The organism is Streptomyces sp. JH34, from assembly GCF_029428875.1.
Taxonomy (GTDB): Bacteria; Actinomycetota; Actinomycetes; order Streptomycetales; family Streptomycetaceae; genus Streptomyces.
The window spans coordinates 2,342,178-2,399,848 of sequence record NZ_JAJSOO010000001.1 but is presented as its reverse complement, the minus strand read 5'-3'; the positions used below and the strand labels follow the sequence as shown (position 1 = coordinate 2,399,848).

49 protein-coding genes (1 of these 49 only partly in view) are annotated in these 57,671 nt (G+C 71.1%); 24 read left to right on the top strand and 25 right to left on the bottom strand.

Annotated elements, in window-relative coordinates:
* Positions 1-111: 111 nt before the first annotated feature.
* The 3 genes from LWJ43_RS10300 to LWJ43_RS10290 form a co-directional block, all read right to left on the bottom strand.
* Positions 112-1,188, bottom strand: a complete 1,077-nt coding sequence (locus tag LWJ43_RS10300) for a HAMP domain-containing sensor histidine kinase (protein WP_277331986.1) — start codon at positions 1,186-1,188, stop codon at positions 112-114.
* Entirely contained in the window at positions 1,185-1,922 is a 738-nt protein-coding gene (locus LWJ43_RS10295; protein ID WP_056794186.1) for a response regulator transcription factor, read from the bottom strand. The genes LWJ43_RS10300 and LWJ43_RS10295 overlap by 4 nt, the downstream gene beginning before the upstream one ends.
* Before the next feature lie 232 nt (positions 1,923-2,154).
* Complete coding sequence (locus LWJ43_RS10290) at positions 2,155-2,841, bottom strand: spermidine synthase family protein (protein WP_277331985.1); 687 nt, start codon at positions 2,839-2,841, stop codon at positions 2,155-2,157.
* Between the two features lie 344 nt (positions 2,842-3,185).
* Here LWJ43_RS10290 and lon point away from each other — a divergent pair, with 344 nt between their 5' ends.
* Positions 3,186-5,621, top strand: a complete 2,436-nt coding sequence (lon, locus tag LWJ43_RS10285) for an endopeptidase La (protein WP_277331984.1) — start codon at positions 3,186-3,188, stop codon at positions 5,619-5,621.
* Between the two features lie 95 nt (positions 5,622-5,716).
* On the opposite strand, the gene LWJ43_RS10280 is transcribed toward lon, so the two are convergent.
* Both LWJ43_RS10280 and LWJ43_RS10275 read right to left on the bottom strand, forming a co-directional pair.
* Entirely contained in the window at positions 5,717-6,397 is a 681-nt protein-coding gene (locus LWJ43_RS10280; protein WP_462100944.1) for a polysaccharide deacetylase family protein, read from the bottom strand.
* Between the two features lie 252 nt (positions 6,398-6,649).
* Complete coding sequence (locus LWJ43_RS10275) at positions 6,650-7,486, bottom strand: lysozyme (protein WP_277331983.1); 837 nt, start codon at positions 7,484-7,486, stop codon at positions 6,650-6,652.
* A gap of 236 nt (positions 7,487-7,722) precedes the next feature.
* Here LWJ43_RS10275 and LWJ43_RS10270 point away from each other — a divergent pair, with 236 nt between their 5' ends.
* The gene (locus tag LWJ43_RS10270) at positions 7,723-8,220 is read left to right on the top strand and encodes a MarR family winged helix-turn-helix transcriptional regulator (protein WP_277331982.1); all 498 of its coding nucleotides are present in this window, start codon (positions 7,723-7,725) and stop codon (positions 8,218-8,220) included.
* 20 nt (positions 8,221-8,240) lie between these two features.
* Here LWJ43_RS10270 and LWJ43_RS10265 read toward each other — a convergent pair whose 3' ends face one another.
* Positions 8,241-9,026, bottom strand: a complete 786-nt coding sequence (locus LWJ43_RS10265; protein ID WP_277331981.1) for a protein phosphatase 2C domain-containing protein — start codon at positions 9,024-9,026, stop codon at positions 8,241-8,243.
* Positions 9,027-9,395: 369 nt separating this feature from the next.
* Here LWJ43_RS10265 and LWJ43_RS10260 point away from each other — a divergent pair, with 369 nt between their 5' ends.
* The 5 genes from LWJ43_RS10260 to LWJ43_RS10240 are packed head-to-tail and all read left to right on the top strand — an operon-like array spanning position 9,396 to position 15,068.
* On the top strand, positions 9,396-12,272 hold the full coding sequence (locus LWJ43_RS10260) for a sensor histidine kinase (RefSeq protein ID WP_277331980.1): 2,877 nt from the start codon (positions 9,396-9,398) through the stop codon (positions 12,270-12,272).
* On the top strand, positions 12,269-12,748 hold the full coding sequence (locus LWJ43_RS10255; protein WP_277331979.1) for a roadblock/LC7 domain-containing protein: 480 nt from the start codon (positions 12,269-12,271) through the stop codon (positions 12,746-12,748). Before LWJ43_RS10260 ends, LWJ43_RS10255 begins: the two co-directional genes overlap by 4 nt.
* Entirely contained in the window at positions 12,745-13,158 is a 414-nt protein-coding gene (locus tag LWJ43_RS10250; RefSeq protein WP_277331978.1) for a DUF742 domain-containing protein, read from the top strand. The genes LWJ43_RS10255 and LWJ43_RS10250 overlap by 4 nt, the downstream gene beginning before the upstream one ends.
* On the top strand, positions 13,139-13,789 hold the full coding sequence (locus LWJ43_RS10245) for a GTP-binding protein (protein WP_277331977.1): 651 nt from the start codon (positions 13,139-13,141) through the stop codon (positions 13,787-13,789). The genes LWJ43_RS10250 and LWJ43_RS10245 overlap by 20 nt, the downstream gene beginning before the upstream one ends.
* A 37-nt stretch (positions 13,790-13,826) precedes the next feature.
* On the top strand, positions 13,827-15,068 hold the full coding sequence (locus LWJ43_RS10240; protein ID WP_277331976.1) for a styrene monooxygenase/indole monooxygenase family protein: 1,242 nt from the start codon (positions 13,827-13,829) through the stop codon (positions 15,066-15,068).
* Between the two features lie 59 nt (positions 15,069-15,127).
* On the opposite strand, the gene LWJ43_RS10235 is transcribed toward LWJ43_RS10240, so the two are convergent.
* The 5 genes from LWJ43_RS10235 to LWJ43_RS10215 all read right to left on the bottom strand — a co-directional run bounded on the left by LWJ43_RS10235 (position 15,128) and on the right by LWJ43_RS10215 (position 21,151).
* A complete protein-coding gene (locus LWJ43_RS10235) occupies positions 15,128-16,270 on the bottom strand; it encodes a C40 family peptidase (RefSeq protein ID WP_277331975.1) in 1,143 nt (380 codons plus the stop codon).
* Between the two features lie 157 nt (positions 16,271-16,427).
* Entirely contained in the window at positions 16,428-19,055 is a 2,628-nt protein-coding gene (locus LWJ43_RS10230) for an outer membrane protein assembly factor BamB family protein (protein ID WP_277331974.1), read from the bottom strand.
* A gap of 71 nt (positions 19,056-19,126) precedes the next feature.
* The gene (locus tag LWJ43_RS10225; protein WP_277331973.1) at positions 19,127-19,402 is read right to left on the bottom strand and encodes a hypothetical protein; all 276 of its coding nucleotides are present in this window, start codon (positions 19,400-19,402) and stop codon (positions 19,127-19,129) included.
* Between the two features lie 10 nt (positions 19,403-19,412).
* The gene (locus tag LWJ43_RS10220) at positions 19,413-20,174 is read right to left on the bottom strand and encodes a TetR/AcrR family transcriptional regulator (protein WP_277331972.1); all 762 of its coding nucleotides are present in this window, start codon (positions 20,172-20,174) and stop codon (positions 19,413-19,415) included.
* Between the two features lie 41 nt (positions 20,175-20,215).
* On the bottom strand, positions 20,216-21,151 hold the full coding sequence (locus LWJ43_RS10215) for an AurF N-oxygenase family protein (protein WP_277331971.1): 936 nt from the start codon (positions 21,149-21,151) through the stop codon (positions 20,216-20,218).
* A gap of 189 nt (positions 21,152-21,340) precedes the next feature.
* On the opposite strand from LWJ43_RS10215, the gene LWJ43_RS10210 reads away from it, so the two are divergent.
* On the top strand, positions 21,341-22,450 hold the full coding sequence (locus tag LWJ43_RS10210; RefSeq protein WP_277331970.1) for a ferritin-like domain-containing protein: 1,110 nt from the start codon (positions 21,341-21,343) through the stop codon (positions 22,448-22,450).
* A gap of 47 nt (positions 22,451-22,497) precedes the next feature.
* Positions 22,498-23,397 carry an ADP-ribosylglycohydrolase family protein gene (locus LWJ43_RS10205; RefSeq protein WP_277331969.1) on the top strand — a complete coding sequence of 300 codons (900 nt, stop codon included), beginning with the start codon at positions 22,498-22,500 and terminating at the stop codon, positions 23,395-23,397.
* A gap of 47 nt (positions 23,398-23,444) precedes the next feature.
* Here the strand turns inward: LWJ43_RS10205 and LWJ43_RS10200 are convergent, their stop codons facing one another.
* From LWJ43_RS10200 to ligD, 6 genes are all read right to left on the bottom strand, one after another.
* Positions 23,445-24,518: an amidase family protein gene (locus tag LWJ43_RS10200; RefSeq protein ID WP_277331968.1), complete on the bottom strand. Its 1,074-nt coding sequence runs from the start codon at positions 24,516-24,518 to the stop codon at positions 23,445-23,447.
* 44 nt (positions 24,519-24,562) lie between these two features.
* On the bottom strand, positions 24,563-26,020 hold the full coding sequence (locus LWJ43_RS10195) for a peptidoglycan D,D-transpeptidase FtsI family protein (RefSeq protein WP_277331967.1): 1,458 nt from the start codon (positions 26,018-26,020) through the stop codon (positions 24,563-24,565).
* Positions 26,017-27,387 carry an FtsW/RodA/SpoVE family cell cycle protein gene (locus LWJ43_RS10190; protein ID WP_277331966.1) on the bottom strand — a complete coding sequence of 457 codons (1,371 nt, stop codon included), beginning with the start codon at positions 27,385-27,387 and terminating at the stop codon, positions 26,017-26,019. The genes LWJ43_RS10195 and LWJ43_RS10190 overlap by 4 nt, the downstream gene beginning before the upstream one ends.
* 82 nt (positions 27,388-27,469) lie before the next feature.
* Positions 27,470-27,790, bottom strand: coding sequence for a zinc ribbon domain-containing protein (locus LWJ43_RS10185; protein WP_277331965.1), 321 nt, complete (start codon positions 27,788-27,790; stop codon positions 27,470-27,472).
* A complete protein-coding gene (locus tag LWJ43_RS10180) occupies positions 27,787-29,904 on the bottom strand; it encodes a HEAT repeat domain-containing protein (RefSeq protein WP_277331964.1) in 2,118 nt (705 codons plus the stop codon). The genes LWJ43_RS10185 and LWJ43_RS10180 overlap by 4 nt, the downstream gene beginning before the upstream one ends.
* 191 nt (positions 29,905-30,095) lie before the next feature.
* Positions 30,096-30,989 carry a non-homologous end-joining DNA ligase gene (gene ligD / locus LWJ43_RS10175; RefSeq protein WP_277331963.1) on the bottom strand — a complete coding sequence of 298 codons (894 nt, stop codon included), beginning with the start codon at positions 30,987-30,989 and terminating at the stop codon, positions 30,096-30,098.
* 59 nt (positions 30,990-31,048) lie between these two features.
* Between ligD and ku the strand changes: the two genes are divergently transcribed.
* The gene (gene ku / locus LWJ43_RS10170; RefSeq protein ID WP_277331962.1) at positions 31,049-32,158 is read left to right on the top strand and encodes a non-homologous end joining protein Ku; all 1,110 of its coding nucleotides are present in this window, start codon (positions 31,049-31,051) and stop codon (positions 32,156-32,158) included.
* Positions 32,159-32,194: 36 nt separating this feature from the next.
* Here the strand turns inward: ku and LWJ43_RS10165 are convergent, their stop codons facing one another.
* Complete coding sequence (locus tag LWJ43_RS10165; RefSeq protein ID WP_277331961.1) at positions 32,195-33,868, bottom strand: hypothetical protein; 1,674 nt, start codon at positions 33,866-33,868, stop codon at positions 32,195-32,197.
* Between the two features lie 381 nt (positions 33,869-34,249).
* On the opposite strand from LWJ43_RS10165, the gene LWJ43_RS10160 reads away from it, so the two are divergent.
* The 8 genes from LWJ43_RS10160 (at position 34,250) to LWJ43_RS10125 (ending at position 49,070) form a co-directional block, all read left to right on the top strand.
* On the top strand, positions 34,250-35,392 hold the full coding sequence (locus LWJ43_RS10160) for a nuclease-related domain-containing protein (protein WP_277331960.1): 1,143 nt from the start codon (positions 34,250-34,252) through the stop codon (positions 35,390-35,392).
* Positions 35,393-35,476: 84 nt separating this feature from the next.
* Positions 35,477-36,436, top strand: coding sequence for a D-2-hydroxyacid dehydrogenase family protein (locus tag LWJ43_RS10155; protein WP_277331959.1), 960 nt, complete (start codon positions 35,477-35,479; stop codon positions 36,434-36,436).
* Between the two features lie 101 nt (positions 36,437-36,537).
* Positions 36,538-37,218 (top strand): formylglycine-generating enzyme family protein, encoded by a 681-nt coding sequence (locus tag LWJ43_RS10150; protein WP_277331958.1) that lies wholly within the window; start codon positions 36,538-36,540, stop codon positions 37,216-37,218.
* Positions 37,219-37,282: 64 nt separating this feature from the next.
* Positions 37,283-37,819, top strand: coding sequence for a DUF488 domain-containing protein (locus tag LWJ43_RS10145; RefSeq protein WP_277331957.1), 537 nt, complete (start codon positions 37,283-37,285; stop codon positions 37,817-37,819).
* Positions 37,820-37,895: 76 nt separating this feature from the next.
* Positions 37,896-38,627, top strand: a complete 732-nt coding sequence (locus LWJ43_RS10140) for a DUF7873 family protein (protein ID WP_031091466.1) — start codon at positions 37,896-37,898, stop codon at positions 38,625-38,627.
* Positions 38,628-39,211: 584 nt separating this feature from the next.
* Positions 39,212-40,393: a serine/threonine-protein kinase gene (locus LWJ43_RS10135; RefSeq protein WP_277331956.1), complete on the top strand. Its 1,182-nt coding sequence runs from the start codon at positions 39,212-39,214 to the stop codon at positions 40,391-40,393.
* 105 nt (positions 40,394-40,498) lie between these two features.
* Positions 40,499-43,531, top strand: a complete 3,033-nt coding sequence (locus LWJ43_RS10130; protein WP_277331955.1) for an SNF2-related protein — start codon at positions 40,499-40,501, stop codon at positions 43,529-43,531.
* Between the two features lies 1 nt (position 43,532).
* Entirely contained in the window at positions 43,533-49,070 is a 5,538-nt protein-coding gene (locus LWJ43_RS10125) for a DNA methyltransferase (RefSeq protein ID WP_277331954.1), read from the top strand.
* A 45-nt stretch (positions 49,071-49,115) separates the two neighbouring features.
* On the opposite strand, the gene LWJ43_RS10120 is transcribed toward LWJ43_RS10125, so the two are convergent.
* Complete coding sequence (locus LWJ43_RS10120; protein WP_277331953.1) at positions 49,116-49,304, bottom strand: DUF397 domain-containing protein; 189 nt, start codon at positions 49,302-49,304, stop codon at positions 49,116-49,118.
* The gene (locus tag LWJ43_RS10115; RefSeq protein WP_462100872.1) at positions 49,301-50,179 is read right to left on the bottom strand and encodes a helix-turn-helix domain-containing protein; all 879 of its coding nucleotides are present in this window, start codon (positions 50,177-50,179) and stop codon (positions 49,301-49,303) included. The genes LWJ43_RS10120 and LWJ43_RS10115 overlap by 4 nt, the downstream gene beginning before the upstream one ends.
* A 271-nt stretch (positions 50,180-50,450) precedes the next feature.
* Between LWJ43_RS10115 and LWJ43_RS10110 the strand changes: the two genes are divergently transcribed.
* The 3 genes from LWJ43_RS10110 to LWJ43_RS10100 all read left to right on the top strand — a co-directional run bounded on the left by LWJ43_RS10110 (position 50,451) and on the right by LWJ43_RS10100 (position 53,462).
* Positions 50,451-51,305, top strand: a complete 855-nt coding sequence (locus LWJ43_RS10110) for a hypothetical protein (RefSeq protein WP_277331952.1) — start codon at positions 50,451-50,453, stop codon at positions 51,303-51,305.
* Positions 51,306-51,726: 421 nt separating this feature from the next.
* Positions 51,727-52,758, top strand: coding sequence for a MarR family transcriptional regulator (locus LWJ43_RS10105; RefSeq protein WP_277331951.1), 1,032 nt, complete (start codon positions 51,727-51,729; stop codon positions 52,756-52,758).
* A 62-nt stretch (positions 52,759-52,820) separates the two neighbouring features.
* The gene (locus LWJ43_RS10100) at positions 52,821-53,462 is read left to right on the top strand and encodes a hypothetical protein (RefSeq protein WP_277331950.1); all 642 of its coding nucleotides are present in this window, start codon (positions 52,821-52,823) and stop codon (positions 53,460-53,462) included.
* 136 nt (positions 53,463-53,598) lie between these two features.
* Here LWJ43_RS10100 and LWJ43_RS10095 read toward each other — a convergent pair whose 3' ends face one another.
* The 5 genes from LWJ43_RS10095 to LWJ43_RS10075 all read right to left on the bottom strand — a co-directional run bounded on the left by LWJ43_RS10095 (position 53,599) and on the right by LWJ43_RS10075 (position 56,499).
* Positions 53,599-54,042 (bottom strand): hypothetical protein, encoded by a 444-nt coding sequence (locus tag LWJ43_RS10095; RefSeq protein WP_277331949.1) that lies wholly within the window; start codon positions 54,040-54,042, stop codon positions 53,599-53,601.
* A 10-nt stretch (positions 54,043-54,052) separates the two neighbouring features.
* Complete coding sequence (locus LWJ43_RS10090) at positions 54,053-54,340, bottom strand: hypothetical protein (protein WP_277331948.1); 288 nt, start codon at positions 54,338-54,340, stop codon at positions 54,053-54,055.
* Entirely contained in the window at positions 54,337-55,914 is a 1,578-nt protein-coding gene (locus LWJ43_RS10085) for a tetratricopeptide repeat protein (protein WP_277331947.1), read from the bottom strand. The genes LWJ43_RS10090 and LWJ43_RS10085 overlap by 4 nt, the downstream gene beginning before the upstream one ends.
* Positions 55,907-56,284 (bottom strand): effector-associated constant component EACC1, encoded by a 378-nt coding sequence (locus tag LWJ43_RS10080; protein WP_277331946.1) that lies wholly within the window; start codon positions 56,282-56,284, stop codon positions 55,907-55,909. The genes LWJ43_RS10085 and LWJ43_RS10080 overlap by 8 nt, the downstream gene beginning before the upstream one ends.
* Before the next feature lie 62 nt (positions 56,285-56,346).
* Positions 56,347-56,499: a hypothetical protein gene (locus LWJ43_RS10075; RefSeq protein WP_277331945.1), complete on the bottom strand. Its 153-nt coding sequence runs from the start codon at positions 56,497-56,499 to the stop codon at positions 56,347-56,349.
* 414 nt (positions 56,500-56,913) lie between these two features.
* Between LWJ43_RS10075 and LWJ43_RS10070 the strand changes: the two genes are divergently transcribed.
* The 3 genes in view from LWJ43_RS10070 to LWJ43_RS10060 are tightly spaced (at most 12 nt apart) and all read left to right on the top strand, a layout consistent with a single transcriptional unit that may run on beyond the window.
* A complete protein-coding gene (locus LWJ43_RS10070; RefSeq protein WP_277331944.1) occupies positions 56,914-57,291 on the top strand; it encodes a WXG100 family type VII secretion target in 378 nt (125 codons plus the stop codon).
* Between the two features lie 12 nt (positions 57,292-57,303).
* On the top strand, positions 57,304-57,609 hold the full coding sequence (locus tag LWJ43_RS10065) for a WXG100 family type VII secretion target (RefSeq protein ID WP_277331943.1): 306 nt from the start codon (positions 57,304-57,306) through the stop codon (positions 57,607-57,609).
* A protein-coding gene (locus LWJ43_RS10060) for an RNase A-like domain-containing protein (RefSeq protein ID WP_277331942.1) crosses the window boundary here: on the top strand, positions 57,609-57,671 show its 5' end (the start). 1,614 nt of this gene lie beyond the right edge of the window; the window shows 63 of its 1,677 coding nt (coding positions 1-63); its start codon is at positions 57,609-57,611; its stop codon lies beyond the right edge, outside the window. Before LWJ43_RS10065 ends, LWJ43_RS10060 begins: the two co-directional genes overlap by 1 nt.

The window sequence follows — 57,671 nt, the reverse complement described above, 5'->3', positions numbered from 1 at the left end:
AAGCAGGGTTCCACTGCACTTCGGGTACGCGGGGCCGGTGCTACGGCCCCTTGGACCGTATCTCTTCCCCGACGGGAAGCGGAAACGGGTCCCTCCGCTTCGAACGCAGGGTTAACCCTGCATCCGCACTTCACCCGGAAGGGTGACCTGGATGCGGCATCCACGGGCGGATTCGGCCACCCCGATGCGGCCGCCGTGCAGATCCACCGCCCAGCGGGCGATCGCGAGGCCGAGTCCCGTACCGCCGTCGCTGCCGGGGCCGTGCGGGGACGGAGCCTGGCCGCGGTTGAAGCGCTCGAACACACGGTGGCGCTCCGCCTCGGGAATGCCGGGGCCCTCGTCGATGACCTCCAGCTCCAGCGACTCGGGATACTCCCCGCGCCGCGCCAGCACCGTGACCCGCCCGTGCGGCGGGCTGTGCTTCACGGCGTTGTCGATCAGGTTGGCGACGACCTGGTGGAGGCGTTCCGCGTCCGCGTGGGCCGTCAGCTCGGGCGGCGACACGTCGAGGTGCAGGTGGACGTCGGTACGGGAGTGGTTGCCCGAGCCGGAGGAGAGCCGGCGATGGGCGGCGGCGAGGTTCGCCTCCTTCAGCACACCCGACAGGTACGGCCAGACCTCGAAGCGGCGCGCCTTGATCGCCAGCACGCCGTTGTCCAGCCGGGAGAGGTCCAGGAGGGTCTCCACCAGTCTGCCCAGGCGCTCGGTCTGTTTCAGCGCCGTGCGCATGGTCTCCGGATCCGCGGCGGACACCCCGTCCACCACGTTCTCCAGGACGGCTCTGAGCGCCGCGATCGGTGTGCGCAGCTCATGGGAGACGTTGGCCACCAGCTCCTTGCGGTGCCGGTCCTCCGCCTCCAGGTCGTCCGTCATGCGGTTGATCGTCTGCGCCAGGTCGCCGAGCTCGTCACGACGCCCGGCGCCGCTCACCCGTCTGGTGTAGTCGCCGTGCGAGATCGACCGCGCGACGGCACGCATCTCGTCCAGCGGCGCGGTCAGCCCGTGCGCCACGAACTGGGTGATCAGCAGGGTGGCGATCACCGAGAAGACCGTGATGAACCGGAATTCGGTCCTGGTCCGCAAGGCGACGATGAGGAGCCCGGTCGTGATGAAGACGGAGACCACCACGAGCGTGCCCAGCTTGGCCTTGATCGAGAAGGGCCGCAGTCCGGAGCCGGGCCGCGTCATGGCGCGGGGGTCTCCAGGGCGTAGCCGACACCGTGCACGGTACGGATCCGCTCGGCGCCGATCTTCCGGCGCAGGGCCTTGATGTGGCTGTCGACCGTACGGGTCCCGGAGGCGTCCGCCCAGTCCCAGACCTCGGCCAGCAGTTGCTCCCGGGACAGCACCGCACGCGGGGTGTTGGCCAGGCAGACCAGCAGGTCGAACTCGGTCGGGGTGAGGTGGACGTCGTCGGCGCGCACCCTGACGCGGCGCTGCGCGTGGTCGATCTCCAGCTCGCCGAGGCGCAGGATGCCGCTGCGCGGAGTCACCGCGGCCAACGCGGCCCGCTCGACCCGGCGCAGGAGGACGTGGACCCGCGCCGCCAGTTCCCGCATGGAGAACGGCTTGGTCATGTAGTCGTCGGCGCCGACGCCGAGCCCGACCAGCATGTCGGTCTCGTCGTCGCGTGCGGTGAGCATCAGTACCGGCACCGGGCGCTGTGCCTGCACGCGGCGGCAGACCTCCAGGCCGTCGAAGCCGGGAAGCATGATGTCGAGCACCATCAGATCGGGCTGCCAGGCCTCGGCCGCGTCCACGGCCGCCGGGCCGTCGAGCGCCGTCTGCACCAGGAAGCCCTCGGCCCGCAACCGGGCGGAAATGGCGTCGACGATCGTCGGGTCGTCCTCAACCACCAGCACCCGGCGCTGAGCCCCCGGGGTGGCCGCGACGCCGTTGTGGGTGGTGTGTGTCTGTTCCATCGCCCCGCCCCTGCCCGTTCTCGCGGAGGCCATTCCTCCGGAGGCACGGTTATCGCTTGTGGATTTCGTCTGTGATCCCTTGTGACGGTCAGCAGCGTAAAGGCAGAGGAGGCCTCTCGGCTACGCAGGGTGTTGTCCGTCGTGAAGGTGTTACCCACGGGAAGGGGGTTGGCGGGCGGACTCGTGACGTCCGGTCCATGGGGGGACCGGGGTGTGGGTACCGGCCGGGGGTTCACTCCTGGCGGAGTGCGAGATGGACCACGTCCGGCACACCTCGGGCAACCGCTACTTCTTCGGTCTTTACTGCGCGGAATCCGGCATTCCGCAGGGCGTCCTCGAAGTCGGCGGACGGCTGGGCGGACCATACGGCGAGCACTCCACCGGGCGTCAGACGCGTCCGGCAGGCCTCGAGACCGGCCGGCGAGTAGAGGCTTCCGTTGTCCTGCGTGACGGTCCAGTCGGGGCCGTTGTCGATGTCCAGACACAGTGCGTCGTAACGCTCCGTGGTCGTGTTGAGGTGGGCCACGAGGTCCGTGCTGAGCACCTCGGTCCGGGGGTCCGCGAGCGCGTCCCCGGAGATCCGGCCGAGCGGTCCGTCGTGGTGCCAGTCCACGATGGCCTGTTCGCGCTCGACGACCGCGATCCGGCCCCAGCGCGGCTCCCCGGCGGCCCGGACCAGCGAGAATCCGACGCCGAGGCCGCCGATCAGCACCGACGGGTCCGGTCGGCCGGAGGGCAGGGCGGCGAGTGCCGCGTCGATCAGCAGTCGCTCGGACCGCCCGTCGGAGGTGTCCATCAGGAAGCAGCCGTTGGCGATGATCTCGAAGTCGTCGCCGCGCTCGCGCAGGACGACTTCACCGAACGGCCCCTCCCGGCGGTCGAGGACGACGGGGCGGTGGGCTTCTGTGGCGGACGGCATGGGCGCGGTCTCCGGTCTCCGGCGGGCGGCGGCGGGCTCTCGGGCTTCTCTCGAGCCGCCCCATTTTTTCTTGCCGGGGCCACTCGGGCCATCGGTTTTCCCGGTTTCACCCCTGAGGGCGGGGCGCCCCGCGGTGCGAGCCCGGGGCCGGGCCGGACGCTCGGGGAATGGCCCGGCCCGTCCGGACGCTGCCGTGAGGGCAGGGGCAGGGGCAGGGGCAGGGGCCTCGCCGGTGAGGGTGGCCCCAGGCGCTGATCGCCGAGAGCGAACAGGCGGTGGGGAACATTGGCGGGCTCACAAGCATTGAGTCCACATAGCTCAACTTGCCTGCCTAAGGGGAGATCATGACTGAAGGATCCAACGCCTCCGGGGCGTCCACGCCGATCGACCTGCCCGTACTGCCGCTGGACGACGAGGTCGTACTGCCCGGAATGGTGGTGCCGCTCGATCTGTCGGACGCGGAGGTGCGCGCCGCCGTGGAGGCCGCACAGGCCGTCGCGCGGCCCGGGGGCGGCAAGCCCGAGGTCCTGCTCGTGCCGCGCATCGACGGCAACTACACCGGGACCGGTGTCCTGGGCACCGTGGAACAGGTCGGGCGGCTCTCCGACGGGGACCCGGGAGCCCTCATCCGGGCCCGTGACCGGGTGCGCATCGGCGCGGGGACCAGCGGCCCCGGCAACGCCCTGTGGGTGGAGGGCGCCCGGATCGACGTGGCCGTGCCCGAGCCGCTGCCCGGCTCCGCCGCGGAGCTGGCCAAGGAGTACAAGGCCCTCGCGACGAGCTGGCTGAAGAAGCGCGGTGCCTGGCAGGTCGTGGACCGGGTCCAGCAGATCGAGGACATCTCCACCCTCGCCGACAACTCCGGTTACTCGCCCTTTCTCACCACGGCGCAGAAGGTGCAGCTGCTGGAGACCGCCGACGCGGTCGCCCGCCTGAAGCTGGCCATCCAGTGGCTCGGCGAGCACCTCGCCGAGCAGGACGTCGCCGAGTCCATCGCCAAGGACGTCCAGGAGGGCGTCGACAAGCAGCAGCGCGAATTCCTGCTGAGGCGACAGCTCGACGCCGTGCGCAAGGAGCTCTCCGAGCTCAACGGCGAATCGGGTTCCGGCGACGAGTCCGACGACTACCGGGCACGCGTCGAGGCCGCCGACCTCCCCGGACACGTCCGCGAGGCGGCCCTCAAGGAGGTCGAGAAGCTGGAGCGCGCCTCCGACCAGAGCCCCGAGGGGTCCTGGATCCGGACCTGGCTGGACACCGTCCTGGAGCTCCCCTGGAACGAGCGCACCGAGGACGCCTACGACATCCGCGGCGCGCGGGAGATCCTCGACGCCGAACACGCGGGCCTGGGTGACGTGAAGGAGCGCATCACCGAATACCTCGCGGTGCGCAAGCGGCGTGCCGACCGAGGGCTGGGTGTGGTCGGAGGACGGCGCGGCGGTGCCGTGCTGGCCCTGGTCGGCCCGCCCGGCGTGGGCAAGACCTCCCTCGGCGAATCCGTCGCGCACGCCATGGGGCGCAAGTTCGTCCGGGTCGCGCTCGGCGGGGTGCGGGACGAGGCGGAGATCCGGGGCCACCGGCGCACGTACGTCGGCGCGCTGCCCGGACGCATCGTCCGGGCCGTCAAGGAGGCCGGGTCGATGAACCCGGTCGTCCTGCTCGACGAGATCGACAAGGTCGGCTCCGACTTCCGGGGCGACCCGGCCGCCGCCCTGCTCGAAGTGCTCGACCCGGCGCAGAACCACACCTTCCGCGACCACTACCTGGAGGTCGAACTCGACCTCAGCGACGTCGTGTTCCTCGCCACCGCCAACGTCCTCGACGCCATTCCGGAGGCCCTGCTCGACCGCATGGAGCTGGTCACGCTGGACGGCTACACCGAGGACGAGAAGGTCGTCATCGCCCGTGACCACCTGCTCCCGCGCCAGCTGGAGCGTGCCGGCCTGGAGAAGGACGAGGTCGGCCTCGACGAGTCCGCACTGCGCAAGCTGGCGGGCGAGTACACCCGGGAGGCCGGGGTCCGGAACCTGGAGCGGTCCGTCGCCCGGCTGCTCCGCAAGGTCGCGGCCCAGCACGAACTGGGCGATCGGGAGTTCCCGTTCACCGTGTCCGAGCAGGATCTGCGGGGACTGATCGGACGGCCGCACCACGTGCCCGAGTCCGCGCAGGACCCGGCCGGGCGCCGCACCGCGGTGCCGGGCGTGGCCACCGGGCTGGCGGTGACCGGAGCGGGCGGTGACGTGCTGTTCGTCGAGGCGTCGCTCGCCGATCCGGAGACCGGGGCGTCCGGGCTGACCCTGACCGGCCAGCTCGGCGACGTCATGAAGGAGTCCGCGCAGATCGCCCTGAGCTTCCTGCGCTCGCACGGGGCGGAGCTGGAGCTTCCGGTCGCGGACCTCAAGGACCGGGGCGTACACATCCACTTCCCGGCGGGTGCGGTCCCGAAGGACGGCCCGAGCGCCGGTATCACCCTGACGACCGCGCTGGCCTCGCTGCTCTCCGGGCGGCTGGTCCGTACGGACGTGGCGATGACCGGTGAGGTGTCGCTGACCGGGCGGGTGCTGCCGATCGGCGGTCTGAAGCAGAAGCTGCTGGCCGCCCATCGCGCCGGCATCACCACCGTGGTGATCCCGCAGCGCAACGAGGCCGACCTGGACGACGTGCCGGCGGAGGTCCTCGACACCCTGGACGTCCACCCGGTGACCGACGTCCGGCAGGTGCTGGAGATCGCGCTCGCCCCGGCCACGGCCAGGGCGCAGGACAGGCTCCCGGCCGCCGCGTAGGCGCCATGCTGTGACGGGCGTGGCATCACGCCGACGGCCGGTACGGGCGGCCCGTCCTCCTCAGGGAGGGCGGGCCGTTCCGCGTGCGGGGCGGGTCAGGGGCGGTAGACCGTGCCGGGCCCCGGCTCCGCCGGGGCCATCAGCTGGGGGACGGTCACGAAGGTGTAGCCCCGCTCCTTCAGCGTGTCGATGATCCCCGGCACCGCGGGGACCGTGCCCTTGTAGATGTCGTGAAGCAGGATGACCCCGTCCCTGTCGGCCTGGTCGAGTATCCGCTTCCTGATCAGCGCGGAGTCGTTCGTGGAGTAGTCCTTGGCGGTCGCGCTCCACAGGATCTGCGAGAGCCCGAGCTCCTCGCAGACCTCGGAGACGGTGTCGTCGGTGCGGCCCTGCGGGGGACGCATCAGCCTGGGCCTCTTCCCGGTGATGTTCTCGATCGCGAGCTGGGTCCTCTCCAGCTCGGCCCGTATCTCACCGGGTTCCTTCTCCGTCAGGATCTCGTGGGACCAGGTGTGGTTGGCGACCTCGTGACCCTCGGCCTCGATGCGCCGCACCGTCTCCGGATGCTTCAGCACGTGGTCCCTGCCCAGCAGGAAGAACGTGGCGGGCACCTTCTTCTCCTTGAGCACGTCCAGGAGGTGCGGGGTGGCCTTCGCCGGACCCGCGTCGAACGTCAGCGCGATGCACTTGGCCTTCCTGCAGTCCGCCTGCCCGAACGACCCCTTGGCGTCGGAAGCGGCGTCGGCGCGGGCGGACCCGGGAGCCGTGGTCTGCATCGCGCATCCGCCGAGCGTCAGTGCGAGCACCGACACCAGAGCGGCGGTCAACCCTGTACGGAACGGCTTGATCTTTCCGGGCACAACTGGCACAGCACGTCACTTCCCCTGGCTCGGCCACACGCCGGCGGTGCGGCACGGCGTGACTATACATAGCGTGTATACGCAGTGTGCATAGTGGGGTGTGGCGCACCACAGGGCCCCGGTGACCTGGGGCTGGTCACCGGGGCCCTGTGCCGCGTCGTGCGGGGATCAGCCGTTCGCGAGCGCCACCACGCGGTCGAGGGCGCCGTTGAAGTGGTTGTGGTCGCCGACGGTCGGACCCGACGACGTGTACTGCCACATCGTGTAGTAACCCCATCCGGCCGGGAGTTCGCCGACCGTGGTGTTGTACCGGGCCACCCAGAGCGGGTTGGTCGCGCCGAAGCCCGCGTTGTTGCCCGTGCAGTCCTTCCACCAGCTGGTCGCGGTGTAGATCACCGCGTCACGTCCGGTTCGCGCCTTGTAGGTGTTCACGAAGTCGCGGATCCAGGCGACCATCCCGGCCTGGGTCTTGCCGTAGCACTGCGCACCGTACGGATTCCACTCGATGTCCAGGACGCCGGGCAGCGTCCTGCCGTCCTTGGACCAGCCGCCGCCGTTGTCCACGAAGTAGTTCGCCTGGGCGGCGCCGCTGGTCGTGTCCGGGGTGGCGAAGTGGTAGGTGCCCCGGATCATCCCCACGTCGTAGGAACCGGTGTACTGCTGCGTGAAGTACGTGTTCTTGTAGTACGTCCCCTCGGTCGCCTTGACGTAGGCCCACTTCACGCCGCTGTTCCAGAGGGTCGACCAGGCGACGTTGCCCTGGTGGCCGCTGACGTCCACGCCTTCGGTCTGGACGGCCCTGGTGCCGGTCGACGAGTCGTTTCCCTGGCCGTCGTGGGCGATGACCCCCTGGCCCATCCTCGCCGTCCCCCGTTCGGGGACCGCGACGGCGGAGGCCGGACCCGGCAGGGTGAGGAGGAGGGTGAGGGCGGCGAGGAGGGTGCCGGCCGCGAAGGGGCGGGGGCGGCGGCGGGGGGATGTGGTTCCGGATCTGTGCACGGGCATTGCGTGCCTCCGAGGGCTCGGTGGGGGAGCTCATGACCCAGGAGCGGGTGCGGGACACTCCTGCGGTACGTGCGCCGTGGTGTGGACATGCCATCCAGGGCGCTCATGAAGCTACGCACGTAGACCCGTGCTCCGGAAGGGGGTCCGGCCACTGCCGGAGGTCTACGCCTGCGAAATACTGGCCCAGCTGCGGCGATGGCCCCAGTTGAAAGAAACTTTCATCGGCGGGAAAGCGTATGAGGGGTGCTGACGTGCACGGGAGCGGAAGCGGCGATGGACCCGGCCCGACGGCCGGAAATGGTGTGGACCATGAGTTCCTCGCCCTGGAGCGCGAGTTGGCGGTCTTCCTGCGCCGGGCGCGGGCCAACTCCGGGGAGATGGCCCGCGAGGTGCACCCGGACCTGGAAGCCGCGGCCTACGGTCTCCTCGTGCGGCTGGAGTCGGCGGGACGGCAGCGTGCCACGGACCTCGCCGCCTACTTCGGCGTGGGCAAGGCGACCATGAGCCGCCAGCTGCGGGCCCTGGAAGGCCTCGGGCTGGTGGCCCGGGAGACCGACCCGGCGGACGGCCGCGCGTCGCTCGTGCACCTCACGGACGACGGTCTCGCGCGTTTCCGCAGCGTCCGTGACGCCCGTCGCGGCCGCTACGCCCGCAAGTTCGCGGGCTGGGACCGGGCGGAGGTCGCGGAACTGGCGCGTCTGCTGCACCACTTCAACGAGCGCGCGGAGGGGTGAGGCGCGCGCCGCGACGACGGCTACAGCTCCACGAGGAGCGCCGTGGCGTCGTCGTGCGTCTTGCCGCGCCGCAGGTACACCCGGCCGGTGTCGGCCCGCTCCAGGTCCCGGACGCGGTCGATCAGACCCTGCGGCCCCTCCTGGCGCAGCACCTTCAGGGTGGCCGCCCAGTCGCCCTCCCCGAACTTCTCCGTCCAGCGGCTCGCCCCGTCGGTCAGCGCCGCCAGGGCCCGGACCTCGGCCCGCGGGGTCTCGCCGGTCACCGCGCGTGACGACACCAGAGGGTCGGCGGCCGCCGTGAAGAAGCCGCCCTCCTTGTTCCGCGCACGCGCGTCGGCGATCTCCTCGGAGGTGAGCGAGCCCGGGGGCAGCCGGTCGAGGCGGTCGTCGAGCAGCGGCCGGACCGTGCCGTCGGGGGCCTCGACGAGCAGCACCGAGTCGGAGAGCACCAGGTGTTCGACCCGCCGGTGGTCCCAACGCGCCAGGACCACCGTCGCCTGCGGCGTGCGCGGGTGAGAAAGGTCACACGGGGAGCGGTGTGCGTCGGCGGTACGCAGGATGGACCCGGAAAGGATCTCGGACAGTGTCAGATCCCGTCGCGAAGCGGACAGTTCGGCCAGGGCGCCGCCGAGCCGCGCGGTGAACCACGGAACCGAGTGCACACAGCCGTCGCCGCCCGGGGGCGGTGTCACGCCGTCCAGGAGGACGAGGGCGCCACCCTGCCCTCCTGCTGGGACGGTGGTCGACGCCCAGTCCTCGTTGGGGCGTTCGGGACTGCCCGGCACGGTGGCGAGTTCGATACGCATCCGGCCAGTCTGCACGATGCCTTCACGGGGCCCGCACGTCCCCGGTGGGGTCGTACCAGCAGGTCACACGGCCCGCTGCGGCGGAAAACAGTGCTCCGTGCATATGCGGGCGGGCATACTGCCAAAGCCCGGCGCGAACTTCCACCCGGCGGTCCGTGCATGGCCTGCGGCCGGTGTGGGGAGACTTGTTCGCCAACTCCGGATTGCGGTTCACTCGTTCGAGTGGCGGAGCGGTTGATGCACGGCCCCCTCTCAAAAGCGCTGGAATGGTCGGAAGCCGTACGGTGCACATCAGGGCGGGGTGCCCATTTCACGTGACCGTGCGTCACCTCTGCTTCAAGGGCGGACGAGTCAAGATTGCGAGCACCGGTGCAGAAGAAGCGGCCTCGGAGCAAGGACAGCACGCGCGTGGAACCCGGGGCGGCGCCTCAGGCAGCGGGTGCCTCCAAGCGGACCGTGCGGGTACGCAGCCGGCTCGTCGCCGGCGTTGCCGTCGTGGGGATCACCGTCATCGCCGCCGGCGCGCCGGCGGCCCTGGGGGCGTCCTCCGACCTCAACGAGTCCCAGCGGCTGGTCACGCTCGCCGAGCTGAACCAGCAGGCGATCACCCTCGCGCACTCCCTCGCGGACGAGCGCGACGAGGTGACCGCCCACATCGCGGGCGGCCGTGAGCCGGAGGACGGCGAGGACGGCACCACGAGTCCCGCGGCCCGCGTCGACCAGCAGGTGGACGAGATCCGGGAGGCCGCCCCCGCGGCGCTGCGCAGGGACCTCGCCGCCATCCCCTCGCTCCGCAGAACCGCCCTCACCGGCAAGGGCTCAGCGATGGAGGCCTACCAGGCGTACTCCGAGGTCATCGCCAAGCTCCACGACCTCGCCGACGAGCTCGCGGAGAAGACCCCGCCGCGCGCCGCCGACGCCACCCGGGCCCCGCTCGCACTCGGCAGCGCCGTCGAGCAGGCCTCCGCCACACGGGGGCTGCTGCTCGCCGCACTCGCCGTGCCCGGCACGGAGCCGCAGCAGCAGACCGACCCGTTCACCGGTCTGCCCGTCCAGGGCCAGGACACGGGCGACAGCGACGCCGACCGCGTCCGCGACGAGCTGAGCGCCGCGGCCCAGCAGGCACGGGTGCGTGAGCTCGCCTCCCTCGCCGAGTTCGACCAGGCCGCCGGGCCGTCCGCCCGGGACAGGCTCTCCTCCACCGTCACCGGACCCGAGGTCACCGGCGCGGAGAAGTACCTCACGCGGCTCACCGACCGCCCCGAGCTGTCCGACGCCGACCGGAAGGCCGACCCGGGGAAGGTCGAGGCGGCGCTGTCCGCCCGCCTCGACCGCATGCGCGGGGTCGAGTCGGCGCTGGGCACCGCGCAGGTCAAGCGGATGGCGGCACTGCGCGACGACGACGTCACCGCGCTGGAGCTCCGTCTCGCCCTGCTCGGCGCCTGTCTGCTGGTCGCCGTCGGCGTCTCCACCGCCGTCGCCCGCACCCTCACCCAGCCCCTCGCCGTCCTGCGGATCGGGGCCGGCCGCATCGCCGCCGAGCCCGAGACCGCCGAACCGATCCGCTACACCGGGCGCAACGACGAGTTCGCCCAGGCCGTACGGTCCATCAACGCCCTGCACGGCAAGCTGCACGGACTGCACCACGACGTCACCGGCCGGCTCGAGAGCATGCAGGGCGAGCACGGCGAACTGGTGGCCGGACGTGAGGCCCTCACACTCCAGCGGGCCGAACTCCAGGTCCAGGTGGCGGAACTCACCGGGCAGCTCGAGCGGCTGCGGAACACGGTGCACCACACCTTCGTGAACCTGTCACTGCGCACCCTCGGCCTCGTCGAACGCCAGCTCGGCGTCATCGAGGGCATGGAGGAGCGCGAGCAGGACACCGAGCGCCTCGCGACGCTCTTCAAGCTGGACCACATGGCCACCGTCATGCGGCGCCACAGCGAGAACATGCTCGTCCTCGCGGGGACCGAGCACAACCAGGGGCACGTGGGCCCGATCCCGCTGGTCGACGTCCTGCGCGCCGCGGTCAGCGAGATCGAGCGGTACGAGCGGGTCACCATCCAGTCCCTGCCGCCGCACGCCCAGATCGCGGGCTTCGCCGCCGACGACGTGAGCCACCTGGTCGCCGAACTCCTGGAGAACGCGACCTCCTTCTCCCCGCCCGACTCCCATGTCGAGCTCTCCGGCTGGCTGCTGGAGACCGGAGAGGTGATGCTCTCCGTGCAGGACGAGGGCATCGGCATGTCGGCGGTCCGGATGGGCGAACTCAATGCCAGGCTGGCCGACCCCGCGTCCTTCGAGGCAGGCGAACAGGCCGCCGACGGCGCCGGGCTGGGTCTTCAGGTGACCTCGCTGCTGGCGGCCCGCCACGGCGTACGGGTAGAGCTGCGCGAGCAGAAGGGGAGCGGGGTGACCGCGGTCGTCGTCCTTCCGCAGGCGCTGCTGCCCAAGGCGCCGCCCGCCGCCTCCCCGCCGCCCGTGCCGCTGCCGGGGGACGCTCCCGCGCTCAATCTCCCGGGGTCCGTCGCCGAGGCGAACTCCAACGCCCTGCCGCCCCGTACGTCCCTCCCCGGCGCGGACCCGCTGATCGAGGCGGCCGAACGCACCCTGCGGGAGACGCACCCGCAGCCCACGTCGGCGGCCCCGGAGCCGGACGCACCCGAGCCCGTGGCACCGGAATCCCCGCTGCCCGCATCCGCGGCACCGGAAGCCGCCGGGCCCGCGACCGAGCCGGCACCGGCCGGCGAGCCCGCGATCCGCGAGGAGTCCGAGGCCGAGACCACGATGCAGGTCCGGCTGCCCGTGCAGCCGGACGCACCGAACCCCTACGCCATCGGCCCCGACCGTCACGAGCGCTCCGCCGACACGAGCCCCGCGACGGATCCGGCACCCGCACCCGCACCGGTCGCCGACGCCGTTCCCGGCCCCCGGCAGCCGCTGACGGGCCTCGGCGAGGAGGTGCCCGACCCGGCACCCGTGCCCGAGCGCCTCACCGACAAGGGGCTGCCCAAGCGCACCCCCAAGATTTCCGCGCCGCCGTCCGCCGCGCCCACCGAGCGCAAGTGCGGTCTGGACAAGGAGGCCCTGCGACGCCGCCTCGGCGGCTTCCACCAGGGCGCGAAGGACGGCCGCCGCGATGTCGAGACGGAGATCGCCGAGAGCGGCCCACAGACCGACCAGGACCGTACCGACGGTCGTATCGATGAGACGGGGGACACAGTCGAGGAGGCACGCAGTTGACTGCGCCCAGCGCGTTCGGGCTGAGCACCGAGGCCCGGAACCTTCACTGGTTGCTGAGCAATCTCGTGGAGGAGGTGCCAGGGGTCCACTCGGTCACCGTCGTCTCGTCCGACGGACTCATGCTGCTCTCCTCGGACCCCGGTCTCGCGACGGCCAAGGCGGAGGGAGGGCAGAGGGGCCCCAGGGGCTCCAGCGCCGACCTGGCCACCATCGTCTCCGGTATCGGGTCGCTCACGATCGGCGCCGCCAAGCTGATGGACGGCGGTGGCGTCAAGCAGACCATGGTCGCGATGGACGAGGGCAGTGTCTTCGTCATGTCGATCAGCGACGGTTCGCTGCTCGGTGTGCACGCCACCCCCGACTGCGACATGAGCGTCATCGCCTACCACATGGCGCTCTTCGTCGGTCGTGCCGGACACGTACTCACCCCCGAACTCCGCAGTGAGCTGCGCAAATCGATGGAGAGCGCCCAGTGACGTCAGCTGCTGAACCCGTACGAAAACTCCCCGTCAGGGGTGCCGGCCGCAAGGTCGCGCGAGTCCGCCCGTACTCCCTCACCGGCGGTCGTACCCGCTTCGGCCACGTCCTGCTCGTCGAGACGTTCGTCGCCGCGCTGGAGGCACCCGAGGAGCGCCGGGAGCTCACCAACGGCAATCTCGCCTCGCGCGTCATGCCTGAGCTCCACGCCATCGTCGAACTCTGCCGCCGTATGCGTACGGTCGCGGAGATCTCCGCCTTGCTGAAGATGCCGCTCGGAGTCGTCCGGGTACTGCTCAGCGACTTGGCCGACCAGGGAAAGATCCGCGTCTACGGCACCGGTCACGGCACCGGCCAGCCCGACCGCGCGCTGCTCGAAAGGGTGCTCGATGGACTCCGTCGTCTCTGAGGCGCCACTCTTCACTCCACGTCAGCGCGACCCGCAGGACAGGCCCGACGAGCCGGTGCAGTCGTGGCAGCTCGACCACACGCGCGCGCCGACAGCCACGAAGATCGTGGTGGCGGGCGGGTTCGGCGTGGGCAAGACGACCTTCGTCACCTCGGTCTCCGAGATAGACCCGCTGCAGACCGAAGCACTGATGACGCAGGCCAGCGAGGAGATCGACGACCTCACGGCCACCCCCGACAAGGTCACCACGACCGTCGCCATGGACTTCGGCCGGCTCACGCTGAACGACGACCTCGTCCTGTACGTCTTCGGGGCCCCCGGTCAGCAGCGCTTCTGGTTCATGTGGGACGACCTGGTGCGGGGTGCGATCGGTGCGGTCGTCCTGGCCGACACGCGGCGCCTCGCCGACTGCTTCGCCGCGCTCGACTACTTCGAGAGCTGCGGCCTGCCCTACATCGTCGCGGTCAACCGCTTCGAGGGAACACCCGGTTACGACGAGGAGGATGTCCGGGAGGCCCTGACCATACCTCCGCACGTGCCTGTCGTGATCATGGATGCGCGTAAGAGGATCACCGTCGTCGAGGCGTTGCTCGCCGTGGTGGGACACGCACTCGACGTCAGCCCCGAATGACGACGGCCGCACCCGGAACACGTAACGGAGAGCCACGATGCGCAAGATACTCATAGTCGGAGCCGGCCAGTCCGGTCTCCAGCTGGCCCTCGGACTCCAGTCCGAAGGGTACGAAGTCACCCTGATGTCCAACCGCACGGCGGACGAGATCCGAACCGGCCGGGTCATGTCGACGCAGTGCATGTTCGACACGGCTCTCCAGCACGAGCGCGATCTCCAGCTCAACTTCTGGGAGTCCCAGGCCCCGCGGATCGAGGGTGTCGGCGTCTCCGTCGCCGGCCCGGACTCCTCCCGCGTCATCGACTGGGTGGGCAGGCTGGACGGTTACGCCCAGTCCGTCGACCAGCGCGTGAAGATGGCCGGCTGGATGGAGACCTTCGCCCAGCGCGGCGGTCAGCTCGTCATCCACGGTGCCGCGGTCTCCGACCTGGACTACTTCTCCCGCACGTACGACCTGGTGATGGTCTCTGCCGGCAAGGGCGAGCTGGTCTCCCTGTTCGGCCGGGACGCCTCCCGCTCGCCGTACGACACTCCGCAGCGCGCCCTCGCCGTCGCCTACGTCCACGGTCTGGGCCCGCGCCCGGAGCACCCGGACTTCGACGCCGTGCGGTGCAACCTGGTCCCGGGCGTCGGCGAACTCTTCGTCATGCCGACCCTGACGACGTCGGGCCGTGCCGACATCCTGTTCTGGGAGGGAGTCCCCGGCGGACCGCTGGACGCGTTCCAGAGCATCAAGGACCCCTCGGAGCACCTGGCCAAGACGCTGGAACTCATGGAGAAGTTCACCCCGTGGGAGTACGCGCGCGCCACCAGGGTCGAGCTCACGGACGCCAACGCGACGCTGGCGGGCCGTTACGCCCCGACCGTGCGCAAGCCCGTCGGCCGGCTGCCCGGCGGCGGCCTGGTCCTCGGTGTCGGCGACGTGGTCGTGGCCAACGACCCGATCACCGGCCAGGGTTCCAACACCGCGTCCAAGTGTGCGCACTCCTACCTGCACTCGATCCTCGAACACGGCGACCGCCCGTTCGACGAGGAGTGGATGGAGGCGACCTTCGAGCGGCACTGGGAGAAGACCCAGCACGTCGTGAAGTGGACGAACGCGATGCTCGGCCCGCCGCCGGAGCACGTCCTGAACCTGATCGGCGCGTCCGGCCGGCTCCAGCCCGCCGCCGACCGGTTCGCCAACGGGTTCGACGACCCGGCGGACTTCGACGACTTCTTCTTCGAGCCGGAGAAGACGAACGCCTACCTGGCCTCGCTCACCGGCGCCCAGGGCTGACACCCGGCACGAGGGCCGGGCCGCCACGTTCCGTCACGCACGGACGGGCGGCCCGGCTCTCACGCGTCCGGCGCGTCGTAGCCGGTGTCCGGCCCCGAGGTGGCGTCCTCGGGGAGGTCCGGCAGGGTGTACGAGCTCAGCGGCTCGCCGTCCGGGTCCGGCCGGACGGCCCCCAGCAGCGGGTTGGAGGCCAGCGGCGAGACCTTCACCGTGGCTCCGGGCCTCGGCGCCTGGACGACCAGGCCGTCGCCGATGTACAGCGCGACATGAGTCGCCTTCGGGAAGTAGACCACCAGGTCGCCGGGGCGCAGTTTCCCCAGCGGCACCTTGGGCAGCCGGCGCCACTGCTCCTGCGACGTACGCGGGATGTTCCGGCCCGCGGCCGACCAGGCCTGTGAGGTGAGCCCGGAGCAGTCGAACGTCTCCGGCCCCTCCGCGCCCCACACGTAGGGCTTGCCGAGCTGCTCGACGGCGTAGCGGACGGCCTCCCCGCCCTCCTCGGACGGCGGGCGGACCGAGCTGAGCGCCCCCGAGGCGGTGAGCGCGTCCTGGGCCTCGCCGATCTTCTTCTCCTCCAGCGCCGACAGGGCCTCGAGCTGCTCGGCGGACAGGGAGGCCAGCATCGCCTCGATGGCCTTCAGCCGGGTCTGCACGGTGTCGTACTGCTTCTTCCGCTGTGCGGCGAGCTCCCGCTGCCGGTCCTGCGCCGCCCGGGACCTGGCGGCCAGCACCTCGGCGTGCCTCTCCGCCCCCGCCAGCCGGTCGACCACGGCCGACCGCCCGGCCTGGGCCCGTTCGATGACATGGCTCTGTTCCAGGGCCCGGGCCGGGTCCTCCGCCAGCAGCAGCCGCAGGTACATGGAGAAGTCGGTGCGGCCCTGGTACTGGTCACGTGCCAGCCGTCCGGCGTCCCGGCGCCCCGATACCAGGGCTGCCCGCGCCTCGGCCAGCGCGCCGCGCAGCCTGCCGGCCTCGGCCGCCCGCTTCTTCAGCTTCTCCTCGGTGCCGTTGTGGAGCTCGCCCGCCTCCTCGGCGTCCTGATAGAGCGTCTGCAACTGCTTCAGCAGCCCCGCCACGCTCTGCGGAGCCGGTCCTGCCGCCGGTGCGGGTTCCGGTCCGGACGGCTCGGCGACGGCGGGCGACGCGGCGACGGCCGCTGACAGCACCGCCGTGCAGAGGGCGCGTGCGACTCTGCCCGACACGAGATCACCTCCGGTGTCAGGGGTGACGCCGATTAATCGGACTACCCCACAAGTGCTCGGATTTCGTCCATCCGGTCACTCGGCCCCGGGTGATGCAAGGACCGCCCGGCGTGCCGCCCCCGGGCGTGCCCCGAACGGCGGACGCCCGGCGGGGCGGTCACTCCACAGGGAACGCGTAGAAGGCCCGTTCCCGCTGGACGACGGAGATCTTCCCGGCGGCCAGCACCCGGTAGGGAGCACTGACCGTGGCCCCCTTCGGGTCCTGGGCCCCGATGTCCTGGAACTTCCACAGCCGGCGCCCGTCCGCCGCGGCGAACGCGGTCACCTGCGAGGCGTCCGCGGCCAGCAGCGTCTTCCCGCCGCCACTCAGCGTGAGAGCGGGGGCGCCGCCGCCGAGCGGGACCTCGGTGGACCGTCGCCAGAGAACCTTTCCGGTGGCCCGCTCGACCGCCCCGACCTCCTGGTTGCGGTTCGTCGTGTGGAGCAGCGCCCCGGCGGCGACGGGTGTGCCGAAGACGGAGGAAGCGGTTCCGTTGAGCGTCCAGACCGGCTTCCCGCTGCCCGTCTCGAAGGCCCACAGGTCGTCGCCCACCGCTGCGTAGAGCCGCCCCTCCGGGTCACCGGCCGCCGCGGCGGCCGGTGCGACCGTGCCGAACGGGCGGTTCCACAGCTGCTTCCCCGTGGTGCGGTCGAAGCAGCGGAAGAACGCCTTGCCCTTGCCCGACGTGACATCGGCGGCCGTGAGCGTGCCCGCGTCCTGACGCACGACGACGTCCGCCTGCCTGACGGCGATCAGCCGGTAGGCAGGAGTGCCGGGTGCCCGGCCCGCGGGGACGGCGATGCGCCAGACCTCCTCGCGCCGGACGAGGTCGTACGCGAAGAAGTAGGCCTTGGCGACCTGGGTGTCCTTGCCGGGCTTCTCGCCCTTCTTCGGCTTCGGCGCCTTCACGGTGACGGTGTGCGAGCCGGTGAACCAGAGCACGGAACCGGACCGGCCGGTGAGCGGGCCCGCCTTCATGTCCGGTACGCCGTCGAACTGGTCCACGAAGCGCACCCGGTGCCGGACCTGGCCGTCCTTCGGCGAGAGCCAGAGGAATTCGGTCGGGGTCGCCAGGAAGCAGAGGCCGTCCCCGGCCGGCAGGACCGTCTGGGCTCCGGCGGCGTCGGCGCGCTCCCAGACCTTCCGGCCGGTCCGGAGGTCGACGGCGGTCGCCCCGGCCGTGTCCGTCAGCACCAGCAGCCTGTCCTGCCAGACGCCCGCGGTGAGCGGGGCCGGTGCGGTGGCCGGGTGGGTGTACATCCACCCCGGGTCCGGAGCGCGGCCGGGAACGGCGGGGCGCGGTTCCGCGGCCGGCTTCTCGTCGGTCGTGGCGGAAGCGGGGTCGTCGGATCCGAGGACGGACACGGCGGCCCCGCCCAGGACGATCCCGGCCGCTCCGGCGGCGACGGTGGTGAGCAGCGCCCGCCGGCCGGTGGCCCGCGGCGGCACGGATGCGGGCGGCGCGGTGGTGGGCAGGGCCGGAGGGAGAGGCGCGGGGGCGCCCGGCAGGGCGGCGGAGGCCGGACCGGCGTACGGGAACGGCTGTACGGGTGGGGGTGGCGGGAGGAGAGGGGGTACGGCGGCTGTCGTCCCCCGGGGGAGGGCGAGCTGGGTCGTCGCCCGGTCGGACCGGGGCGTGCGCGCGGCGGCACCCAGGAAACGGGTGGTCCGGCTGTCCTCCCCGATGTCACCGCTGCTGCCCCGGCCGGCGCCGCTGTCCGCGGGCACCGCGTCCGAGGGCTCCCTCTCCGGACCGTCCCCACCCGGCTGCGCGCCGTCGGCCGGTGCGGGCTCCGTGGGCACAGGGCCCTCCACCGGCCGTACCGGCGTCTCGCCCCCCACCGGGTCCGTCGGCGGCTCCAGGGCCCGCACCCTCGCGGCCTGGTCCGCCACGGCGGCCGTCAGCGGGGCGGGCAGCCAGCCGCCCCGGGCGAGGCCCGCGGCGCCCTCCAGCGCGAGTTCCGCGGCCACGGTCCCCGCCGTAGGCCGGGCGCCCGGGTCCTTCGCCAGGCAGCCCGAGATCAGCGCGCGCAACTCGGACGGTACGGAGCCGAGTTCGGGGGAGCCGTGTGCGATCCGCTCGGCCGCCTCCGCCACCGGCCCGTCGGCCAGCGGGGTCCTTCCCGTCGCCGCGTACGCCAGCAGCAGACCGAGGACGAACAGATCGGACGCCGGACCTGCTTCCTCACCCTCGACCTGCTCGGGCGTGAGGTAGCCCAGCCGTACGGACAACTGCCCGCCCTCGTGGGCCTCGGCGTGCGCCGCGGCCCCCAGCGGCCCGAAGGCGGTCAGCCGGGGGCCGTCCTCCGCCAGCAGCACCGTCCCCGGAGCCAGCCCCTGGAGCACGGCCCCGGTCGCGTGCACCCGGGAGAGCGTCTCGGCCAGGCCCGCGCCCAGTATCCGCACCGCACGCCCGGGAAGCGGACCCGCGAGGCCGATCGCCTCGGAGAGCGTCACCGCGGGCACGTAGGCCGTGGCCGTCCACAGGCCGTCGTCCTCGGAGGAGGCGACCGTCGGCAGCACCCAGCCGCCGGCCAGCCGCCCGGCGGTGCGCGCCTCGGACCGGAAGCGGCGCCGGAAGGCGGGCACGGAGGCCAGGGCGGGCCGGGCGGCCGTCACCACGGCGAGGTCGTCGCGGTCCGCACCCCGGGCGAGGAAGTGCACGGCACCGGCGTTCTCGCGGAAGCGCGCCAGCGCGGTGTACGGGCCGAAGCGGCGTGGATCGTCCTGACGCAGCGCCTCCATGGCGCACCCCCCTTGTGACCGTGCCCACGGCACCTGACCGCCGATCCTACGGGCGGGGGTGCCGCAGCGGCTCAGGACCCGCTGCGGGGTTTGCCCCAGGGCCACTTGGGGGTGAAGCGCTCGCGGCCGCCGGGGGCGAACTCGTAGACCCAGCCACGCTGCAGCCCCAGCCGCTTCGAATAGCCCGCGGGAGCGCGCCGGTAGGCGTGGACGGTGGGGGGACCGCCGTCGGCGTCCGGCACCGGGACCTCGTACCACTTGGGCGGATGACCGGTCGGGCCGAGCAGCACGGGCAGCACCCGGCCGTCCAGGGGGCCGCCGCGGAAGGGCGTGTTCTCGCTTTTCACCGGGCCAGTGTCACTCAGGCGGCAGCAGGTGTGCCGCGTGCCCCGCCACGGGGATGATGAGCGTCGCGAGCCGTCCGGCCGGGCCGTCGGCGGTCTCCTTGGCCAGCAGGTCCGCCACCACGGTCTCCGTCTCCTCGTCCGAGGCCGCGGTGACGGCGAGCAGGGCCATCAGGTGATCGACCAGCCAGCTCCGCAGACCGGCGGCCGGCGGCTGCTTCTCCTCGTCGAGCCAGATCAGGGACGCCGCCTCCACGGCGGCGATCCAGGTGCGCACCATCATCCGCAGGCGGGGCCCGGCGGGTTCCTGGCCGGGCCCGCCGCCGCGCCCCAGGTGGAGCAGGATCTGCTCCGCCGCCGACCGGCGCACCCCGTCCACGATCGTCGTCGTCCGCGAGGTCTCGGCCACGCTGCCTCCGCGCAGCAACGCGCTGAAGCCCGCGTCGTGCTGGTCGACGAAACCGAGGTAGCGGTCCAGGACCCGGCTGACCCGCTCGGTGGGCGGGCCGACGGCGGGTTCCGAGAAGCAGAGCGTCAGCTGCTCGGCGGCCGACCCGAGGGCCGCCTCGTACAACTGCTGCCTGCCGCCGGGGAAGTAGCGGTAGACCAGCGGACGGGAGACCCCGGCGGCGGCCGCCACCTCGTCGATCGACACGTCGTCCGGAGCCCGGTGGGCGAAGAGGGTGAGGGCCGCGCCCAGCAGCTGGGCGCGGCGCTCCTCGACACCCAGGCGTCGGTACGCGCGGGCCGGCGGTGCTGCGGGTGCGGAGGTCATACTCCGAAGCCTAAGCGCTCCCTCCGGAAGGAGGAGTGGCCTCAGGCCAGCAGGCCCGAACTCTTCCACAGCCTGCGCCCCACCCCGTTGAGCACACCGATGTCGTCGAAGAAGTCGGTGAGGCGCTTCGCCCCCGTCCGCATGACCTCCGCCCGGTGACCGCTGGCCCGCACCTGGGCGACGGCCTCGCGCCGGTCCAGCCCGACGTTCTCGTAGACCCGCGGGTTGACGAAGCAGACGGAGAAGACACGTGCGGCCTCACCGCAGTTGAGCCGGGTCAGCCTGCGCTCCCACTGCGGCGCGGTCACCATCTGCCGGCGCAGTTCCTCGCGGGCGTAGCGCACGTGCCGTGCCTCCTCGACGACATGGATGCGGGTCACTCCGCGCACCAGCGACTGGACGCGCTCGTCGGGGAAGGTGAGCCGCTGCATCCAGTCCAGGATCTCCTCGCCGAGCAGGGTCGCGGCGAACGAACCGGGGGTGGTGGAGACGGTCTTCAGCACTCGCGCCAGGTTGTGGTAGCGCCGGGGGACCGGGTAACTGGGCGCCCCGCCCCACTCGATCATGCGCGCGAACATCATGGAGTGCCGGCACTCGTCGGCTATCTCGGTGAGGGCGTAGCGGACGTGCTTGCTGGTCACGGACTTGTCGTAGATGTGCCGGACGAGCAGCTGCATCAGGATGATCTCGAACCAGATGCCGAGCGAGGCCAGCGACGCCGCCTCGTGCCGCGCCAGGTCCATCCGCTGCTCCTCGGACATCTTCCGCCACAGCGGGGTGTCGTAGAGCGAGACCAGCTCGGGCGGCCAGAACCACTTGCCGTCCTCGACTGCCGCGTCCCAGTCGAGTTCGGTGTCCGGATCGAAGGAGTGCTTGGCCGAGGCCTCGAGCAGGCGGGCCGCGACCTGTTCGCGGTCCTTGAGCGGGCCGAGCGCATCGCGCAGCGCCTGGATGTCCTCGTCGGTCACTGTCGTCATGGCTGAAGGCACCTCGCACATGGGTTACCGGCGGTCAGGTTTCCGGTCGGAGATTATGAGACTGCCTGTCAGCAAGGCAGTCAATCCCTTGTGCGCGACTTGTTGACCGCGCGTCTACCAACGGGTGAAACTGCCAACGGACGTCAGCACCACGGAATGCACGATCCTCGCCCGGCGAAGGAGCTGTCCGTGTCGACACACGACCTCTACATCACCGCACCACCGACCCCGACATGGCAGGTACCCGCCACGGGGGCGGCCCGGTTCAGCTGGGACTACGACGACGGCCGCGAGCGTCTCCTCGCCCTCTACCAGAAGGGCAAGGACAAGCAGTGGGACGGCAACAAGCGCATCGACTGGAGCCTGGAGGTCGACCCCGCCGACCCCCTGGGCACGCCCGACGAGGCACTCACGCTCCACGGCACCCCGTACTGGGCCAAGATGACCGAGCGGGACCGCGGCGAACTGCGCAAGCACTACACCTCCTGGCAGTTCAGCCAGTTCCTGCACGGTGAGCAGGGCGCCATGGTCTGCGCCGCCCGGATCGTGGAGTCGGTCCCCGACCTGGACGCGAAGTTCTACTCCGCCACCCAGACGATGGACGAGGCACGGCACGCGGAGATCTACGGCCGCTTCCTGCACGAGAAGGTCGGGATGCTCTACCCGATCAACGACAACCTCCAGGGGCTGCTCGGCGACACCCTGCGCGACTCCCGCTGGGACATGCCCTACCTCGGTATGCAGGTCCTCATCGAGGGGCTGGCACTGGCCGCGTTCGGCATGATCCGAGACACCACGACCAAGCCGCTGCCCAAGCAGATCCTCGCCTACGTCATGCAGGACGAGGCACGGCACGTGGCTTTCGGCCGCATGGCGCTGCGTGACTACTACAAGCAGCTGAGCGACGCCGAACGCCGCGAGCGCGAGGAGTTCGTCATCGAGGGCTGCTACCTGATGCGCGACCGGCTCAGCGGCGTCGAGGTACTGGAGAACTTCGGCATCGGCAAGCAGGAGGCCAAGGACCTCTCCGAGCACTCGGAGTACCTCCAGCTCTTCCGCAAACTGCTGTTCAGCCGCATCGTCCCCTGCGTCAAGGACATCGGCCTCTGGGGCGAACGGCTCCAGAAGGCCTACGTCGACATGGGCGTGTTCGAACTGGGCGACTCGAACCTGGACCTGCTGATGGCCCAGGACGAGGAGATCGCCGAGCAGTTGGACCGGGACCGCTTCGCGGCGGAGGAACGGGCGCGGGTCGAGGAGGTCGCGGAGGCCATAGCGCAGGGCGGCACAGGCGACTGAGCCCCGGCCCCCAAACAGATGTACGCCGCCGGACCTCCGGAGGGAGGATGGGAACCATGAATGCGACCTCCGTACCAGGGGACACGGCCGCGGCACACCGCAGCCTCGAAGCGCTCGCGCTCGGGGACGCCTTCGGGGAGCGCTGGTTCCCGCTGTTCCGGCCGCCCCGGCAGGCGTACGCCGAGGTCAGGGCGCGCCGGACCCCGCACGAGCCGGTCTGGCACTGGACCGACGACACCGCGATGGCCCTGGCCCTCCAGAGGGTCCTGGACGAGTACGGACAGGTGGAGCAGGACCGGCTCGCCCTGTACTACGCCCTGGCCTTCGACGCGGACCAGGCCCGTGGCTACGGGCACGGGATGCACATGCTCCTGCCGCAGCTCCTGACCGCTCCGGGCGACTGGCGCACCCTGGCGCCCGGGCTCTTCGAGGGCGGCAGCCTCGGCAACGGGGCGGCGATGCGGGTCGCGCCGCTCGGGGCCCGCTTCCACGCGGACCTCGGCCTGGTCGTCGAACAGGCCGCGCTCTCGGCGGTCGTCACCCACGCCCATCCGCAGGGCGTCGCCGGCGCGGTCGCGGTCGCCGTCGCCGCGGCGCTCTCGGTACGCCGTGAGCTCACCCTGGAGGCGGTGGCGGCGCACACGCCCGGGGGCCCGGTGCGGGAGGGCGTGCTGCGTGCCGCGGAACTGCCCTTAGCCACGGAACCGTGGAAGGCCGCCGACCTCCTGGGCAACGGGAGCCGCATCAGGGCGGACGACACGGTGCCGTTCGCCCTGTGGACCGCCGCCCGGCACCGGGAGGACCTGGAGGCGGCGCTCTGGGCGACGGCGGAGGGCTTCGGGGACGTGGACACGACCTGCGCCATCACCGGGGGAGTCGTCGGGGCGGCCACGGGGGTCGGCGGTGTTCCCGCCGAGTGGCGCGCACGGCGTGAACCACTGGGCTGACGGCGCCGTCAGCCGTCAGCCGTCAGCCGTCAGCCCAGGCCGCCCCGTCAGCCGTCCGCCCAGGCCGGCGCGGGGCCGAGGACGCGCTCCAGCGCGCGGGCGAAACCGAGCAGTTCCGCGTCCGTCCCCCGGCCGGTGACCAGTTGGAGTCCCGCCGGACAGCCCTCCGGGGTGAAACCTGCGGGCAGGCTCGCCGCCGGATGGCCGCTGAGGTTGAACGCCCAGGTGAGCGCGGTGGAGTAGACGTCCCCGGGGCCCTCGTGACCGTGCGGCGGGGTGGGCGCGACCGGGGTGAGCAGCAGGGGCGTACGGGCGAAGAGGGTGTCGAGCGTCCGGTCGTTGGCGGAGCGGATCCGTTCGGCGGACGGCGCCGGGTGTCCCGCGCGCACCGCGGTCCAGGCCTCCGCCGGGTCGAGCAGATCGCAGGACCCCGCCACGAGGCGCACCGCTCCGGCGGCCACGAGACGGCCGACCGCCCGCCGGGTCACGTCCGCGACCTCCGGGGTGACCGCGGCGAATCCGAGGTCGGGGCTGTACACGGCCGGGACGGGGAGCCTCGCCGCCCGCGGGACGTACCCGTCGGTCACATGGCGCAGGTAGACCTCGGCCAGGTCCACCGAGCGGGCGAGGACACCGGGGGACGCCAGGCCCGTACGGTCGGGGGAGGGAAGTAGACCCGTGGTCGTCTTCAGGCCGAACACCCCGCACCAGGCGGCCGGGATCCGTACCGACCCCGCCCCGTCGTTGCCGGTCGCCAGGTGCACCAGGCCCGCGGCGACCGCCACCGCCGACCCCGCCGACGATCCGCCCGGGGTCCGGTCGCGGCGCCAGGGGTTGACCGTACGGCCGTGCGCCCCCTGCCCCCACGTCTGCCAGGGCGTGCCGGGGCCGGGGACGGAGGTCGCCCCGACCGCGACACCACCCGCGGCGGCCAGACGGCGTGCGGCGTACGAACGGACGCCCGCACGGCCCTTCACGGCGAACGGCAGCCCTGCGAGCGGGAGACGGGAAGCGGCCTCCGCGCGGGCCCGGGCCTCCTCGTGCCACACCTCCGTGAACGCGTGGAGCTCCGGGTCGAGCCGGTCGATCCGGGCGAGGGACGCTTCGAGGGCGGCTGTCATGACGGCCAGTCTCGGCCCTCGTGCGCTGCCGCCGCCGGCCGGTCTCAGCGGTCGAGCGCCGCCTCCATCACCGCGCGGGCGATCGGGGCCGCGTTGCCGCCCCCGCTGACGTCGTCCCGGTCGGCGGACGCGTCCTCCACGACCACCGCGACGGCGACCGCGGGCCGGCCGGAGTCCGGCGCCTGCGCCCAGGCGATGAACCAGGCGTACGGCGTACCGGAGTTGTCGACCCCGTGCTGGGCGGTGCCCGTCTTCCCGCCGACCGTCACCCCGTCGATCGCCGCGTTCGCGCCGGTGCCGTCCTCCACCACGTCGACCATCATCCGCCGGAGCTGCTGGGCCGTCGTCGGCTCCATGGCCTGGTGGTACGAGTCCGAGCCCTGCTGCCTGACCGTGTCGCCGTCGTCGGTGGTCACCCGGTCCACCAAGTGGGGGCGCCGGAGGTCGCCGCCGTTCGCGACCGCCGAGGCGACCATCGCCATCTGGAGCGGGGTGGCGGCCGTGTCGAACTGGCCGATCGAGGACTGGGCCAGCTGGTCGTCGCTCATGTCCGAGTCGAAATTGCTGCGGGCCACCCGGGAGGGGATCTTCAGGTAGTTGTCGTTGAAGCCGAACCTGCCCACCGCCTCCAGCATCCCGTCCAGCCCCACCTCGACCCCGAGATGGGCCATCACCGTGTTGCAGGAGACCCGGATCGCCTCCGCCAGGGACGCCTTCCGGCAGCCCCGCGCCTCGTCCGGCAGCACGGTGGAGGTGCCCGGGAGGACGTACGGGGACGGGGTGTCCGTCTCCGCGTCCGGGTCGGTGACCACGCGGGCGTCCAGCGCCGCCGCGGCCGTCACGATCTTGAACGCCGAGCCGGGCGGATAGGTCTGCCGGATGGCCCGGTTGAGCATCGGCCGGCTCTGCGCGCGGTTCAGCCGCGTCCACGCGTCGGTGACGGCGGAGCCGGTGCCGGAGAGCACCTCGGGGTCGTACGACGGGGAGGAGACCAGGGCCAGGATCCGGCCGGTGGACGGGTCCAGGGCGGCGACCGCGCCGCGCCGGCCGTCCAGGCCCCCGTACGCCGCGCGCTGCACCGGGTCCTCGATGGTGGTGACCACGTTCCCGCCGGGCTGCCGGCTGCGGGTGACGTCCCCCCACAGCGGGATCGGGGCCAGGAGCGGGTCGGTGCCGGACAGGACGCGGTCCTCGGCGTTCTCCAGCAGCGAGGTGCCGTACGTCTGGGAGGCGTAGCCCGTGACCGGCGCGTACAGCGGACCGTGGCGGTAGGTGCGCTCGTACGCGAGCTGCTGGCCGGTGTCCTTCGACCCGGTGACGGATGCGTCGCCGACCAGGATGTCGCCGCGCGGCTGGTCGTAACGGTCGATGGTGGTACGGCGGTTGGCGGAGTTGGCGTCGAGCTCGTCGGCCTCGAAGACCTGGACACGGGCCGCGTTCGCCAGGAGGGCCAGGAGCAGCAGCAGACAGAAACCGGCGGCGTGCCGGATGTACGGGATCACTTCTCCTCCCCGGCCGGTCCCGTGCCGGCCGCGGTGTCGGGGTCGGGTGTGCGGGACACGTCGCTGACCCGGATCAGCAGCGCCACGATGATCCAGTTCGTGACCACGGACGAGCCTCCCTGGGCCAGGAAGGGCATCGCCATTCCCGTCAGCGGGATCAGTCCCATCACCCCGCCCGCGATCACGAAGACCTGGAGCGCCAGGATCGAGGCGAGGCCGATGGACAGCAGCCGTCCGAAGGGGTCCCGCAGGGCCAGGCCCGCCCGGAAGCCGCGCGCCACCAGCAGGGCGTACAGCATGAAGATCGCGGTGAGCCCGGCCAGTCCGAGTTCCTCGCCCGCGGTGGCCAGGATGAAGTCCGACTTCGCGGCGAAGCCGATGAGGATGGAGTGGCCGAGCCCGAGGCCGGTGCCGAACATCCCGCCCGCGGCGAAGGCGAAGAGGGACTGGGCGAGCTGGCTGGGTCCCTGACCGGCGTCGATCGTGGCGTACGGGTCCAGCCAGTCCTCCACCCTGCTGTGCACATGGGGTTCGAACGAGCCGACGACGAAGGCGCCGGCGGCGGCCAGGAGCAGCCCGACGGCGATCCACCCGGTCCTCCCGGTGGCCACGTAGAGCAGGATCACGAAGAGGCCGAAGAAGAGCAGCGAGGTGCCCAGGTCCCGTTCGAGGACGAGGACGCCGACGCTGAGCAGCCAGATCGCCACGATGGGGCCCAGGACCCGGCCGGTGGGGAACTGCAGCTTCCAGACCCTGCGGCCGGTGTACGCGAGCGCGTTGCGGTTCGCGGCCAGGTACGCGGCGAAGAAGACCGCCAGCAGGATCTTGGCGAACTCGCCCGGCTGGAAGGAGAGTCCGCCGATCCGGATCCAGATCTTGGCCCCGTTCACGGCGGGGAAGAAGATCGGCACGATCAGCAGCACCAGCGCCGCGGCGACCGAGAGGTAGGCGTAGCGCTGGAGCACCCGGTGGTCGCGGAGCAGGACGACGACGGCGATGAAGAAGGCCACCCCGAGCGTGGACCAGATCAGCTGTGTCGTCGCGGCCCGGTCGCTCGGGGTCTCCAGGTCGAGCCGGTAGATCAGCACCAGACCCAGTCCGTTGAGCAGGACGGCGATGGGCAGCATCAGCGGATCGGCGAACGGGGCGCGGAAGCGCACCGCGAGATGGGCGAGCAGGGCGAGGACACCGAGACCGGCGCCGTACCCGGCGACGTCGGGGGGTACGGCGTCGTTCCGGGCGAGGCCGACGGCGGCGTAGCCGTAGACGGAGATGAGCACGGCCCCGATCAGGAGCGAGAGCTCGACCCCGCGCCGCTTCGGCAGGCGTAGCTCGGGCGGGCGTGCGTCCGCCGTCGTTGCGGTCATGCCCCGCAACGTAGCAAGGAGACGGTGTTATTTCCCTTATGTCAGCTTCGTGGCACTTCTCGGCAGGCGCTCCCGGGGTGGCTCAGCTCTGGTACGGGTTCTGGCCGCCGGGAGGCGCGTAGCCGGGCTGCTGCTGCGCGGCGCCGTACGGATTGCCGTCCTGGCCGCCCTGGGCCTGTGCCAGCAGGCTGTCGGCCTCCTCCTTGGGTATCTGCCGCTCCCCGCCGCAGAAGGTGCACTGCGTCGCGTACTTCGTGGAGAACGGGAACAGCGGTACGAAGAACAGCGTGAACTTGGTGACCCGCTTGCGCAGGGTGTGCGCCGCGGGGTTGCCGCACCAGCCGCACACCATCGTCAGGACCGCCAGCTGGTACAGATAGCCTCGCGTGCCGAAGATGATCATGATGTGGTTCCTTTCCCCGTGTGTCCCAGAAGTGCTCGCCGGCAGAGCGCCAGAAGCTTCTCGTCCTCATGGGTGTCGTGACTGCCGTATCCGCCGTCCATCGCCTTGTGCCGGCGTACGGACAGGAGCTCGGCGCGCAGCACCCGTGTCGCGTCCGAGCCTGCACCGTCGGGGCCCATCCGCGCCAGACATTCCGCCACCCGGACCCTGACATGGCAGTTCTTCTCCCAGGCCGACAGGAGCACGGGCACCACCTCCGCGGTCCGCCCCGAGATCTCCCACAGGGCGATCGCCGACTCGACCCGGAGCCACAGCTCCTCGTGGGCCAGCAGGGCCCGCAGCCGCGGAGCCGCCACCCCGGCGCGCGGCCCCAGCGCGCCCAGCGCGGTCACGGCGGCCCGGCAGTCGCGCGCCTGCTCGGCCCTCAGCCCTTCGGTGAGCACGGGCAGCACCGCCTCGGCGTCCCCGGTGACCGCCCAGAGGGCCTCCGCCGCCTCCGTCGCCACCGCGCCCGTGCCACGGGCCAGCCGCCGGAGCTCCGGAACCGCGCAACGGGCGGCCGGCCCGAACGAGCCCAGTGCCCTCAGCGCCGCCGTACGCAGCCACTCGCCCCGGTACTCGGGCGCCCCCCGCAGCACCCGCAGCACCTCGGGGGCGGCCTCGCCCGCGCGCAGCGCCGTCAGCCCGGCGAGCAGCGGGCTCGCCCGGTCGTACGCGCCCTCGTCCAGCCCGACCTCGCCCAGCCTGCGCCGCAACACCCCGGCGAGCGGGGCGGCCGCATCGCCCAGGCACCGGATCGCGAAGCCCACGTCGTGGGGCACCTCCGGCCGTTCCAGTGCCGCCGCGACCGCGGGCAGCACCCGGGCGTCCCCCAGCCCGGCCAGTGCCTTCACCGACGGCCCGAGACCCGGAGGCCCGCTCGCCCACTCCTTGACCCAGGCCCCCGGATCCCCCGCCACCCGCGCGGCAAGGGCGTCGCCCGCCGGTGCGGCCAGGCCGAACAGATCCTCCAGCGCGTACGAGGCGGCCTCGGCCAGCCGCGGCTCCGGGTCCGAGAGCTGCGCGCCGATCAGCCGCACCAGGTCGTCGTACGACCCGCGCCAGGCCCGCATCAGCCCACTGCTCATCCGTACGGCGTCCACGCGCTGCCACGGGTCGGGGCTGCGCAGTTGGTCCGACAGCAGCGCCGTACGGTCCGCCACCCGGTCGTCCAGACCGACGTGCAGGGTGCGCAGCAGGTCGGTGGCCCACGGTGTGCCGCGCCCGGCGGACTCCTCGGCGGACAACTCGCGCAGCTGCCCCACCAGCGTCGGGGCCGTGCCCCGCTCCGTCGCGGTCTCGTCACCGCCGGACGGGTCCACGGCGGGCTCGGGACGGGCGGGCCCCGCGCGCAGTTCCCGCAGCAGACCGGAGACCACCCGCACGACATCGCCGGGCAGCGCCTCGGGGGCGCACCTGGCGAGCTGCGCGAGGGCGGCCAGCCGCAGTCCGGGCGGATACGCCTCCGCCGCGAGCCGGCTCAGCCAGTCGGCCGCCCGTTCCGCCAGCCGCCGGTGGCGCAGGGCTATCCGGCCGGCGGCCTCGACGAGCGCCAGCCGCACCTCGTCGTCCGCCTCCACCGGCAGCCTCTCCCGCAGCAGGGCGAGCACCCTGCCCGGCCGGGCGTGCAGCGTGGCCAGCGCCAGCGGGGCGGCGAGCCGTACCCCGGGATCCTCGTCGGCGACGAGCTCGAAGAACACCGGCGAGCCCGCCGCCACGGCGGCGGACGCCATCGCGTAGTTCGCGACGCCCTCGATCTCGTCCTCGTCCAGCTCGTCGACCTCCTCGTCCTCGTCCAGGTCGATGCCGCCGATGCTGGTGAGCAGCTCCACGATGCCGCCCCGGTCCCGCACGCCGGGGTCGGCAACCAGCTCGAAGAGGAACGGGATACAGGCGAGGGTGCACGCGTACACGTTGCCCTGGTGGTGGACGGCGCCGTACATCCCGTCGAGCGCGGTCTCCCGCTCCGCCGGATCGGCGGAGGCGAGCCCGTACAGGAGCCCCGGCACGTCGTCGGCCGTGCCGTAGGCATGCTTCATCGAGGCCCAGTCGACCTCTTCGATCCCCGTGAACACGCCACAACCTCCCCGTGACTTCCCTGCCTGCGACGTCCTTCTGCGCCCCGGCAGGGCGGATGCCCGCGACGCAGCGTCTGCGCAGAGTGTGCACCACGGCCGGGACGTTCCACCCTCCCCTTGCGGCCTTTCCTCGTCGCTTCCGCCGGGGTTGTGAACGTGCTGTGCAAACCCTGTTCCGCCGCCCGGGCTCAGCACCCGGGGAGCGCCCCGGCCTGCCCCGGATCGTTCAACGGACCGAGGAGGTCCCCGTGCCGCTCCAGCCGGGCGGCCATGTCACCGGCGAGGAAGACCAGATCGTCCGGCGCCCCGCACGCCTCGATCTCCTCCCAGGTGACGGGCGCGGACACGGTCGGACTGCTCCTCGCCCGCAGTGTGTACGGCGCGGCGGTGGTCTTGGCCGCGGCGTTCTGGCTGAAATCCACGAACACCTTCCCCGGGCGCAGCGCGCGCGTCATCCGGTACACGGCCAGCTCGGGCAGCGCGCCCTGCGCCTGGACCGCCAGCGTCCTCGCGTACGCCGTCACCTCCTCGGAGGGGGTCGGCTCCAGGGGGACGAGCAGATGGAGGCCCTTGGAACCGGACGTCTTCCCGTACGAGGACAGTCCGTCCTCGGCCAGCCGCTCCCGCAGCCACAGGGCGACCGCGCAGCACTCCACGACGCCCGCGGGCGGGCCGGGGTCCAGGTCGAACACCATCCGGTCGGCCACGGCGGGGGAGTCCTGCCGCCACTGGTGGGTGTGGAACTCCACCACCAGGTTCGCCGCCCACATCAGCGACGGCAGGTCCTGGGCGAGCACCTGCCGGGCGTCGGGGTCGTCGCTGCGGGGAACCGGGGCGGTCCGCACCCAGTCGGGCGTACCGGGCGGCGGGTTCTTGGTGAAGAAGCGCAGCCCCTCCGGACCGTCCGGATACCGCAGGAAGGACAGCGGGCGGTCCCGCAGGTGCGGCAGCATCGCACCCGCCGCCGTGGCCGCGTAGTAGTGCAACACCTCACCCTTGGTCGTGCCGGTGGCCGGGTACAGCACCTTGTCGAGATTGCTGAGCGCGAGGCGCCGCCCCTCCACCTCCGTGATCGGCGTCATACGATAAGAATCACACGAAATCGTACGTATGAGGTCATGGCGGGCGTAAGGGGTGAACGGTGAGGTCCATCTGGAACGGCTCGATCTCGTTCGGTCTGGTCAGCATCCCGGTCAAGCTCATGAACGCCACCGAGAACCACTCGATCTCGTTCCGGCAGATCCACCTCTCCGACGGTGGCCGGATCCGCTACCACAAGGTCTGTGAACTGGACGAGGAGGAGGTGCCGGCCTCCGAGACCGTCAAGGCGTACGAGGACGCCGACGGCACCGTCATCCCCGTGACCGACGAGGACCTGGCCTCCCTGCCGCTGCCCACCGCCAAGACGATCGAGATCGAGGGATTCGTGCCGGCCTCGGCCGTCGACCCCCTCCAGCTGGACTCGGCGTACTACCTCTCGGCCAACGGTGTCCCGGCCGCCAAACCGTACGCCCTGCTGCGGGAGGCCCTCAGGCGCAGCGGCAAGGTCGCCGTCGCGAAGTACGCGCTGCGCGGGCGGGAACGCCTCGGCATGCTGCGGGTGGTCGACGACGTCATCGCGATGCACGGGCTGCTGTGGCCGGACGAGATCCGCGCCCCGGAAGGCGTCGCCCCCGACTCCGGCGTCAAGGTCCGCGACGCGGAACTGGACCTTGCCGACGCGCTGATGAACACTCTCGGCGACGCCGATCTCGAGACGCTCCACGACGACTACCGCGAGGCTGTCGAGGAACTCGTCGCGGCGAAGGCGGCCGGGGAACCCGTCGCGGAGGAGACCGCCGAGGAGCCCGAGGGCAAGGTGATCGACCTGATGGCGGCGCTGGAGAACAGCGTCCGGGCGGCGCAGGAGTCACACGGGGAGGGCGCCGAGGTCGCGGACGTCCACCACATCGGCTCGGGCAGGAGCGGCGGCGCGAAGAAGCCGTCGGCGGAGAAGCCGGCCTCGAAGCGCACCCCGGCGAAGAAGGCGGCACCGAAGAAGGCAGCCGCGAAGAGGACATCCGCGGAGACATCCACGGAGACATCCGCGGAGAGAACGGCGGCGAAGGAGCCGGCCGGGAAGAAGACGCCGAAGAAGCAGACCGCGAAGAAGGCCACGGCGAAGAAGGCGGCGACGAAGGCCACGGCGACGAAGGCCACGGCGACGAAGGCCACGGCGACGAAGACCGCACGGAAACGCACCTCCGCCTGACGCGTGACCGCGCCGGGCGGAGGGAGCTCAGCGAGCTCAGCGGGGTGCGGAGGCCGGCTTCAGCAGGTCCGGCAGGGTGGGAAGGTCCAGGCCGTACGGGTCCCTCTCGATGACGTAGGTGCAACTGGTGTACGAGTAGCCGGGTTTGACGCTGGACCCGGAGGCGTAGCTGTCCACGGCGGAGGACGCTCCCGTGCCGTGCTTGTACAGGAAGTGGTACTCGCCCGCAGGAAGCCGCAAGCGCGCCTTCGGGTAGGACGTGCCGCTCGCCCTGCAGGCGCCCGCCGCCCCCGTGGCCTCGCCGCTGAACCGCACGCAGCTTCCGCACGCCTTCAGCTTCACCGTGCCGGTGACCGGACCGGTGTAGAGCACCTCCACGTCGTTGGGGGCGCCGTTGCTGATGACGAGCTCCATGCGGACACCCCCCGGCTTCCCGCTCCCGGGCAGCCGCTCGCCGGCCGAGGGCCGGACCTCCGCTATCTCGGCCGCGGTGGCGATGTCCAGGGCATGCCGCCTGCGCCCGTCCTTCCTGTAGGCGTCCGCGAAGTCCGTCAGGGTCTGCCGGGCGTCCGCGAAGTGCTTGTCCTCGAACTCGTCCACGCCGCAGGCGTACACGCCGTCCTGCACGGCCGCGGCGGCCTGCCGGCCGAGGGAAGGCACCGAGGACACGGGGAGCTCGCCCACCAGGGTGCTCGTCCGGCGCAACTGGTCGGTCACCGCGCAGGGCTCCGCGCCCTTCAGGCCGGCCACCTGACGCTCTATCGTCGCGCTGACGGCCGGGCCGACCTGATCCGCCTGCGTGGTCCCCGGGAACGTACGCAGCAGGGTGCCCAGCTCCTCACCACCCGAATCCGTGCCCGCACCGTCCAGCCGGGAGACACCGCAGCCGTACAGCGACTCCGCGAGCGGTGTGTCGGGCCAGCCAGCGAGATCGCCGAGCAGCTTCCGGTCCACCGCGTCGGGCAGGGTGCGCAGATAGGTCAGCGGCCCGACCGCCTCGCAGTGCTTCTTCGCGCGGTACGGCGAGGCGACGGCGGCGTAGAAGGACCTCAGCCTTACGGGGACGAGGGCCGCGGCGCGCGAACCGGCGTGGTCCTCGGCCAGTCCCCGGTACAGGCTGAGCGCGTGCCGGTAGTCGGGTGCGGAGAGGAGGAACGAGCTCTTCGCCGCCTGCGCCACCAGATCGTCGCCCTCCTCCAGCCGGCCGAGCAGCTGCTGTTCCACGGCCTCGTCGCGTGCGGAGCCGTAGGCCGCGGTACCCGCGACCGGCACGCCCAGCAGGAGCAGCCCGAGCACCACGGCCAGGGCGGGCCGGGACCACGGGCGGAACTCCGTACGCAGGGCGATGCGGGCCGCGTCGGCGCCGGCGAGGACCAGCAGCAGGAGGTAGGCGGCGACGAGGGCGGCGGGCACCCCGTCCGGGTCGGCGGGCAGCGCGACGAGCAGCAGGACGGCCGTCGCCCCCCAGCTCACCGCGGCCCTTCCCCAGCGGCGCACCAGGACGTGGCCGAGCCCCAGGCCGGAGAGGCCGAGCAGTCCGGCGGCGACGGCCCGCAGCACACCGCCCGGTGGTGGACCGGCCGTGGGTGGCGTCGGGGGCCGGGCGGGAGGAGGGGGCGGCTGCGCGGGCCCCCAGGCGTGCTCCGGTACGGATTCCCACCCGGTCCCGGGTCTGGGCTCCGGTGCTTCCGACTGATCGCGTGGTTCCATCACGGCCCCCCAGTGCCGAACCCTGCCAGGTCCCCGGGAAGCTGCCCGGTTTCGTGCGCGTTCACGCCTCCTTGCGGACGTTGGTCGCGTTTTGGTGCGTGATGCAACGATCTCGTGGTCGATGCCGCTCGTACAGGTGACGAAAAGACCGTTTCCACGGTCGGGGCCGCTGCGAGGGCGATGATGGACACCTGTCCGGCTCCCGGCCTTCCCCTGGTCCGAACGAGGCACCGGAGCAGTCCGGGGCATACAGGGCCCGGGCTGCTCCGGAACGCCGTGCCGCCGACTCCGCGCGCCCGCTCTGCGCCCTGTCCGGCGGGACGGCCCGCCGTGCAGGCTGAGGGAGCAAAGGATGCCGGTGGGGTGAACAGAGGGGGCACGATGCAGGATCTCAAGGTCACGTCATGGCAGCTCTTCGGGCACGACCGGCTCTATGTGAACCTGCCGGACGGCACCGCGATCGGCTGGGCGGACCGGGGCAGCGGCACGATCACGGTCCTGCACCCGCGCTACCGGGACGCGGTGACCGACGCACTCGCGCGCCAGGTCCCGGATCTTCCGGCCCTGGTCGGTGAGGGCGCGCCGGCCGTGCCCCCCGGCCCGCCCACGCCGCCGCCGGTTCCGCGCATCCCGCCGATGAGAGGCCTGCGGAGGCGCGGTGCCGCGCAGGATCCGGCGCCCGCGCCTGGCACCGCCGAGCATCCGGCGCCCGCGCCCGCGCCTGCCACCGCCGAGCAGCCGGAGCCGGAACCGGTGGCCGCGCGTCAGCCCGTCCCCGAGCCGGTGGCCGCTCCGAGGACGCCGCCCGAGCCGGACCCCGTCGCCGGTCCGGAGGCGTCGCCCGAGCCGGACCCCGTGGCCGTACCAGCCGAGGAGCGTCGGCGGCCGGCGGTCCTGCCCGCGCTGACCCCCGCGAACGACCTCGCCCGGCGGAGGCCCGGGACCGGGCTCCGGGAGCAGCTCGGCGAGACCGGGACCGTGGCGTTCGTACGGGTCGCCACCGGAGCGCTGCGGCGGCACAAGGACGCCGATCCGCGGCGCGGCGCCCTCGCGGGGGAGCGGCGGGTCGGCGCGGAGCTCAAGCGCCTGACCCGGCACGGCTGGAGGGTGCTGCACTCTGTGCCCCTGCCGGACGGCACGGAGATCGGGCATCTGCTCATCGGGCCCGGCGGGGTGTTCGCCGTGAGCACCGAACACCGCCCCGGCGCGTCGGTACGCATCGAGGAGGGCACCCTGCGGATCGACGAAGGCACCCCCCAGCCGTACGAGCTCGACGGCCTGCCCGGCGCCCGGCGGGCCCGGGAGGCGCTGGAGGCGTACTGCGCCTACGACGTACCCGTGCGGACCGTGCTGGTGTTCACCGGGGTCACGGCGCTGGAGGTGGTCGCCGCCCCGGCCGGTGTGAGCGTCTACCGGGAGCGCCAGGTGTCCGCCCTGGCCCCGCTCACGGGCGTGCTCACCGCCACCCAGGTGGAGCGGGTCTACGACGTCGCCCGCAACGCGGAGGCCTGGCTGGACGCGTGAGCCCCGGACACGGCCGGTAGATTTCCCGGTGCTGCCGCAGTGCCGCGGCAGCACCGTCGCCGTGCCGCCGAAGGGCAGGACACCATGAAACTCCGCTGTGCCGTGCTCGACGACTACCAGTCCGTGGCGGGCACCGCCGCCGACTGGTCGCCCGTCGCCGCCGACATCGACGTGGTCGGTTTCGCCGAGCACTGCGCCACCGAGGACGAACTGGTCGCGCGCCTCGCGGAGTTCGACATCGTCGTCACGCTGAGGGAGCGCGTGCCGTTTCCCGCGACGCTGATCGAACGGCTGCCGCGGCTCCGCCTGATCGTCGCGTCCGGCATGCGCAACACATCCATCGACTACGCCGCGGCCGAACGGCACGGGGTCACCGTCTGCGGTACCGCCAGCACCGCCACCCCGCCCGTCGAGCTCACCTGGGCCCTGCTGCTCGGACTGGCGCGCGGGATCGTCACCGAGGCGAACGCCCTCCGCGACGGCGGACCTTGGCAGTCCACCGTCGGCGCCGACCTGCACGGCCGGAGGCTCGGGATCCTGGGGCTGGGGAAGATCGGCGGCAGGGTCGCCGCGGTCGGCCGCGCCTTCGGCATGGACGTGGTGGCCTGGAGCCGCAACCTGACCCCGGAGCGGGCGGAGGAGGCCGGGGCAGGCTTCATGGCGTCCAAGGAGGAGCTGCTGGAGACGAGCGACTTCGTCTCCGTCCACCTGGTGCTGAGCGACCGCACCCGCGGGCTGCTCGGTGCGAAGGAGCTCGGGCTGATGCGGCCCGGCAGCTATCTCGTCAACACCTCGCGGGCGGCGATCGTCGACCAGGACGCGCTGCTCGACGTCCTGCACCGAGGGGCCATCGCGGGCGCGGGCGTCGACGTGTTCGACGTCGAACCCCTCCCGGCGGACCATCCGATGCGCAGCGCACCGCGCCTCCTGGCCACACCTCACCTGGGTTACGTGTCCCGGGCCAACTACGCGGCGTACTACGGGGACGCGGTCGAGGACATCCGCGCCTACCTCGACGGGAAGCCCGTCCGCATGCTGGGCTGAGGCGGCGTCGTCGCGGGTGCCGGGTTCCCCGGCGGCCGCGCTCCCGCCGAAGTAATCTGTGCACGGGGGTACTTCGGCCCTCCGGACAGGGAGGACGCCCCGTGGGCCTGCTCGACGACGAGACGGCCGCAGGCATGGTCGGGATACCTGCCGGCACCGTCGATCTCCGGGACGACCGCCGGGGAGCGCAGTGGCAGGAGGCCGTCCGGCCCTTCCTGCTCGCCCGCCTCCCCGTCACCCTCGGTCAGTACTGGGCGCTCACGGGTACGGACCCCGATCCCGCCGTGTCCCATGCCCTGCCCGTGACGAACGTCAGCTGGCTCGACGCCGTCGACCTGTGCAACCGCTTCTCGGCACGCGTCGGCCTGGCCCCGGTCTACTCCCGTGACGCACGGAGCGGCGAGGTGGCCCGCGACCCGGCCGCCGACGGTTACCGCCTGCCCACGGAGGCGGAGTGGCAGTACGCCTGCAAGGCGGGCACCACCGGCTACCGCTACGGCGAACTCGACGCCATCGCCTGGTACGAGGGCAACTCGGGCGGCCGGGCCCATGACGTCGGCGGCAGGTCTCCGAACGCCTGGGGTCTGTACGACATGCTGGGCAACGTCTGGGAGTGGTGCTGGGACCTCTACGACGTCGAGGTCTACGGCGCCTACCGCACCTTCCGCGGCGGCGGCTGGGCCGAGGCGGAGCGCGGCTGCGGCGCCACGGTGCGCCGCCGCAGCCACCCCACGTTCGCGATCGACGACCTCGGCTTCCGGATGGCCCGGAACACGAGCTGAGCGGTGCGGCACGCCGCGCTGTCGCGTGCGGCCCAGCGGGGGCGGCGGGAGGCATCATGTCCGGGTGGCTGAGATCTGGACGATCGGGCACTGGACGTGGCCGGAGGAGACGTTCACCGGCTTTTTGGACGCCCAGCGCGTCGACGTACTGGCGGACGTCCGGGCGCACCCCGGCTCACGCCGCAGCCCCCAGTTCTCCGGTGACGCCATGCGTGGGTGGCTGGAGCGGGCCGACATCGGCTATGTGTACCTGGACGAGCTCGGCGGCCGGAGGCGCAAGCAGGACGTGGACCCCACCGTCAACGCGGGCTGGCGCAACCCGAGCTTCAAGAACTACGCGGACCACACCCTGTTTCCGGCCTACGAGCACGGCATCACCCGCCTGACCTCCCTCGCGGAGCGCGCCCGCGTCGCCGTCATGTGCGGAGAGCCGATGCCGTGGCGCTGTCACCGGCTGCTGATCGCGAACACCCTCGCCGCCCGCGGCTGGACGGTCCGGCACATCATGGGCGCCGAGGGGACGCGCGTGCACGAGCTGGGTGCCTGGGGGGCGGAACCACACGTCGACGAGCAGGGCAGGGTGACGTATCCGGCGCCCTGAGGGCTGTCCCGGCGGAAAACCGTTCGGGTGACCGAGGGGGCGTGAGGTACGTTCCTGATCATTCGAAGGGGGCGAAGTGGCGAAGCTCAACCAGATCATCGCCGTGGAGAAGGGTGTCAAGAGCAAGTCGCTCCAGGACATCACCGCGGCCCACCACAAGGTGCAGAAGCCGGCACTGCTGGCCGGCATCTCGCGTACGTACCAGCCGAAGGACGAGGAGGGCGAGCAGCTTCCGCCCGAGTCCACGCGGGTGCAGATCAAGGCCGAGGAGGCCCTGCGCGAGATGTCCGCGTCGCTGACCCGGCTGTTCGACGTGACCGCGACGAAGGACTGGGCCAACTGCTCGGCCCGCGCGGACGTCGTCGTCGACGGCCGTACGGTCGTCGGCGAAGTACCGGTCAGCTACCTGCTCTTCCTCGAGAAGCAGCTCACCGACCTGCACACCTTCGTGAAGAAGCTTCCGGTCCTGGACGCCTCCGAGTCCTGGTCGCTCGACCCGTCGACGGACTGGTGGAAGACGGACCCGGTCCGCACCATCCGGACGAAGAAGGTCCCGCGCAACCACGTCAAGGCCGAGGCGACCGACAAGCACCCGGCGCAGGTCGACGTGTACTACGAGGACGTTCCCATCGGGTACTGGACGACCGTGAAGTTCTCCGGAGCGCTTCCGGCGCGCCGGGTGAACGAGCTGCTGGACCGGGTCGAGAAGCTCCAGCACGCGGTGAAGTTCGCCCGCGAGGAGGCCAACGGCGCCGAGGTCACCGACCGGCGGGTCGGCGACGCGGTGTTCGGCTACCTGTTCGGCTGACGCCGGACGCGAGGCGGCACCCCCGAGAACGCCCCCGCGCCGATGGCGTGGGGGCTGCGCAACCCCGCACGAGGCGGAATGAGGTCCGCCCCGTGTGACGAGCGCAAGCTGAAACTGACGTTCAGCCTGAAGACGCGGTAACGGTGGAGGTTCGAGTCCTCCCCCCGGCACCACACGCCGGGGTGGCCCAACATGGCAGAGGCAGCCGCGATCAATCTCAGACTCTCGCTCCAGCTTCAGTATCGCCGCCGACTGCCAGATCGACCGAGTACGGACGAACACCGTTGAATGCTGGTTCGAATCCGGCCTGCGCCTCTGCCACGGCGCGGTAGTTCAAAGGCAGAACGCGACGGTATGACGACTGATCCGCACTCTTAAACGGCGCTGGCACGCGCAATTGGGTGGCAACCCCAGGGGCCCGGGAGCTGGATACGACTCCCGGGCTCCGCCACGTCCGGGCCGGGACCGGGAGAGAGGCCTGAGTGCCCGGGGGTGAGCCGGAAGGCTCTCCCCTAAACTCGGCAAGTCCGTTGGGCGCACGCGTATCAGGACGGTGTGCACCGGTCACGGGGGAGGCGCGGCACGTGGAGCCATTGCGGGACGACGACCCGAAGATGATCGGTGGGTACGCCTTGGTGTGCCGGATCGGTTCCGGCGGCATGGGGCAGGTCTATCTCGGCGAGTCCGCAGCCGGCCATCAGGCGGCCGTGAAGGTCATCAAGGCCTCTGTGCTCGATGAGGACACCCGGGCCCGGTTCCGGTCCGAAGTGGACAGCATGCGCACGGTGTACGGGCCCTTCGTCGCCGGTTTCGTGGCCGCCGACGCGGCGGCGGAACCGCCCTGGCTCGCCGTGGAATACGTCCCCGGCCCGGATCTGCGTACGTTCGTCGCCGAGCACGGCCCTCTCCCTCTCGCCCAGGCCGCCAGCCTCGGAGCACTTCTGTCGGAGGGCCTCGGCACGGTCCACGAGGCGGGGCTGCTCCACCGTGACCTGAAGCCGCAGAACATCCTGCTGTCCGATTACGGACCCAAAGTGATCGACTTCGGGCTCGCCGTGCTCGCCGAGCGTCGCACCATGCTCACGGCGTCCGGCTTCGTCGTCGGCAGCGTGTTGTGCATGCCGCCGGAGCAGGCCCGGGGCGAGCACCAGCTGGAGCGGTCGGCTGATGTATACGCGCTGGGCGCGGTACTGCTGTTCGCCGCGACCGGGCACTACCCCTACGAAGGGCCGAACTGGCAAGCCGTGGCGCTGAGGATCGAGGATCCGGCGACGTCACCCGACCTGACCGGCCTGCCTCCGGAGCTGGAGGGCTTGGTGACGGACATGCTGTCCCTGGACCCCATGGCCCGGCCCACGCTGTCGGAGGTCATCGCGAGACTCGTGCAGCTCATCCACGGTCTCGGCCTGACCGCTCTCCAGGCCAAGCGCCTGCTGACCGACCTGACCCCCGAGATCGTCGTGCCGCAGCTGCCCCCACCCGCTGTCGCACCCGGCGACGCCGACGCGGCCTACACACCCACGGTGATCGACCCGGCAGCGGTTGAGGAGGATGACGGAACGGGTGAGCCGGTACCGGCCGGGGCCGATGGGACCGGGAGCGCCGAGGAGCCTGCGGACGCTGTCTCCGCCACCCGGTCCGGGCCGGTGCCCGCGCCTTGTGACACCCGGCCCCGAGGCCGCCGGTCCACCACTGTCCGGGCCGCCGTGCCCCTGCAGATCGCCGAGCGGATCAGAGCCTCCTACGCCCGGGAAGCACGCTTCTGAGCTACGGCCCACTCCCCCCGGTGATCGGGCGGGGCCCCCTGGTCCGCCATGACAGACTTGACGCCGCAGGAAGCGCGGGGTGCACAGGACGAGGAGGGGCCGAGGGTGACAGCCCAGGGGGCGCAAGAGGCGGAGACCCGGTTCCCGCCGGGGGCGCAGATCTCCGTACGTGACGAGGAGTGGCTGGTCCGCAACACCGCCCCGACCGATTACGACGGTGAGCGGATCGACGCGGTCGGCGTCTCGGAGTTCGTCCGGGACGAGGAGGCCGTCTTCTTCAGCAGGATCGACGACGTCGAACTGCTCGATCCGGAGAAGACCCGCCTGGTCCCCGACAAGTCCTCGTACTTCCGGCGCAGCCGTCTCTTCCTCGAGGCGATCCTGCGCAAGACGCCGCTGCCCCAGTCCGAACGGGGTCTCGCCCTGGCCGACCGTTTCCTGCTCGATCCGCTCGTCTACCAGCAGCGACCCGCCGAGCTCGCCCTGTCCATGCGCAATCTCCGGCCCCGGGTCCTGATCGCCGACGTCGTGGGTCTCGGCAAGACGCTGGAGATCGGTTTGACCCTCGCGGAGCTCATCCGCCGGGGCCGGGGCGAACGCATCCTGATCGTGACCCCGCAGAGCATCCTGGAACAGTTCCAGCACGAGATGTGGACGCGTTTCTCGATCCCGCTCGTGCGGCTCGACTCGCTCGGCATCCAGCGGATCCAGCGCGAGATCCCGGCGGGCCGGAATCCGTTCACGCACTACAAACGCGTGATCATCTCGGTCGACACGCTCAAGAACATCGGCCAGTACCGGCACCATCTGGAGCGCATCCGCTGGGACGCCGTCGTGATCGACGAGTCCCACAACCTGATCAACCCGGGCAGCCAGCGCCGTGCCCTCGCCGAGATCCTCGCCCCCCGCACGGATGCCCTCCTGCTCGCGAGCGCCACCCCGCACAACGGCGACAAACGGTCCTTCGCCGACCTGATCTCGCTGCTCGACCCGGCCGCCATCGCCGACCGCGACCACTACGACCCGGCCGAGGACCTCGGCCACCTCTTCATCCGGCGGACCAAGATCAGCCCCGAGGTCCGGGACGAGATGGGCGACGAGTGGCCCGACCGCGGCCCCACCGTCTCCCTCCACTGTGCCGCCACCGAGGCCGAGGAACGGGTCTTCGCGGAACTGGCTGAGCACTGGATTCCCGCCGCGCCGAAGAGTGCGGAGTTCGGCACGGCCGACGAGGACCCCGCGTCGGTCGCCACCGAGGCGGTCTTCGCCTACAACCTGCTCAAGACGTTCCTCTCCTCGCACGTCGCCCTCGGTGAGACGGTCGCCAACCGCATCGCCGCACTCGCCGAGCGGGTCCGCAAGGCGGAGGAGAAGGGGCTGCGGCCCGACCCCGCCATCGCCCCGGAGCAGGCGGCCCTCGCCCGGCTGCGGGAGATCGTTGCGGACATGGGCGACGGCACCGCACCCGGTGACTCCGCCAAGCTCGACGCACTCGTCGAACAGTTGAAGGACATCGGGGTCGGCCCCCGGTCGGCCACCCGTGCCGTGGTCTTCTCCGAGCGCGTCCGTACGCTCACCTGGCTGGCCGAGACCGTCCCGGCCCGGCTCGGCTTCCCCGTCGGGGCCGACGGCACGGCGAAGGCCGTCTCGGTCATGCACGGCGGTCTCAGCGACGACGAACAGGCCAAGATCCTGGAGGCGTTCGGGCTGGCCGACGACCCGGTCCGGCTGCTGTTCACCGGTGACGTCGCCTCCGAGGGCGTCAACCTGCACCGCCAGTGCCACCATCTGATCCACTACGACATCCCGTGGTCGCTGATCCGCATCGAGCAGCGCAACGGACGTATCGACCGGTACGGGCAGAAGCACGAGCCCCAGTTCCGTGCCCTGATCCTCACCTCCGCGGTCCCCGGCGCCAAGGACGACCGCACGGTCGCCGAGAAGTTGCTCCTCCGCGAGGAGGAGGCGCACAAGCTGGACGGGACGGCCGAGGCCGTGTCAGGCATCTACCGGGCGGAGGAGGAGGAGCGCCGGCTGATCAAGGAGCTGGTCCGCGGGGTCACCGTCGAGGAGTTCCTGGAGTCCGACCCCGCCGAGGACAACACCCTCGCCGACCTCTTCGGCCAGGTGGGCACGATCGCCGAACAGGAGCTGCCCGCACGCGCCGAGCTGATCTCCCTGTTCGAGGGGGACACCGCCGACTTCGTCGACACCGCCCTCGACTTGGTGTACCAGGACCGTGCCCAGGACCTGATCGGTCTGGCGTCCGGCACCGACGCCAAGGGGGGCGCGTACTTCTCGCTCTCCCCGGCCATGGCCCCCGACCTGCTGCACCGCCTCAAGGCCCTGCCGCCCTCCTACCTGAAGGAGCAGCGTGTCGCCGATCGGATGCTGGTCACCTTCGACCGCGCCCTCGCGCAGCGCAAGCTCAACGAGGCCAGGGAGAGCAGCACCACCATGTGGCCGGAGGTCTCCTTCCTCACCGACGTCCACCCGGTGGTGGAGTGGCTGACGGACAAGGTCCTCGTCGAGTTCGGACGGCAGGAGGCCCCGGTCATCACCACCCCGCACGTCGAAGGACCCGTTTTCCTCGTCCAGGGCATCCACTCCAACGCACTGGGCCGCCCCACCGTGGTGCGCTGGATGGCGGTGACCGGGCTCGGCGGCGACGGCACCGGGACACCCGAGGTGCGTCCCATGGCGGACGCATTGCGCGACGCGAAGGTCGGACCGAGGCTCGCCCGTACCGGTGGCCCACGCGACCCTGAGGCGCTCCAGGCCCTCGTGCCGGCGGCCGTCGCGGCGGCGCGTGACCACCTGGAGACGGGAAGGGCCGCCTGGGAGGAGCAGATCAGCGAGCCGCTCGCCACCTACCGGGCCCATGTCGCCCAGTGGCGTACGGACTCCCTGCTGCCCGGCGTCACCGGCCGCCGCGAACGCCTCGTCGAGGAGACAGCCGACGAACTGGCACGGCTTCTGGACCAGTTGCACACCACCGGCCGGCCGCTGCTGCGCGTCCTGGCCGTCCTCGACCGCCCCGGCGCCCCGGACGCTTCCGGCACCGGGCCGGAAACGGACCCGACGGCCGGGCCGCCCGCCGCCGACCCTCACCCGTCCGACGCCCAGGCGGAGAACTGACGTGACGTACGACTCTCTGGTCAACCACGGCGACTACCTCTCGGCCCACTACCTCGCCGAGGTCCTGCCCAAGGACCTCAAGGCCAAGGACGGTCTCCTCGCCCGCTGGGCCGCCTTCGAGGAGGAGGAGCGCCGCAGGCACGCCGACGCGGTCGCCGAGGCGAAACGTCAAGGTCTCGACCCCGCCTCCGTACCCTCCCGCGCCCGAACCCCCCGTGAGGGCCTGCGTGCCCTGCGCACCTCCTACTTCGCGGGCCGCGCGGCCCTGGTCACGGATGCGAAGGCGCTCGTCGATCCCGACGCGCCCGAGAACGAGGGCTGGCAGAAGCGGTTCACCGAGGTCCACCTGGACACATTGAAGGCCCTCGGCTACACCGACGCGCACGAGCAGGCCGTCACCGTCCACCGCGCCGACCACGCGTACACCGTCCAGGTCTCCCACGCCGAGCCCGGCCTGTATGCCGTCTCCTGCGGCTGGACCACCGAGCCCGACGCGGCGCTCGACCCGGACGAGGCCGGCCGCCTGCTCCACCCCGTCGCCCTGGAGGGGGCGGCGCTCCTCGAAGACGCCAAGGCCGTCACCGACTTCCTCTTCGCCTGCGACACACCCCCGCGCTACGTCCTCCTGCTCGTCGGCGGCGTCGTCGTCCTCGCCGACCGCCTCGCCTGGCACGAGGGCCGCTACCTGGCCGCCGACCTCGACGCCGCGCTCAACCGCCGCGACGACCGGCACGGCGGCGAACTCGACACGGTGGCAGCGCTGTTCGGTGCCGACTCGCTGCGCGTCCCCACCGAGGGCGGCACCGCGCCGCTGGCCGGCTTCCTCGACAAGTCCGGAAAGCACGCGGTCGGGGTCTCCACCGAACTGCGCGAGGGCCTGCGTCTGAGCGTCGAGTGGATCGCCAACGAGGTCCTGGCACGCCTGCGTGAACCGGAGAACGGCATCACCCCGGCCGAGCTCGACGACCCGGCCCGCCTGGCCAAGGAGCTCAGCCGGGAGTCGCTGCGCTACCTGTACCGCATCCTGTTCCTGTTGTACGCCGAGGCCAGCCCGGCGCTGGGCATCCTGCCCTCCGACTACCCGGAGTACGAGCGGGGCTACGGCCTCCAGCGCCTCGGCGACCTCGTCCTGCGCGACCTGGTGGGCGAGCGCTCCCGGCGCGGCTTCCACCTGTACGAGTCGCTGGACCTGCTCTTCGACAAGGTCGAGAACGGCCACCGCCGTTACGGCACCGAGCCCGAGGACCTGGCGGCGGAGGCCGCCGTCCGTGAGGCCGCCGATGCCGAGCGGCAGGCGGACGGGCTCCTCGCCGCCGGCGCCATCACCCAGGCCGAACACACCGAGCGTGTCCGTGAGGCCGACCGTGCCCGCCGCGCCGCCGCCCGCAGCACCAGCGCGGGCCTGCGCTTCGAGGCCCTGAAGTCCGAGCTGTTCGCCAAGAAGGCCGTCCGCCTCATCTCGGACGACCAGATCGAGAACCCGGCATATGGGCGCGGCGACGACGAGCGCCGCCTCCCGCTCCTGGACACCCGGCTGCGCAACGAGACCCTGCACAAGGTGCTGCGCCGCCTGATGCTCACCCAGGGCAGGGGCAAGGAACGCGGCGGATTCATCTCCTACGCGCAACTCGGCATCAACCAGCTCGGCGCGGTGTACGAGGGCCTGATGTCGTACACCGGTTTCATCGCCGAGGAGGAGCTCTACGAGGTCGCCAAGGGCGGCGACTCCTCGGGCGGCAGCTGGATGATCCCGGCCTCCCGCGTGCAGGACTACACGGACGAGGTTTTCGTCCGGCGGACCGATCCCGAGACCGGCCGTCGTGAGCGGGTGGTCCACCCGGAGGGCACGTTCGTCTACCGGTTGGCCGGCCGCGACCGCCAGACCTCCGCCTCGTACTACACGCCGAAGTCACTGACCGAGGTCACGGTCGAGCTGGCCCTCAAGCACCGGCTGGACCAGCACGACACCACGACCCCGGCCAGGGAACTCCTGGAGTGGAAGATCTGCGAGCCGGCTCTCGGCTCGGGTGCGTTCCTCAACGAGGCGATCGACCAGGTGGCCGCCGAGTACCTGCGGCGGCGTGAACACGAGCTGGGCCGCCGCATCGACCCCGAGCTCCGGCAGGCCGAACTCCAGAAGACCAAGGCGTACGTCGCCCTGCACAACGCCTACGGGGTCGACCTCAACGCCACGGCGGTGGAGCTGGCCGAGGTCTCCCTGTGGCTCAACTCCATGCACCCGGGCATGCGGGCCCCCTGGTTCGGGCTGCACCTGCGGCGCGGCAACTCCCTCATCGGCGCGAGCCGCAAGGTCTACAAGGCCGGCGTCCTGGCGGACGGCCAGTGGCTCGCGAAGAAGAACACTCTGCCGCCGACTGACCTGCCGTTCCGTGACGGGCCCCTGCCCGAGGGGGCGGTGCACCAGTTCCTGCTGCCCGCGATCGGGTGGGGCGCGGTCGCCGGGGAGCCGGAGGCCAAGAAGCTCGCGGAGGACGCGGCGAAGGCGCTCGGCAGGTGGCGGAAGGGCATCCAGAAGGCACCGAAGGGCCCGAAGCCGTTCCAGGAGCGCGGCGAGGAGACGGCCGAGGCACGGCAGAAGCGCTACGACCGGTGGCGGAAGGCGGCGGAGAAGACCGAGCTGGGCCGCTTGCAGGGCGTGGCCCGGCGAGCCGAGTTCCTGTGGTCGCTGGTCGCCACCCGGCTGGAACTCTCCGAGCGGACGATCGCCCGCCGCATCGACGTGTGGGGCGCCGACTGGCTGGAGGAGGCGGCCGGGGCTGAGGCGGAGGCCGAGGCGGAGGACAAGCAGAAGATCCTCGACGACCTGACGCGCCACGGCACGCCGTACTGGCGGCTGAAGACCGTCATGGACGCGTGGTGCGCGCTGTGGTTCTGGCCGCTGGACAAGACCGGCGAACTCGACGGCACGGACGCGGTGTACGCCTCGGGTGACAGCCTCCCCCAGGAAGCGGCGGCAGCACCTGGCCCGTCGGACGGGCGTCCCACCGCCGCCGAGACACCGGCCACGGCTCCGGGCGCCCATCTGTGGCATGCCACCGGGCTGTTCGACGACCCGGACGGTGAGCAGGGCGAGCTGGGCGCGGAGCTGCCGCCCGCAGGGGCTAGGAGGAGCAGGAAGGCAAGCAGCCGTCCCCCTGAGCGGAGGGCCATCCCTCTCCAGAGCTTCGGAGACTGGCTGGACTTCCTGGAGGGCGTCCTCGGCACGGCCGACATGCCTGAGCAGTCGCTCCTCTCGGGCATCGAGAACCTCAGCCCTGACGACGCGCTGGAGCTGCTGGCCGACGTGGAGGACCGCCTGGAGGGCTTCCTCGGCATGCGGCCGGCGGCTCTCCTGCCGTTCCGCTACCCGTGGCTGAACACGGTCGAGGACATCGCCGGTACGACGGAGAAGGACATAAAGGCGGAGGACGGCCACGGCTTCTTCCACTGGGAGCTGCACTTTGCGCATGTGTTCCGGGGGGAGGGGGGCGGGTTTGACTTGCAGGTGGGTAACCCGCCTTGGGTGCGGCCTGACTGGAACGAGGGCGTAGCGCTGGCCGAGTTCGATCCGTGGTTCGGGCTCGCGGAGAAGCCTTCGGCCACGGCACGTAGGGAGCACAAGAGTGCCGTTCTGGAAAATGCTTCCCACCGCATGGCCTACCTGCGTGACCTGACCGCAACGGCAGCCACAGCCGAGCTTCTGGGTAGTGCTGTGTCCTATCCGCTGATCTCGGGAACGCGTCCGGACCTGTACCGCGCGTTTATGTGCCGCACCTGGGAGCACCTTGGCGAGAACGGCACTGTGGGGCTCGTCCATCCTGGTTCTCACTTCAGTGGGGACAAGGAAGGCCGACTGCGCGAGGCCGCCTACACCAGGCTCCGGATGCACGGAGATTTCGTGAACCAGGGTAACCGGTTCTTCCCTCCTCCCGTCGGTCACGCCAGTCACTTCGGCGTACACATCTATGGGCAGGAAGGTGAGATCGGCTTTGACCACCTGTCTTGGCTCGTCTCGGTTGATGCGCTGCGACTTTCGGCCGACGACGACGGAACGGCTCCCGATCCTGGAATCAAGTACGGTGCCAGCTGGGACGAACGGCCGCACCGTAAGCGGATCATCCGGGTGGACGAGGCCACTCTTGCGCAGTGGAAGAAGTTGTCCGGCGACGAGGCGCAGCCAATTCGCCAGGCGAGGCTGTTGTCGCCGGTGAGCACGGCCGAAGCTGAGGCCATCAAGGCACTCGCTGCGTATCCTGTGCGCCTCGCTGATTGGGAGCCGCAAATCACCAGCGGCTACAACGAGAAGACCGCTAAGGATGACGACCTTATCGGCTACAGCATGGCTGACGATGCGGGTGTGGTCCGGCGGCCAGCCGACTGGTCCGAGGTGATCCTCAAGGGGCCTCAGATTGGCTTGGCCAATCCCATGTTCAAGCAGCCGAGTCAGGGTGGCGGCGAGGTCCTGGGCCTCAATCCGATGACCCTGGCTGACGACGCCGTGCCCGAGTCCGAGTACGTGTATGTGGCGAAGCCCGATGTGTACCGGGCTGCCCAGGACGTGTGGAGCGACGGCAGGACGCTGGAGCAGCTTAAGGAGTCCGGGCGTGAGATGGCACGAGCGCGGAACATCGCAGCCGGTCGCTTCGAGGTGGAACCGGCCGAGGTAACGGACGAACAGATGGAGGCGGAGCTGCTGCGGCGACTGCGACGCCCTTACACGGAGTTCTACCGGGTGGCGTGGCGGCGCCAGATCGCACCAGATACAGAGCGGGCGCTATACGTGGCGTTGGTGCCTCCGGGGCCAGCGCATGTCGACCAGATTCAGAGCATGACGGTTGGAGGCAACGCATTCACGAGCCTAATCGCGGGGTTCTGGACGGCGCTGCCTGCGGACTATTTCCTGCGTACCACCGGACGGGGTGATCTCAGGGTGGCCGCTGCTAAGGTCATGCCTGCTCCCGCTGTAGTCCACCCCCTCGCTTCCTCGTTGCTCCTCCGCACCCTCCGCCTTAACTGCCTTACCGAGGCGTATGCGGATCTCTGGGAGGAGCTGTACGACCCCACATGGCCTGCCTACGAACCGTGGGCGTGTGATTGGCCGGAACTGCAGCCATTGCACACTGTCGGCTCGGCTTGGGATCGCGGCACGGCTTTCCGTACAGAGCGTGCCCGGCGGGCGGCGCTCGTGGAGATTGATGCCCTTGTTTCTGTCTGGCTCGGCGTCAGTGCTGATGCGCTCGTAGCCATGTACAAATCTCGTTTTCCGATCATGCAGGCCTTCGATGCCGCTACTTGGTTCGACGCTGAGGAGCGACGGATTGCGGGCGTCAGACACACCTTCGGCTTCGGCCAGACGAAGGAGCACTACGAGCACCTCCTCGCCTATCAGAAGAAGGAGCGGCCCGATCCCCCCGAGGGTTACACCGCGCCCTTCTACAAGGCGAACCGGGAGAGGGAGATGCGCGAAGCGCATGCGTACTTCTCCGCGCGGCTTCAGGAAGCTGTCGACAAGGGGAAGTGGACGCCGCCTACCCAATGAACGACAGCGTCCCGCGCCGGACGGGTCCGGCGCGGGACGTGAAGGTCAGCCCTGGGCGGCGTAGCTGACGAAGCTGCTCCATGCCCTGAGGGAGAGGGCGAGTTCGGGGCTCAGTTGGTCCTTGGAGTCGCGGACGTGGATCGCCTGTACGCCCTTCGCCACCTCGATGCAGGCGTCACCGTCCGAACCGCTGTAGCTGCTCTTGAACCAGGCCTGTTCGTCGATGCTGCTCATAGCGCTCCTCGCAGTTTCTTCAGCAGGCTCCTGGAGTCCTCGGAGGTGAGAGCCTGTGAGCGCAGTTTCGCATACCGCTGGAGCATGATGCTGACCTCCTTCGGGTCCGAAATCAGCATGCCGCCACGCTGCCCTTCTGCGTAGCCGAACCACTTGTTGTCCTGTGACTCAAGCAGCATCAACGGGCCGTCGAACCCCGCGTGATCCGGTTGGTGTCGCGGCATGATCTGCAACTCGACGTTGAACTGCGACGACCGCTCCACCAGGCTGTCGAGCAACTCCCGCGTCACGTCGATTCCTCCCGTGCCACGCTCGATGACGGCCTGTTCGATGATGAAGCTGAACGCAGCCGGCGGCCTTCGATCAAGCAGGTGTTGGCGCTCGAGCCGTGCCATCACCTGCTTGGCCACCTGTTCCTCGTCCTTCACGGGCGGCACGCTCACTGTCACGGATCGCGCGTAGCGCTCGGTCTGGAGCAGTCCGGGGACCACCCGGCACTCGTACGTCCACAAGGTCACTGCCTGGGTCTCCAGCCGCGCCCACTGGCGGAACCAACTCGCCAGCCCCGCCTGCCGAGACAGGTGCGGTGCCGCCTTCCGTAGCGCCCCCGTGTTGCCCAGCGCCGCCTCCGCCCGTTCCACGAAGTCGCGGTCCGGCATCCGGCGGCCCTGCTCGATCGAGGCGACCGTGTGCTTGGAGAAGCGGACGTGGTCGCCGAACTCCTCACGGGAGAGGCCCGCGTGTTCCCGTAGGGCCTGGACGAACGCGCCGAACGTGCGCAGGCTGTCCGACATGCCGGGCTCGGTGCCGGCTCCAGCGCCTGTTCCACCCGCAGCCGGTCCCGCAAAGCTGTCGTCCGTGTTCTCGTAGGCCACCGTGGCCACCTTTCGCGCGCACCGCCCCGTCGTACCGCTCCTGATCGGCTTCATCGTCGGGCCGGGCGCCGCGTACTGTCCACTCCCTGTGTGCGTACGCTGACACTGCGTACGCACAGACCGGCTGGTGCGAGCCGGAGTTCGTCCTCGTGGGGCGACGGCGGCGCACGGTCCTTCCGCGTCCGTCATCGCCGACTCCCGTAGTCCCGATCCGCGATCACGTTGACCGATTCGGGGGATGCCGGTCACCCGTCTGCTGTACGTTCCCGGCATGGTCACGAACGAAGTGAGCGAGAACTCGGAGTCGCGCTTCTCCGCTCTTCTGGTGGGCGCGGCCAGGCTTCCGGGTGTGCGCATCGACAGGGCGGCGTACCTCCGGACGGCGCTGGCCCGTCATTGCTCGGAAGACGATGTGCGCAGGGCGATGGAAGAGACTCCCGCGGCGGCGGGTATCCCGCTTGGCGTCCTGGACAGGGTGGCCAACGAGGCCATTCGCTATGAGACCGCCAAGGTGAGCGCGCTCTCCGCGGCTGCCGGTATTCCTGGATTCATCGCCATGCCCGCCACGGTGCCGGCCGATCTGGCCCAGTACGTCGGCCACATGCTGCGCATCTCGCAGAAGCTCGCCTATCTCTACAGCTGGCCCGATCTCTTCTCCGCCGACAACGACGATGTCGATGACGCGACCAAGGGCGTGCTCACGCTGTTCTTCGGCGTGATGTTCGGGACCCAGTCCGCGAACGTCGCCGTGGGGAAGGTGGCGGAGGCGATGTCCAAGCAGGTCGCCAAGAAGCTGCCCCAGCAAGCGCTGACCAAGGGTGTCGTCTACCCCATCGTGAAGAAGGTCGCCGGGTACCTCGGCGTCAAGATGACGAAGCAGACCTTCGCCACGTCCGTCTCGAAGGCGATCCCTCTTGTCGGGGCCGCCGTGTCCGGCGGGCTCACCTATGCGACCTTCCGCCCCATGGCCAAAAGGCTCAAGACGCACCTCTCCGGCCTGGAGCTCGCCCAGCCGGTCGGCCAGGTCATCCCGGGCGAGGTCGTTCAGGACGAGGACTCCCCGGTGGCTGACGAGACGAAGATTCCGCAGCCGGGCCGTGAGTGGCGTGTCGTGAGGGGTCGGTAGGTCGCGACTGAGGGCCCGGACGGGCACGGTCGGACGTCCCCGGCCGCGCCGTAGTGGTGCGGTCGCCGTCCCGGCGCTCGGGTCTCGAACCCCGGGGGTCGAGCGCCGTGGAGCCCCACTCACTCGTTCGGGCGTCCGGGGAGGGCCCCCGGACCGACGCTTGAGCTTCGGGATCCGAGGGTCGGGCTTCGGGCTCCGGGATTCGAGCGGTGTTGTTCATCCGGGAGGTAGGTAAAGGCTTTTGGGGAAACCTCCCCTCCCTCCCAACCACGTCACGGCCAGCAAGTATGACTATTCGTGATCGAGTTGCAGCGGAGAGTCGTCGCTGCTTACGGTGCCCACAACGAGACGACCCCGACACGGTGTTAGCCGCACCGGCCGGGGTCTGACCCAAGATCGAACACCCAAAAAGGACGATCTCGTGGCTACCCAGCACCTTAGCTCCGCCCCGCCCGCCCCCGCAGCCTCGCGCCCGTACCGCAAGGCCCACACTGGCTACGGCAAGCAGACCGTCCCGGCCCAAGGCCCCGCCCGCACCGGCGCGTTCGCGCTCCTTCCCGAGCGGGAGCGCTACGTCGCCGCGTATGTCGACCACCTCCCCGACGGCGCCGCCATGGACATCAAGTCGCTGGCCAAGGACCTTCCGCTGTACGGCCAGATGGCCATCGGCACAGCCCTGCGCGCCCTCGCCGTCGCCGGACATCTGCGCCGCGTGCGCTGCCGGGTCGAAGGGGACGGCCAGTGCCGGTGGGTGACGCTCACCTACTGGTCCCGCACCGCCCACGACAACGAGTGGTGGGCCGCCAGGCTGGCAGCCGAAGCGACCGCCGCTCCTGAGCAGGCAACCGCACCCTCCGCCGAGTCGGCGGCCGTACCCCAGCAGCGCACTGCGGAGGCCAACACCACGGCGCGACCCGCCCCGACCCCGCCCACGCCCCCGGAGGCCGATCCGGGCGCGGACGCCCAACCGGCTTCGACGGCACCGTCCCCCGCGTACCGCGCCCTCGCCGAACTCGGGCGCCGCGAACCCCGCCTGGCGCTCTCCGCCGCCGATTGTGCCGCTCTGGAGCCGCTGGCCGCCGCATGGTTCGCACGCGGTGTCAGCCCCGAGTACCTCACCTCCGCACTGCTCGCAGGGCTTCCCGAGCCGATCGGATCCCCCGTGGGCCTGATGCGCCGCCGCCTCACCGACAAGATGCCGCCCCACCTGCCCGGAGAGCCCTCCCCGGCGCCCGGCTCGCTCGGCACCACTCCCGCGCGCGGCCTCCTCGTCGAATGCGCCGACTGCGGCCGCCCCGGCCCGGCCGAAGCGCTCCCGGACGGCCTCTGCCGCCCATGCCGCACCGTGCTCCAGAAGCCGGAATCGTCCGACCCGGCGGCGGCCCCGGAGCAGGTGGAACGCGATGTGCCCGCCCTCGTCGCCAGTCTGCGCAACCTGATGCGTACGCCCTGAGCTGTTGACGCGGTAATCAGAGGCGAGCCGGGGCCGCCGCCCCCACCCAGGGCAAATACCTCATGGCCACCCTTGCCCGCGGCATGAAATACCGGGCCAGGGCAGAAGCGGCGGCCGTCTCCTACCAGTCGCACCCGATGCGCCGGGATTTCTCCCTGACCTTCGACATGACCCGTCAGGGCGCGGACGAGGGACGGGTCCTCGACCTGATCCAGTCGGTGCGTGGCATCCACGCCACACTCAGCCAGGCCGCCGGCGAGGACGACAGCCACCGGTTCCAACTGCTCCAGCTCGAACTGCCGCTGCTCGGCGGCCGACTGTGGACGCCGAACGAGGTCGGCAGACGCAGCGACCAGGACTGGATCACGCTGGTGGCCACACGCATCCGGCAGTACCGCGACCGTGCCGCCGACCTGCGGGTGGCTGTCGAGCGCTGCGTCACCGACGAGGACTACGTCCGCCTCGCCCGGGACATCGAGGGCGTCAAGCGCCAGCTCCTGGAACGCCTCGGGCTGCGCCGGGTGGAGTTGTCCGAGATGGAACGCGAGCTGGTCGGCACAGTGGCCTCGGTGGGTGAGGTCGCCACGGGGGTGCCGATGGTCAGCGGGCTCTGGTTCGGTGCGCGCACGCTCGGCAAACAGCTCGCCTTCACCGGAGCGCAGCCATTCCAGCGCTTCCTCTACCGGGAGTTCGTCGACGCCTGAAAACGTGCGGGACGGTAGGAGGGAGCACTGTCCCCGCAGCGGAAGACCGCCGGCGGCTGGAACGCGCCGCCCAGAGATGCGCTGCACTTTGCTGACGGGCTTTCCCACGGCATCACCTTTGACTCCGACCGTGGCCTCAACGCGGGCCGTGGTGTCGGTGGAGGTCCACGGCGGTGGCGAGGATGCGGTCAATGTCGGCTGCGACGGAACTGTCCGTGTTGCTCACGTACCGCACGATGGTCGCGCCCGCCGCCGACACGGTTCTGGGCGGTACGGATAGCGTCAGGAAGAGCCGTGGCACTCCGTACACCTCGCGGAGGATCTCCTCCACGACGAACTCGTTGACCGGTCGTCGTTCGGCGCGGTGCGCGGTAGCCACCTCGTCGCTGAAGACCGCGAGTTCCTCGATGCCACACCGGTCGCGCAGCCTGGGCGCGAGAAGCACGGCGACGACCGACACCAGAAATCCGTTGAAGGCGACCCTGTCCTCGGGAGAGAGGGCCTCGTCGAGCGCTTTCGCCCTGCGGTCCTTGAGGACGAGGCATCTGATCTGATCGCGGAACCGGGGTTCGACGCGCATTCCGGGCCTCCTACTCCACGTAGGTGAAACTCATCAGGACGGCGAGCACGGCATCCTCGAACGACTCGTACCGGCCGATCTCGTCAGCCCGCCAGAGGCCCTGTGGGCGGACGACGGCGAAGGCCGACCACAACCCTCGATCGTGGCTCACGCGGCCGGCATGGAAAGTCTCCTCACCGTGGTCGAGGACGACGTGCACGGTCTCCTCTCCGACGGGCACTCCTGGCTGCGGGCGGAGCGAGAAACGGTGGCGGTCGAGGGACTGCCGGAGTGCCGTGCTGACGTGCGGGTTCGTCATGGCGTCTCTCCCGTGTCCGGGGATTCGGTGGGGCCCCCTGCCGCCCGGCGGCGGAGCCGGGCGGCGTGGGCGCGGAGCTCGCCCGGGCCGGCTGACTCGTAGTAGCGGCGTGCCGCCTTCACGAGCTCCGACCTGCGGGGAAGCGAGTCGGTGAAGTCGCTCAGGACGTCCGCCTGTTCTGCCTGCGGCAGGGTTCCCCACTCGCCGTGGTCCCCGCCGCAGGCTTCCGCGAGCACATCGAGGCACTCGGCCTGAGCCAGATGTGCAGACGTCGTGCCGCCCCAGTCCGCAAGCCACTGCCCACGCAGTAGTGCGGTGGCCTGACCGGCGTAGGTGAGTCCTGTACCGGTGCTTTCGCCCGGTTCCTCGACGCTCCCGTCCTCCGGCCGCGGGGACGGGCCGATCCCGAGACGGATGCGCTGCTGCAGCCCGGTCAGACGTTCCTTCGCCGCGCTGTTGCCCCGGCGGTCGGCGAGGTCGTACCAGGTCAGTGCCTGCCTCTGGTTGCCGTACTGCTCCTCGTAGAGCTGGCCGAGGAGGAGCGGGGCCGCGTGATCACCGGTCTCGTAGGCTTTGGTGTACCACTGCGTCGCCTCCTGGAGCGCCTCGCCGGTGACGGGCTCCGGTTCGATGCCCTGCATCCTCGCCTGGACCCGGCCCTCGGCGATCTGGCCCAGCCGGTTCATCGAAGGCGCGTGTCCGGCCGCAGCGGCCGCCTGATAGCGCAAGGTGATCAGGGGCAGCTGCTCGACACCCCCCTCGGTCTCCAGGCGGTACGCCGAGCGGTAGAGAGCTTCGGGATCGCCTCCGGGCTCGGGCGGCGCCTCGGGTGCGTTGTTGCGGGCGAACACCCAGCCGGCGGCGTTGTCCTCGATACGGCGGCCGGGCTCGGGCCTGCCGTTCTCGACGAGCTGGTCGGCGACCACGGGGAAGATGTGATCGAAGGTGAGACCGGAGGGCCCGCCGGGGACACCCTCCCGCACGGTGTCCACGAGGGCTCGGGTGAAGTACGTCTGCGCGTCGTGGACGTCCTCCTTCTCGTACCAGGAGCTCTCGTACGCGCTGCTGCTCATCAGCAGGTAGGTGCCGGACACCGGGGGCAGCCGGTCCGGGGAGAGACGGCCGTAGTCCTCGGCGGCGAGCCCCGCGTTGCAGCAGTCGAGCACCGCGATCTTGACGGCAGCACGGCTGGCGCGGAAGGCGTCCCGCACGTCCTCGAACAACAGCCCTGTGGCGCTCGTGTAGGCGGAAGCGATCCTGGTGTCGCCCACGGTGAGGCACAGCCGCTCGCGATGATCGTAGATGCCGTGGCCGACGTAGTAGAAGAACGCGATGTCCGTGGCCGCGACGAACGCCTCGATGAGCTCGACATGAGTCGTGCCGAGCGTGGGGCGGTTGTCGAACTCCTTGACGGAGCTTTCGGGCCACGAGCCGCACACCGGGTCCAGGAGCAGCTCCCGCATCCGGTGATAGCTACGTTCCACCGCCGGTGACGACTCGAAGTCCGTGTAGTCCCAGGTGCCCATGAGGACCGCCCGCGAACGGGAGTAGTCCCGGCCGGTCAGGTCAGTCATCGCCGAGCAGGTGGGATGCGATCTCGAGGACTGTCTGCGGGTCGTCGGAGTTCTCGACGGTCACCGTCACCGAACGCTTGCCACGTGTCAGAGTCACCGTCACGGACGACCGCCGGGACTTGATGAACGCCGGAAGGGTCCGGATCGCGACCGTGAGCACCGCCGCCGAAGGCACGAGCAACTGCAGCACCTCGACGACCCCGAGCTGCCCCTCGCCGGGTCGGGAGCGCATGCGGGAGACCTCCAGCCCCGCGAGGGGGCTGAGGCGGCGGTACAAGGCTCCGACGTCGGCCGGCTCGGAGACCGAAAGGACCACTTCGAAGGGCGCGTCGGAGTCCCCGGCCCGCTGTGACGAGATCGCTTCAGTCATAGGGCCTCCCAGCCGATGGTCCGTCCGGTCCGCACGTCGCGGCCACGTCGTGTGCGTGCCCACTAGTACGGGTTGGCGGGGTCATCGGGGTCGAGGAGATCGACGCCCTGGTTCTCCAGCTCCTGCATGGCCGTCCCGATCTCCCGCAAGCAGGGGTCGCACAGCGTCATGCCTTTGTCGAGCCCGGTCTCACCGCACCTCGCGCACTTGCTCATCGGCTACTCCCTGCCGGGCACCTGCGTGCCTTCACGGGTGGTGCACCACTCTTCCGGTCGCGAAAATACCAAACGGTCAGTACGGACCGCAGGGAGTTCACGTAGTTGATCCCGGTCTGCCGACGGGCGAGATTCCGGTGGGCGGCACGGACCCGGGCCTCCGCCACGGCCGAGGGGTGGCTACGCCAGGTGGGGCAGAGGCAAGCGTCCAGGGCATCGATCTACCACCCCGGACGCGTTGTCGGCCTGCTGCCCCGGACTCGCGCTTCACCTCGTGTCGGATTCCGTGTGCGAAGTGGTTGTTGCCGTGCTTGTCATGGCCGCTTGTTAAGGTGCAAGCGTTGAGCACGTTTGATCATTTGAGCGGTCACGGGATGCGGGGGCGAGCACGTGACGACAGATCCCAACTTGCAGGTGAGCAGCGAGAATCTGACCAAGCTCGCTGACGACCTCGACGAAATGCAGCGTTACCTGGACCGGCAGGTCAGGCGCATGGACGCGGTGGTCGACGCGATCGAAGCACGCTGGCGGGGGCCTGCGGCCAAGGCCTACCGAAAGCAACATCGTGAAGCCGCTAAGGAAGCGGTTCGCATCCGGGAACTCATGAAACTGCTTGAAGCAGCTGTGCGTATGAGCCGTGACGGGTTCACGGAGCAGGAGCTCGACACGCTGGCGGCCTTTAAACGCATCCAGATGTCTGTGGACGTGGACAAGGAGGCCGCTGAGCTGTCGACGCCCAACACCGGGAGTCAGCCTGCCGCGCCGCGAACGAGCCGCTTGAATGATCTGTGACGAGGGGTACGCATGACTGACAGCGACGACAACATAGCGGTTGACTTCGCAACCCTGCAGCTCCTCTCCGGCCAGCTGGAAGGCATCCTCAAGGAGCTCAACGAGAGCGTCCACACCATGCATGACCGCGTCGAGAAGGTCGTTCTCACCTGGGAAGGCGAGGCACGCGAGGCATTCATCGACAAGCTTGACGAGTGGGACAGATCAGCCCGGGATCTTCAGGCGACTCAGGCGTGGCTCCACGGCATCGTCACGACAGGCCAGACCAACTACGCGGCGGCACATGTCGCAGTGCTGCGGGGATGGGGAGCGGCCTGATGACCATGCCCCCTCCTCCACCTCCTTTGAGTAAGGGAGACATCGACGTCACCCCCAGTGCG

Coding starts and splice junctions, on each gene's coding strand:
- LWJ43_RS10300 (WP_277331986.1), bottom strand. CDS start 1,188: ATGACGCGGCCCGGCTCCGGACTGCGGCCCTTCTCGATCAAGGCCAAG.
- LWJ43_RS10295 (WP_056794186.1), bottom strand. CDS start 1,922: ATGGAACAGACACACACCACCCACAACGGCGTCGCGGCCACCCCGGGG.
- LWJ43_RS10290 (WP_277331985.1), bottom strand. CDS start 2,841: ATGCCGTCCGCCACAGAAGCCCACCGCCCCGTCGTCCTCGACCGCCGG.
- lon (WP_277331984.1), top strand. CDS start 3,186: ATGACTGAAGGATCCAACGCCTCCGGGGCGTCCACGCCGATCGACCTG.
- LWJ43_RS10280 (WP_462100944.1), bottom strand. CDS start 6,397: ATGCAGACCACGGCTCCCGGGTCCGCCCGCGCCGACGCCGCTTCCGAC.
- LWJ43_RS10275 (WP_277331983.1), bottom strand. CDS start 7,486: ATGCCCGTGCACAGATCCGGAACCACATCCCCCCGCCGCCGCCCCCGC.
- LWJ43_RS10270 (WP_277331982.1), top strand. CDS start 7,723: ATGAGGGGTGCTGACGTGCACGGGAGCGGAAGCGGCGATGGACCCGGC.
- LWJ43_RS10265 (WP_277331981.1), bottom strand. CDS start 9,026: ATGCGTATCGAACTCGCCACCGTGCCGGGCAGTCCCGAACGCCCCAAC.
- LWJ43_RS10245 (WP_277331977.1), top strand. CDS start 13,139: ATGGACTCCGTCGTCTCTGAGGCGCCACTCTTCACTCCACGTCAGCGC.
- LWJ43_RS10240 (WP_277331976.1), top strand. CDS start 13,827: ATGCGCAAGATACTCATAGTCGGAGCCGGCCAGTCCGGTCTCCAGCTG.
- LWJ43_RS10230 (WP_277331974.1), bottom strand. CDS start 19,055: ATGGAGGCGCTGCGTCAGGACGATCCACGCCGCTTCGGCCCGTACACC.
- LWJ43_RS10220 (WP_277331972.1), bottom strand. CDS start 20,174: ATGACCTCCGCACCCGCAGCACCGCCGGCCCGCGCGTACCGACGCCTG.
- LWJ43_RS10215 (WP_277331971.1), bottom strand. CDS start 21,151: ATGACGACAGTGACCGACGAGGACATCCAGGCGCTGCGCGATGCGCTC.
- LWJ43_RS10205 (WP_277331969.1), top strand. CDS start 22,498: ATGGGAACCATGAATGCGACCTCCGTACCAGGGGACACGGCCGCGGCA.
- LWJ43_RS10200 (WP_277331968.1), bottom strand. CDS start 24,518: ATGACAGCCGCCCTCGAAGCGTCCCTCGCCCGGATCGACCGGCTCGAC.
- LWJ43_RS10190 (WP_277331966.1), bottom strand. CDS start 27,387: ATGACCGCAACGACGGCGGACGCACGCCCGCCCGAGCTACGCCTGCCG.
- LWJ43_RS10185 (WP_277331965.1), bottom strand. CDS start 27,790: ATGATCATCTTCGGCACGCGAGGCTATCTGTACCAGCTGGCGGTCCTG.
- ligD (WP_277331963.1), bottom strand. CDS start 30,989: ATGACGCCGATCACGGAGGTGGAGGGGCGGCGCCTCGCGCTCAGCAAT.
- LWJ43_RS10165 (WP_277331961.1), bottom strand. CDS start 33,868: ATGGAACCACGCGATCAGTCGGAAGCACCGGAGCCCAGACCCGGGACC.
- LWJ43_RS10160 (WP_277331960.1), top strand. CDS start 34,250: ATGCAGGATCTCAAGGTCACGTCATGGCAGCTCTTCGGGCACGACCGG.
- LWJ43_RS10155 (WP_277331959.1), top strand. CDS start 35,477: ATGAAACTCCGCTGTGCCGTGCTCGACGACTACCAGTCCGTGGCGGGC.
- LWJ43_RS10120 (WP_277331953.1), bottom strand. CDS start 49,304: ATGAGCAGCATCGACGAACAGGCCTGGTTCAAGAGCAGCTACAGCGGT.
- LWJ43_RS10110 (WP_277331952.1), top strand. CDS start 50,451: ATGGTCACGAACGAAGTGAGCGAGAACTCGGAGTCGCGCTTCTCCGCT.
- LWJ43_RS10100 (WP_277331950.1), top strand. CDS start 52,821: ATGGCCACCCTTGCCCGCGGCATGAAATACCGGGCCAGGGCAGAAGCG.
- LWJ43_RS10095 (WP_277331949.1), bottom strand. CDS start 54,042: ATGCGCGTCGAACCCCGGTTCCGCGATCAGATCAGATGCCTCGTCCTC.
- LWJ43_RS10090 (WP_277331948.1), bottom strand. CDS start 54,340: ATGACGAACCCGCACGTCAGCACGGCACTCCGGCAGTCCCTCGACCGC.
- LWJ43_RS10085 (WP_277331947.1), bottom strand. CDS start 55,914: ATGACTGACCTGACCGGCCGGGACTACTCCCGTTCGCGGGCGGTCCTC.
- LWJ43_RS10080 (WP_277331946.1), bottom strand. CDS start 56,284: ATGACTGAAGCGATCTCGTCACAGCGGGCCGGGGACTCCGACGCGCCC.
- LWJ43_RS10075 (WP_277331945.1), bottom strand. CDS start 56,499: ATGAGCAAGTGCGCGAGGTGCGGTGAGACCGGGCTCGACAAAGGCATG.
- LWJ43_RS10065 (WP_277331943.1), top strand. CDS start 57,304: ATGACTGACAGCGACGACAACATAGCGGTTGACTTCGCAACCCTGCAG.